Origin of the sequence: Micromonospora acroterricola, assembly GCF_003172955.1 — a bacterium.
GTDB lineage: Bacteria > Actinomycetota > Actinomycetes > Mycobacteriales > Micromonosporaceae > Micromonospora > Micromonospora acroterricola.
Map to the genome: position 1 here is coordinate 1 of NZ_QGKR01000146.1, position 40504 is coordinate 40504.

At 73.5% G+C, this 40504-nt stretch carries 35 protein-coding genes; 20 read left to right on the forward strand and 15 right to left on the reverse strand.

What is annotated here, in order from left to right:
* Positions 1-215 precede the first annotated feature (215 nt).
* Both DKT68_RS07365 and DKT68_RS07370 read left to right on the forward strand, forming a co-directional pair.
* Positions 216-797, forward strand: coding sequence for a TIGR03086 family metal-binding protein (locus tag DKT68_RS07365; protein ID WP_109816661.1), 582 nt, complete (start codon positions 216-218; stop codon positions 795-797).
* A gap of 175 nt (positions 798-972) precedes the next feature.
* Positions 973-3903: a M36 family metallopeptidase gene (locus DKT68_RS07370; RefSeq protein WP_109816662.1), complete on the forward strand. Its 2931-nt coding sequence runs from the start codon at positions 973-975 to the stop codon at positions 3901-3903.
* Positions 3904-4055: 152 nt separating this feature from the next.
* Here DKT68_RS07370 and DKT68_RS07375 read toward each other — a convergent pair whose 3' ends face one another.
* Entirely contained in the window at positions 4056-4898 is an 843-nt protein-coding gene (locus tag DKT68_RS07375) for a hypothetical protein (RefSeq protein WP_236646768.1), read from the reverse strand.
* A gap of 150 nt (positions 4899-5048) precedes the next feature.
* Between DKT68_RS07375 and DKT68_RS07380 the strand changes: the two genes are divergently transcribed.
* The 5 genes from DKT68_RS07380 to DKT68_RS07400 all read left to right on the forward strand — a co-directional run bounded on the left by DKT68_RS07380 (position 5049) and on the right by DKT68_RS07400 (position 9625).
* Positions 5049-5717 (forward strand): class I SAM-dependent methyltransferase, encoded by a 669-nt coding sequence (locus DKT68_RS07380; protein WP_109816663.1) that lies wholly within the window; start codon positions 5049-5051, stop codon positions 5715-5717.
* 9 nt (positions 5718-5726) lie between these two features.
* Positions 5727-6932 carry a cytochrome P450 gene (locus DKT68_RS07385; RefSeq protein WP_109816664.1) on the forward strand — a complete coding sequence of 402 codons (1206 nt, stop codon included), beginning with the start codon at positions 5727-5729 and terminating at the stop codon, positions 6930-6932.
* Between the two features lie 10 nt (positions 6933-6942).
* Entirely contained in the window at positions 6943-7809 is an 867-nt protein-coding gene (locus DKT68_RS07390) for a polysaccharide deacetylase family protein (protein ID WP_109816665.1), read from the forward strand.
* Positions 7810-7901: 92 nt separating this feature from the next.
* Positions 7902-8834: an ABC transporter ATP-binding protein gene (locus DKT68_RS07395; RefSeq protein ID WP_109816666.1), complete on the forward strand. Its 933-nt coding sequence runs from the start codon at positions 7902-7904 to the stop codon at positions 8832-8834.
* Positions 8831-9625 carry an ABC transporter permease subunit gene (locus DKT68_RS07400; RefSeq protein WP_109816667.1) on the forward strand — a complete coding sequence of 265 codons (795 nt, stop codon included), beginning with the start codon at positions 8831-8833 and terminating at the stop codon, positions 9623-9625. The genes DKT68_RS07395 and DKT68_RS07400 overlap by 4 nt, the downstream gene beginning before the upstream one ends.
* Before the next feature lie 29 nt (positions 9626-9654).
* Here DKT68_RS07400 and DKT68_RS07405 read toward each other — a convergent pair whose 3' ends face one another.
* The 4 genes from DKT68_RS07405 to DKT68_RS07420 are packed head-to-tail and all read right to left on the reverse strand — an operon-like array spanning position 9655 to position 13887.
* The gene (locus tag DKT68_RS07405) at positions 9655-10332 is read right to left on the reverse strand and encodes a response regulator (RefSeq protein ID WP_269089840.1); all 678 of its coding nucleotides are present in this window, start codon (positions 10330-10332) and stop codon (positions 9655-9657) included.
* A complete protein-coding gene (locus DKT68_RS32355) occupies positions 10329-11942 on the reverse strand; it encodes a sensor histidine kinase (RefSeq protein WP_269089841.1) in 1614 nt (537 codons plus the stop codon). The genes DKT68_RS07405 and DKT68_RS32355 overlap by 4 nt, the downstream gene beginning before the upstream one ends.
* A 54-nt stretch (positions 11943-11996) precedes the next feature.
* Complete coding sequence (gene bioD, locus DKT68_RS07415) at positions 11997-12701, reverse strand: dethiobiotin synthase (RefSeq protein WP_109816691.1); 705 nt, start codon at positions 12699-12701, stop codon at positions 11997-11999.
* 49 nt (positions 12702-12750) lie between these two features.
* The gene (locus DKT68_RS07420; RefSeq protein ID WP_109816692.1) at positions 12751-13887 is read right to left on the reverse strand and encodes an 8-amino-7-oxononanoate synthase; all 1137 of its coding nucleotides are present in this window, start codon (positions 13885-13887) and stop codon (positions 12751-12753) included.
* Positions 13888-14074: 187 nt separating this feature from the next.
* On the opposite strand from DKT68_RS07420, the gene bioB reads away from it, so the two are divergent.
* From bioB to DKT68_RS07435, 3 genes are read left to right on the forward strand one after another with little or no spacing between them, the layout of a single operon-like run.
* Complete coding sequence (gene bioB / locus DKT68_RS07425; protein ID WP_109816669.1) at positions 14075-15070, forward strand: biotin synthase BioB; 996 nt, start codon at positions 14075-14077, stop codon at positions 15068-15070.
* A gap of 5 nt (positions 15071-15075) precedes the next feature.
* Positions 15076-15270 (forward strand): biotin synthase auxiliary protein BsaP, encoded by a 195-nt coding sequence (gene bsaP, locus DKT68_RS07430; protein ID WP_109816693.1) that lies wholly within the window; start codon positions 15076-15078, stop codon positions 15268-15270.
* 4 nt (positions 15271-15274) lie between these two features.
* Positions 15275-15781, forward strand: coding sequence for a GNAT family N-acetyltransferase (locus DKT68_RS07435; RefSeq protein ID WP_109816670.1), 507 nt, complete (start codon positions 15275-15277; stop codon positions 15779-15781).
* Between the two features lie 37 nt (positions 15782-15818).
* On the opposite strand, the gene DKT68_RS07440 is transcribed toward DKT68_RS07435, so the two are convergent.
* On the reverse strand, positions 15819-16346 hold the full coding sequence (locus DKT68_RS07440; RefSeq protein WP_109816671.1) for a DUF488 domain-containing protein: 528 nt from the start codon (positions 16344-16346) through the stop codon (positions 15819-15821).
* A gap of 135 nt (positions 16347-16481) precedes the next feature.
* On the opposite strand from DKT68_RS07440, the gene DKT68_RS07445 reads away from it, so the two are divergent.
* Positions 16482-17453, forward strand: coding sequence for a PDDEXK family nuclease (locus tag DKT68_RS07445; protein WP_109816672.1), 972 nt, complete (start codon positions 16482-16484; stop codon positions 17451-17453).
* A 50-nt stretch (positions 17454-17503) separates the two neighbouring features.
* On the opposite strand, the gene DKT68_RS07450 is transcribed toward DKT68_RS07445, so the two are convergent.
* Positions 17504-20407 (reverse strand): glycoside hydrolase family 9 protein, encoded by a 2904-nt coding sequence (locus tag DKT68_RS07450; protein ID WP_109816694.1) that lies wholly within the window; start codon positions 20405-20407, stop codon positions 17504-17506.
* Positions 20408-20774: 367 nt separating this feature from the next.
* Between DKT68_RS07450 and DKT68_RS07455 the strand changes: the two genes are divergently transcribed.
* The 3 genes from DKT68_RS07455 (at position 20775) to DKT68_RS07465 (ending at position 23893) form a co-directional block, all read left to right on the forward strand.
* On the forward strand, positions 20775-21509 hold the full coding sequence (locus DKT68_RS07455; RefSeq protein WP_109816673.1) for an LPXTG cell wall anchor domain-containing protein: 735 nt from the start codon (positions 20775-20777) through the stop codon (positions 21507-21509).
* Positions 21510-21843: 334 nt separating this feature from the next.
* Positions 21844-23409 carry an aldehyde dehydrogenase family protein gene (locus tag DKT68_RS07460; RefSeq protein WP_109816674.1) on the forward strand — a complete coding sequence of 522 codons (1566 nt, stop codon included), beginning with the start codon at positions 21844-21846 and terminating at the stop codon, positions 23407-23409.
* An 85-nt stretch (positions 23410-23494) separates the two neighbouring features.
* On the forward strand, positions 23495-23893 hold the full coding sequence (locus DKT68_RS07465; RefSeq protein WP_109816675.1) for a VOC family protein: 399 nt from the start codon (positions 23495-23497) through the stop codon (positions 23891-23893).
* A 20-nt stretch (positions 23894-23913) separates the two neighbouring features.
* Here the strand turns inward: DKT68_RS07465 and DKT68_RS07470 are convergent, their stop codons facing one another.
* A complete protein-coding gene (locus DKT68_RS07470) occupies positions 23914-24981 on the reverse strand; it encodes a GNAT family N-acetyltransferase (RefSeq protein WP_109816676.1) in 1068 nt (355 codons plus the stop codon).
* Between the two features lie 90 nt (positions 24982-25071).
* The gene (locus DKT68_RS07475) at positions 25072-25776 is read right to left on the reverse strand and encodes an ACT domain-containing protein (protein ID WP_109816677.1); all 705 of its coding nucleotides are present in this window, start codon (positions 25774-25776) and stop codon (positions 25072-25074) included.
* Between the two features lie 145 nt (positions 25777-25921).
* On the opposite strand from DKT68_RS07475, the gene DKT68_RS07480 reads away from it, so the two are divergent.
* Together DKT68_RS07480 and DKT68_RS07485 are read left to right on the forward strand one after the other, a co-directional pair.
* A complete protein-coding gene (locus tag DKT68_RS07480; protein ID WP_109816678.1) occupies positions 25922-27001 on the forward strand; it encodes a phosphotransferase family protein in 1080 nt (359 codons plus the stop codon).
* The gene (locus DKT68_RS07485) at positions 27001-28221 is read left to right on the forward strand and encodes an acyl-CoA dehydrogenase family protein (RefSeq protein ID WP_109816679.1); all 1221 of its coding nucleotides are present in this window, start codon (positions 27001-27003) and stop codon (positions 28219-28221) included. Before DKT68_RS07480 ends, DKT68_RS07485 begins: the two co-directional genes overlap by 1 nt.
* A 119-nt stretch (positions 28222-28340) precedes the next feature.
* Here DKT68_RS07485 and DKT68_RS07490 read toward each other — a convergent pair whose 3' ends face one another.
* The 6 genes from DKT68_RS07490 to DKT68_RS07515 form a co-directional block, all read right to left on the reverse strand.
* A complete protein-coding gene (locus DKT68_RS07490; RefSeq protein WP_109816680.1) occupies positions 28341-29387 on the reverse strand; it encodes a LacI family DNA-binding transcriptional regulator in 1047 nt (348 codons plus the stop codon).
* A gap of 82 nt (positions 29388-29469) precedes the next feature.
* Positions 29470-30903, reverse strand: a complete 1434-nt coding sequence (locus tag DKT68_RS07495) for a GH1 family beta-glucosidase (protein WP_109816681.1) — start codon at positions 30901-30903, stop codon at positions 29470-29472.
* Entirely contained in the window at positions 30900-31742 is an 843-nt protein-coding gene (locus tag DKT68_RS07500; protein ID WP_109816682.1) for a carbohydrate ABC transporter permease, read from the reverse strand. Before DKT68_RS07500 ends, DKT68_RS07495 begins: the two co-directional genes overlap by 4 nt.
* Positions 31743-31752: 10 nt before the next feature.
* On the reverse strand, positions 31753-32724 hold the full coding sequence (locus DKT68_RS07505; RefSeq protein WP_109816683.1) for a carbohydrate ABC transporter permease: 972 nt from the start codon (positions 32722-32724) through the stop codon (positions 31753-31755).
* A gap of 109 nt (positions 32725-32833) precedes the next feature.
* Entirely contained in the window at positions 32834-34123 is a 1290-nt protein-coding gene (locus DKT68_RS07510; RefSeq protein ID WP_109816684.1) for an ABC transporter substrate-binding protein, read from the reverse strand.
* 360 nt (positions 34124-34483) lie between these two features.
* Complete coding sequence (locus DKT68_RS07515) at positions 34484-35038, reverse strand: plasmid pRiA4b ORF-3 family protein (protein ID WP_109816685.1); 555 nt, start codon at positions 35036-35038, stop codon at positions 34484-34486.
* 150 nt (positions 35039-35188) lie between these two features.
* Here DKT68_RS07515 and DKT68_RS07520 point away from each other — a divergent pair, with 150 nt between their 5' ends.
* From DKT68_RS07520 to DKT68_RS07535, 4 genes are all read left to right on the forward strand, one after another.
* Positions 35189-35935, forward strand: coding sequence for a pyrimidine reductase family protein (locus DKT68_RS07520; protein WP_109816686.1), 747 nt, complete (start codon positions 35189-35191; stop codon positions 35933-35935).
* A gap of 329 nt (positions 35936-36264) precedes the next feature.
* On the forward strand, positions 36265-38016 hold the full coding sequence (locus tag DKT68_RS07525; RefSeq protein ID WP_109816687.1) for an ATP-binding protein: 1752 nt from the start codon (positions 36265-36267) through the stop codon (positions 38014-38016).
* A gap of 15 nt (positions 38017-38031) precedes the next feature.
* A complete protein-coding gene (locus DKT68_RS07530; protein WP_109816688.1) occupies positions 38032-39180 on the forward strand; it encodes an exonuclease SbcCD subunit D in 1149 nt (382 codons plus the stop codon).
* A partial coding sequence (locus tag DKT68_RS07535; RefSeq protein WP_146218309.1) for an AAA family ATPase occupies positions 39180-40504 on the forward strand: 1325 nt, incomplete at its 3' end. The genes DKT68_RS07530 and DKT68_RS07535, both read left to right, overlap by 1 nt.

Here is a 40504-nt window from a genome sequence, read left to right on the forward strand (position 1 = left end):
GACCGCCGTCGCGCCCAAGGCAAAACCGACCGCGAGATCAAACGCTGCCTCAAACGCTACGTCGCCCGCGAAATCTACCGACGCCTGGAAACCCCACCCCAACCACTTGACGCGGCATAGGAGCGTCTGTGAGGCGGCCACCCGCCGGGCGGATCATCCTGTCGGGGCCGGGCAAAACGGCTCGGCCCACCGCGACGGCCGGAACAATCGGCATCATGGATCTGCTGGAGGCGTACCGCCGGAGCCTGGCCGAGTTCGTCGACCGGGTGGACCAGATCCGGCCCGGCCAGTGGTCCGACCCGACGCCGTGCCCGGACTGGGACGTGCGCGCGCTGGTCAACCACGTGGTGGGTGAGGATCGGTGGAGTGTGCCGCTGCTCGCCGGCCGCACCATCGACGAGGTCGGTGGCCGGTTCGACGGCGACCAGCTGGGGGCCGATCCGGCCACGGTGGCGCGGGAGGCGGCCGCGCAGGCGGAGATCGCCGCCACCCATCCCGGTGCCCTCGACCGCACCGTGCACCTGTCCGCGGGCGACACCCCGGCCGACGAGTACCTTCAGCAGCTCCTCGCCGAGCACCTGGTGCACGGCTGGGACGTGGCGGTGGCGATCGGGGCCGAGCCTCGGCTGGACCCGGACGCGGTGCGCACGTGCGCCCGGTGGTTCGCCGGCCGGGTCGACGACTACCGGCGCAACGACCTGGTCCGCTCCGGCGTGCGGGTGTCCGCCGACGTCGACGAGCAGGACCGTCTGCTGGCCGCCTTCGGCCGCGACCCCGACTGGGCGCCCGGCGACTGAACGCGTCGCGCCTGCGGGCGTGAGCCTTTACGCGGTGGTTTATCTCGATCTGTCGGCGCGTCACCGCGCCCGGACCTTGCCGCCACCTCCACCGGCTGATATCCACAGATGCGCATGCGTTACCGCGCAGCATCGGCCGGCGGCCGCCGGCCATCCGCTCCCACGAGGAGGTCCCGTGCCACAACCGGAGTGGTCACCCCCGATGAGCCGGCGTCGACGCCGGCTCATCGCCGTCCTGGCGTCGACCGCGACGGTCGCCGCGCTGCTCCCCACCAGCGTGAGCACCGCCGCCCCCACCGGCGGGGCGCCGTCCGCCGAACGCCGGTCCGGGCCGTTCGCCGAGGGGCACCAGCACGCCGACGTCGACAACCGCACCGGTACGGCGGCACCCGACGCCCGCCAGCGCGGGCTGGCCCGCGCCGCCGACCCCGACGTGCGGTGGAACCGGCTCGGCACCCCGCAGGCGCTCGGCCCCGGCCGCGCCCCGCTCGCCACCGGCCTGCCCACCGACCCCGAGGCCGCCGCCCGCGCCTACCTGGCCGCCAACCAGGACCTGTTCGGGATGGACGCCGCCACGGTGGCCGACCTGGAGCGGGTGCTGGTCCGGCCGATCGGCAGCGGCGCCGTCGTGACCCTGCGGCAGCGCTTCGGCGACCTGCCCGCCGGGCCGGACGGCCTGGTCACCGTCGCGGTCTCCGGCGGCACCGTGCTCTCGGTCAGCTCCTCGCTGGCCCGCGGCACCGGCGCGCCCGCGCCGGCCACCCGCACCGCCGAGCAGGCGTACGCCGCCGCGCTCGCCGACGCCAAGCTGGACGCCAACGCGGTGGCCAGCCACACCGTTCGCGCGGTCGCCGTACCCACCCCGTTGGACGGCCCCCGGGCCGCGTACGAGGTGACCCTGATCGGCGCGGACACCGACCACCCGGCCGCGTTCACCACCTACGTGGACGGGATCACCGGGCAGGTGCTGGTCCGCGAGGACCTCGTCGACTACGACTCCGACAACCCGAGCTGGGCGGTCTTCCCGGCCACCCCACCCCGCGACCTCGGCCCCGGGCAGGACCCCAGGGTGCGCTGGTGCGGCGACCCGGCGCCGGGCTGCCAGGCCGCCTTCCGCGACCCGGCCACCGGCCAACCGTGGGACGTCGACGCGGCCACCGGCACACCCACCTTCACCTCGCGCGGCAACTCGGCCAACACGGTGCTCTCCTGGGGTGCGGGCACCCCGGTCGTCCCGGCCCCCACCAGCCCGGAACGCCGCTACGAGTACCCGTTCACCGACCAGTGGCACCAGTCGAAGTGCAACCCGGAGGTGTTCACCTCCGCCCAGCGCAACGACGCGGACGCGTCCATCGCCAACCTCTTCGCCATGCACAACCGGATGCACGACTGGTCGTACCAGCTGGGCTTCACCGAGTCGGCGTGGAACCTCCAGGCGGTCAACCTCACCCCCTCCGGCCTTGGCGGTGACGCCGAGCAGGGCCGCGCCCAGCAGGGCGCGCTGACCGGCAACCGGAACAACGCCAACCAGGGCACCCCGCGCGACGGGTTGCCGCCGACCACCAACATGTACCTGTGGCAGCCGCAGGCCGGCGGACCGTACCCGCCGTGCGTGGACGGCGACTACGACATGACGGTGATCGGCCACGAGTACACCCACGCCATCACCAACCGGATGATCGCCGGCCCGGACAGCGGGATCGGCGGCCACCAGGGCGGGGCGATGGGCGAGTCGTGGGGCGACCTGCTCGCCGCCGAGTACCTCTTCCAGAACGGGTTCCGCGCGCCCGGCGAGTCGCCCTTCGTCACCGGCGGCTACGTCACCGGCAACCTGGTCAGCGGCATCCGCAACTACGACCTCAGCCGCAGCCCGCTCAACTACTCCGACATCGGCTACAACACCGGTGGGCCCGCCGTGCACGCCGACGGGGAGATCTGGGGCGCCACCAACTTCCGGGTCCGCTCCGCACTGGTGAAGCGGTACGGCCTGGGCACGCCACAGCGGCAACTGGAGTGCGCGCAGGGGAAGGTCGCCGCGGACAAGTGCCCGGGCAACCGGCGCTGGTCCCAGTTGGTCTTCGACTCGTTCCTGCTCCAGGCCGCCAGCCAGGTCAGCATGCTCGACATGCGGGACAACATGCTCACCGCCGACCTGCTCCGCTTCGGCGGCGCCAACCAGGACCTGATCTGGGCCGAGTTCGCCCGCTCCGGGATGGGCCGGGACGCCGTCACCAACGGCGCCGGCGACACCGACCCCACGCCGAGCTTCGCCTCGCCGAGCGGCGGCAACGCGACGCTCACCCTGCGCCCGCGCGGGGACAGCGCCGACGCGCCGATCCGGGTGTACGTCGGGGAGTACGAGGCGCGGGCGATGCCGGTGGCGGACACCGACCCGGCGACGCCACTGCCGGACACCGTGGAGCTGGTGGCCGGCACGTACAACCTGCTCGCCGTGGCACCCGGCTTCGGGCACCAGCGGCTCAGCGTGGTCGCGAAGGCCGGCCACGACGGGTACGTGGACCTGCGGATGAGCCGCAACCTCGCGTCCACGGCGTCCGGCGCGACGATCACCGGCGACGGGGTCAACCTGGACCGGGTCGCCGACGACACCGAGGCGACGAACTGGGCCTCGCTGGACGGCGTGGCCGGCCGGCAGCTCACCGTGGCGCTGCCCGGGGACGCCCCGCAGGTGGTCAAGCGGGTGAACGTCAGCGCGATGCTGCGCCCCGCGATCGTCGGGGACCCCGACAGCGGCAGCCAGAACGCGCTCAGTGGGCTGCGCTCGTTCGCGGTGTCCGCCTGCAACGCGACGACCACCGACTGCGCGGACCCGGCCCGCTGGCAGCGGATCTACACCAGCGCGGGCGACGCGTTCCCCGGCGGGGCGTACCGGGCGTACACCCGGGACATCAACCTCCGGACGTTCGCGGTACCCACCACCCTCGCCACCCACCTGCGACTGGAGGTGCTGGCCAGCCAGTGCACCGGCGGCCCGCACTACGCCGGTGAGCAGGACGACGACCCGGCCACGACGACGGACTGCGCGACCGCCAGCCCGGCCCGGAACCAGGTCAGGATCGCCGAGTTCCAGGCGTTCTCGAAGTGACACCGTCGGGGCCGGCGGACCTCCGCCGGCCCCGACGTTCCGGTCAGCGCCCAGCAGACGGCCACGATCACCGCCGGGCCGAGCACCCCAACAGACGTTCCGGTCAGCGCCCAGGATCACCGCCGGGCCGAGCATCCCAACGGACGTTCCGGTCAGCGCCGGGCGGGACGCTCCCAGCGCCAGTCCACCGGTGGGTCGTCGGCCTCTGCGGTCGCGGCCCGGGTCAGGTGGCGCAGCCGCAGCAGCAGTCCCACCCCCAGGAAGAGCAGCAGCCCGCCGAGCAGGAACGCGGCCTGCACCAGGCCGAAGCCGCCGGTCTGCGCGACCGGACCCCCGGCGCCGGCCGCCGGAGGGGCCGCGTCGACCGGTTGGTCCCCGATCGTCTCCCCCGCCTGGTCGTTCTCGGCCTCGGCCGGTTCGCTCGCCGGGGCGCTGGGCTCCGCCGACGCGCTCTGGGCGCCACCCGCGCCGACCACCGAGCGGGTGGCCGTCTGCCGCGCCAGCAGGCGCAGGTTGGCGTCGTACGCCTCGGCCGCGAGGGTGACCCGTCCGTCGGTGACGTCCTCGGCGAAGGCCACCCGGTAGCGGGCGGTGACCGTGCGGCCCGGGCAGAGCGTGCCGGGGTCGAGCTGCCGGTCGGTCAGCCGGGCCACGTCACCCTCGGTCCGGATCTCCAGCGGGAAGTCGCCGGTCTCCTCCACCCGGTCCATCTTCACCTGGTCGAGTCGGATGCCCTGGACGCTGAGCACCATCGACCAGCGCACCTTCACACAGCCACCCCGGCGGTCGGTCCGCGAGACCACCGCGGAGACCGTGCGCACCTGGTCGCCGGCGGTGAACCGGGCCGGCAGCCCGCTCAGCTCGGTGGCGAAGGCCGCCTGCGCCGGAGCGGCCAGGACCAGCTCCACGCCGCTCAGACAGGCCAGCACCACCCCGACCCTCAGCGCGTACCGCCACACTGCCACCACCGCCGTCCTCCGTTCGGTCGCCTCCACCCCGCAACGCTAGGAGCGGGGCGTCGGGGGAACCAGACGGGTGTGTTCGCACCGGGCGGCAACGACAGGGCGGGTTTTCACCCAGGGTGGTGAACCGGTCACCGGTCCCCCGCGACACGCCGGGCGCCAGGTCGCTGGGACAATCGCCCGGTGTCCGAACTCTCCAGCACGTTCGTCCGGCTGCACGCCCGGCTCGCCCCGGTGGCCTTCGTCCCGGAGGTGCGTCTGCACCAGGCGGACGAGCCGATCGGGCTCTGGGAGCTGACCGAGGGTGAGTTCAGCAGCGACCGGCCGCCGCCGTTCTGGGCCTTCGCCTGGGCCGGCGGCCAGGCGCTCGCCCGCCACGTGACCGACCACCCGGAGCTGGTCGCCGGCCGCCGGGTGCTCGACCTCGCCTCCGGCTCCGGCCTGGTGGCCATCGCCGCCGCCCGCGCCGGCGCGGCGTCGGTGCGGGCCGTCGAGGTCGACGACCTGGCCGTCGCGGCCGTCGCGCTCAACGCCGAGGCCAACGGGGTACGCGTCGACGCCGAGTTCGGCGACATCCTCGACGGCGACGCCGGGGACGCCGAGGTGGTGCTCGCCGGGGACGCCTTCTACAGCGAGGCGATGGCCCGCCGGATGCTGCGGTTCCTGCTGCGCGCCACCCGGGCCGGCGCCCTGGTGCTGGTCGGCGACCCCGGCCGGGCGTTCCTGCCCCGGGACCGCTTCGACGAGCTGGCACACTACGACGTGCCGGTGACCGAGGCACTGGAGAGCGTCCGGGTGAAGCGCACCACCGTGTGGCGGTTGCGGGCCGGGCTGCCGGGGGCCGCCGGCTAGCGTGTCGGCGTGCTGTTCCGGAGCTGGGCGTCCGAGGTCGAGGCACCCTGGCCGGACGTGGCCACGGTGACCGACCATGTCGGCGTACCCCATCTGGTGGTCACCCGGCACGCGCTGGTCCGTGAGGTCCTCGCCGACCCGGTCGCCTACCGGCCGGACAACGCGCTGGACGCGGTGACGCCGATGCCGGTGACGGCGCTGCGGGTGCTGGCCGGGCACCGGTTCCGGTTGCCGCCGACCCTGGCCAACAACTCCGGGGCCAGCCATCCGGAGATCCGGTCGATCGTCGCGGGCGCGCTGCACCCCGCCCGGGTCGCCGCGCAGCGCCCCTGGCTCACCGCGCTGGTCCGGGACCGGGTCACCCGGCTGGCCGCGACGCTCGACGCCGGCGCACCGGTCGACCTCCACGCGGACCTCGCCGCCGACCTGCCCCTGCTGGTGCTGGCCCGACTCGTCGAGCTGCCGGACGCACCGGTCGGCGCGGTCAAGGAGTTCGCCCGCGCGGCACTGGAGTTGTTCTGGGCGCCGCTCGACGCCGACCGGCAGCTGGCGCTCGCGACCGAGGTGGGCCGGTTCCACCGGGTGCTGCGCGACTTCGCGGCCACCGGCGGCGGGCTGGCCGCCGAGCTGCGCGCGGCCGGGCACGCGCCGGACGTGGTGGTCGGCGCGCTCTTCTTCCTGCTGGTCGCCGGGCAGGAGACGACGTCGCAGTTCCTCACCCTGCTGCTGCACCGGCTGGCCGGCGAGCCCGCGGTGCGGACCGGGCTCGGCACCGGCGAGCTTGCCGTCGCCGACGTGGTGGAGGAGGGGCTGCGGCTGGAACCGCCGATCGTCACCTGGCGGCGGGTGGCGACGGAGGACGGCACGCTGGGCGGGACCGCGGTGCCGGCGGGCACCAGCCTCGTCCTCTGGCTGGCCCGGGCCGGCCGGGACCCGGCGGTGGTCGAGTCGCCCGACGAGTTCCGCCCGGGTCAGCGCGGATCGCGCCGGCACCTGGCGTTCGGTGCCGGCGCACACCGCTGCGTCGGTGACGTGCTGGCCCGGATGGAGGCGGCCGTGGTGGTGACCGAGGCCGGGCGGCTGCTCGACGGGGTGACCGTGGTCCGCCCGCCGTGGTGCCCGGACAATCTGACGTTCCGGATGCCCGACGCCTTCGTCATCCGCCGCACCGAAGCACCCGGCCCGGTCGACCGGGGCCGCACAGCAGCTCGATAGGTTTCCGGGCGTGTCAGCCACCTCGACCCGTCGGATCCGTTTCGTCATACCGTTTCTGGCGCTCCTGGCGCTGAGCGCCTGCACAGGCAACCCCCGCGCCGCGCTGCACGCGCGACACGTTCCCGCCGGGCAGCCCACCCCGTCCCCGGCCACCGCGTGGGCGAGCCCGTCGGGGACCACGCCGACCCCACTGCCCGCCACGGGTACGCCCGCACCCGGGAGCCTGCCCTGGTACCTGTCCCGGGTGCCGACCTTTCCCGCGGCGCCGCCACCGCAACCGGTGCCGCTGCCGACCAGCGGTCCGGCCCCGTTCTGGCACCGGCTGCCGACCGAGCAGAAGGTCGCCTTCATCACCATCGACGACGGCGGGTTGGCCCGCCAGCCGCAGGTGATCGACTTCATCCGGGAGGCGCGCATCCCGGTCACGATGTTCCTGAACTCCCCGGCGGCGGCCGAGCACACCGACTACTTCCGGCAGATCGAGGTGGCGGGCGGGGTCGTGGAGAACCACACCATCACCCACACCTCCCTGTCCGGCAGGTCGTACGCCTTCCAGCGGAACGAGATCTGTGGCGCGGCGGACCGGCTGGAGAGGCTCTTCGGCAAGCGACCGACACTGTTCCGCCCACCGTTCGGCAACCGCGACGCGACCACGCTGCGGGCCGCGCACGACTGCGGCGTGAAGGCGGTCTTCCACTGGACCGAGACCGTGCACAAGGGGGTCGTGCGCTACCAGACCCCGGAGAAGGTGGTGCGGCCCGGCGACGTGCTGCTGATGCACTTCCGGCCGGCCCTCATGGATGACCTCCTCGCCGCGCTGAAGGCGATCCACCGAGCCGGACTCACCCCGGCGCTCCTGGAGGACTACGTGCGGTGACCGGTCGCGCCGCCGCCACCAGACGAAAGTCAGGGTGGAGAGGTGGCGTTTGGGCGCGGTGGGACGGCGGCCCACGCGCCTACCGTCAGCGCATGATCACATTACGTGGGTTGACGAAACGGTTCGGGGCGACCGTCGCGGTCGACGCGCTGACCGTCGACGTCGCGCCCGGCCGGGTCACCGGCTTCCTCGGCCCCAACGGGGCCGGCAAGTCCACCACCATGCGGATGATCCTCGGCCTGGACCGCCCCACGGCCGGGCAGGCGCTGATCGGCGGCCGGGCGTACCGCGAGCTGCGGCGGCCGCTGCACGAGGTGGGCGCGCTGCTCGACGCCCGTGCCATCCACCCCGCGCGGTCCGGCCGGGCGCACCTGCTGGCCATGGCCCACAGCAACGGCATCCCGGCTCGCCGGGTGGACGAGGTGCTCGGCGCCGTCGGGCTGGACGGGCGCGCCGCCGCCAAGCCGGGGCGGACGCTCTCGCTCGGCATGGGCCAGCGACTCGGCATCGCCGGCGCGCTGCTCGGCGACCCGCCGGTGCTGATGTTCGACGAGCCGGTGAACGGCCTCGACCCGGACGGGGTGCGCTGGGTACGGCAGCTGATGCGTTCCTTGGCCGACCAGGGTCGCACCGTCTTCGTCTCCAGTCACCTGATGAGCGAGATGCAGCTCACCGCCGACCAGCTCGTGGTGATCGGGCGTGGACGGCTGCTCGCCGACGCGCCCATCGGCGACGTGATCGCCGGCAGCGCGGTCGCCGTCCGGGTCCGCAGCCCGCACCCGGACGGGCTGGCCACCCTCGCCGCTCGCCTCGCCGCGACCGGTGCCACCGTCGAGCCGGTCGGCACCGACGAGCTGACCGTCACGGGCAGCACGGTGGACCGGGTCGGCGACCTGGCGTACGAGCTGGGGGTGCGGTTGCACGAGCTGAGCCCGCACGGCGCGTCGCTGGAACAGGCGTTCATGGAGCTGACCGCCGGCAGCGTCGAGTACGCGGGCGGCCCGACCGGAAGCGGGGCACGATGAGCACCGACACCATGCCGACCACCCGTCCCGCCCTCTTCCGCGGCGCGGTCGCCGCCGAGTGGACCAAACTGTTCTCGGTGCGCACCACCTGGTGGACAGCACTGGCCGGGCTGCTGCTGACGGCCGCGAGCGCCGGACAGCTCGCCATCTACGCCGCCAACGCCAACACCAACGACGACCCCGCCGACGACCGGGGCATCGTCACCGTCGGCAGCGTCCTGATCGACTCCGTCGAGCTGACCCAGTACGCGGTGCTGGCGCTGGGCCTGCTGGCGATCACCGCCGAGTTCACCAGCGGCACCATCCGGACCACCCTGCAGTGCACCCCGTCCCGCGGTCGGGTGCTGCTCGCCAAGGCCGTGGTCGCCGGCACCGTCACCTTCGCCCTCGGGCTGCTGCTCGGCGGCGTCGGCGTACTGGTCGCCCGGCCGGTGCTCGGCGACTGGGGCAGCGCGCCGACCGCCGACACGATCGGCGACATCGTGGCGGTGGCGACGTACCTGGCGCTGGTCGGCGTGCTCGCGCTGGGTCTCGCCGCGGCGCTGCGCAGCGCGGTGCTCACCCTCACCGTGCTCTTCGCCACCCTGATGATCGTGCCGTTGTCGCTCCAGGAGCCGGACATCGAGGTGCTGAACCGGATCGCCGACGTGTTCCCCGGCGTCGCCGGCGGGCACTTCCTGGCCGGCGACGCCGAGCCGTATCCGGGCTGGGTCGGGCTACTGCTGCTCGCCGGGTGGGCCGGCGCCGCGCTGGTGCTGGGCCGGGCCGCCCTGCGCCGCCGCGACGCGTGAGACGTGGGCGGGGGCTCCCGGGCCCCCGCTCACCCGTCGACCAGTCCCGCCTCGTACGCGATGATCGCCGCCTGCACCCGGTTACGGACGTCCAGGCGGGTGAAGATGCTGGTCAGGTAACTCTTCACGGTGCCCTCCACCAGGTGCAGCCGGCGGGCGATCTCCGCATTGGACAGCCCCGCCCCGACCAGGGCCAGCACCTCCCGTTCCCGCTCGGTGAGCCCGGCCGTCCGGTCCCGCGCGGCGGGTCGGCGGGACAACCGCCCGGCGCCCAGCTCGATCACCCTGCGGGCCACCCGCGGCGACAGGTACGCCCCGCCCTCGGCGACCGCGTGCACGCCGGCGATCAGCTCGCGCGGGTCGCCGGCCTTGAGCAGGAACCCGCTGGCACCGTGCCCGAGCGCCCGCGCCACGTGGTCGTCCTCACCGAAGGTCGTCAGCATGACCGTCGCCGTCGCCGGCGCCACCCGGCGGATCTCGGCGGCGGCGGCCAGGCCGTCCAGCCGCGGCATCCGGATGTCCAGCAGCGCCACCCGGGGCCGGTGCGCGCGGACCAGCTCCACCGCGGCCCGCCCGTCGCCGGCCTCGGCGACCACCTCGATGCCCGGGTCGGCGGCGAGGATGGCACGGACGCCGGCACGGATCATCGCCTCGTCGTCGGCGAGGACCACCCGGACGGGTACGTCGGTGTCGATACCGGTGTTCACTGCGTGATCCGTTCCTTGCTGACCAGTCGGCCGTCGGTGAAGCAGAGCCGCCAGGTCGGCGCCGCGAGGGGGAAGTTGCCGTCGGTGTAGAACTCGCAGCCAGCCTCTCCGGCGCCGGCCGGCGGGGTGAGCTGCCGGCGGGGCAACCCGGACAGGTCGGCGCGGGCGGTGCCGGGCCGCATCCGCTCGAACGTCGACTCGTCCAGCACCGTCCCGGCCGTGGCGAACGAGTGGTAGACCAGCGACAGGGCCAGCGCCAGCCCGGCCGGGGCGGCGAGCGCCGTCAGCAGGCTCCGTCGTACCCGCCGGCGGGCCTCGCGCAGCCGCCGCTCGGCGTCGACCGGCCGCTCCGCCCCACCACCGACGACCGGACCATCACCGGTCGCCGCACCGGGCCCGGTGAACGCGCCCGCCCAGCCCCCGGTGGGATCGCCAGCGGCCGGATCGGCGGGGACGACAGCGGCGGGATCAGCGCGCAGCGGCAGCCGGGCCCGTACCGCGAAGCCCCCGTCCGGGCGCGGACCGGCGTCCAGGACGCCGCCGGCCAACCGGACGCGCTCGGCGAGAGCGAGGAGACCGCTGCCGGACGACGGCGGGGTGGGCAGCGGCCCGGCCGGCGGCGCCCCGTTGTGCACGCCCACCTCGATCCCGTCCTCGGCCGGGGCGAGGGTGACGGTGACCGGGGCGCCCGGGGCGTACCGGGCCGCGTTGGTGAGCGCCTCCCGAACCACCCCGTGCGCGGCGGCGCCGATCATCCCGGGCAGCTCCACGGCGCCGGGCGGGGCGTCCAGCCGTACCGCCATCCCGGCCTCCCGTGCCCCGTCCACCAGGTCGGCGACGGTCTCACCGGCCGGTCGGACCCCCGCCGGGCCGCCCTCCTCCCGGAGCACGCCGATGATGCCGTGCAGCCGTTCGGTGGCGGCGGCGACGCTGGCCCGCAGCTGCCCCACCGCAGCCCGGTGCCCGGGCTCGAGGTCGTCGGCGAGCTCCAGCGCGGCGGCGCGCAACGCGATCAGGCTGAGGTCGTGGCCGAGCGAGTCGTGCATCTCCTCGGCGATCCGGGCCCGCTCCCGCAACCGGATCCGCTCGGCGGCGCCGCGCTGCTCGCGGGCCAGCGCGTCGGCGTGCCGGCGGCCCGCGCCCGCCAGCTCCTGCTGCTGCCGGCGGTACCGGCCGACCAGCCACGGGAACACCCCGGCGAAGAGCAGCACCGAGGCGAGCAGGAACCAGGTGCCCTCCCCCGTGCCGAGCAACCCCAGGTTCAGCACCGTGCCACCGACCGCGATCGCGCCGAACAGCACGGCCGCCGGAGCGGCACCGGCACTGCGCCGCCCGGACAGGTAACTGAACACCGGAATGGCGAACACGAAATTGCCGTCGACCAGCGATCCGAGCACCACCAGCAGCAGGGCGGCCAGCGGCCGACGCCGACCCACCGCCACCGCCACGGCCAGCACCGTCAGCCCGGCGGCCAGCAACACCAGGTCGTGCCCCGGGTGCGGCGGGGTCAGCCTCGCGTACCCGATCGGGGCGGCGACCACCGCCCAGAGCAGCGCATCCGGCAACACCCGCCGCGACGGCATGCCCGCCGGCCACCCGAGGATCCTCACGGCGGCCAGGCTACCGACGCCCGACCTGGGCGGACACCGACGAAAGTCAGGTGGTCAGCCGATCTCCTCGGCCCAGGCCCGCCAGTCGTCGAGCACCCCGTGCAGGGACGGGGTGAGCCAGCCCGGCGCGGAACGCCGGAACACGCCCGGGTCCATCGCCCCGGCGCCGTCGGGCAGCGCGCCGAGCAGGTTCGGCACCAGGTCCGTGAGGTTGGTCCAGTGCACCAGCTCCGGCCTCGTCGGCCAGGCGCCGATCACCACGCCGGCCGGCACCGCCCGCCGGTCCAGCGCCTCCAGGGTCAGCGCGGTGTGGTTGAGCGTGCCCAGCCCGGCGCGGGCGACCACCACCGCGGGCGCGCCGAGCGACACCGCCAGGTCCGCCATCGTCCACGGCTCGCCGGACGGGCGCAGCCCCATCGGAACCAGCAGCCCACCGGCCCCCTCGACCAGCACCAGGTCGTGCTTGTCCGTCTCGTCGCGGACAGCGTCCACGGCGGTGTACAGCTCCAGCGGCGGCAGCTCGGCGACCCGGGCGGCGGCCAACGGGGCGAGCGGGTCCGGATAGCTGGCCAGCGTACGACCGGTGAGCGGGGCGGCCAGCCGGTTGACGGCGTCCACGTCGCCGGGCTCATTGCCGGCCGTACCCGTCTGGCCCGGTTTGACCACGGCCACCCGCAGGCCGGCGGCCTGCGCGGCGGCGGCGATCGCCGCGGTGACGACCGTCTTGCCGACCTCCGTGTCGGTGCCGGTGACCAGCACCGCACCCTGCCACGCGCTCACGGGACCACCACGATCCGCGACTGCGCGCTCATGGGGCGCACTCCACGATGACGTCCAGGGCCCGCTCGAAGGCCGCCCGGGGCACCCCGGCGCTGACCGTCAGTCGAAGCCGGGATCGGCTGTCCGGGGTGGACGGCGGTCGGAAGCAGCCGACGGCGACGCCCCGGTCCCGGCAGTCGGCGGCCCAGGTGGTCGCCGCCTCCGGCCCGGGGGCGGTCACCGAGATCACCGCGCCGTCCGGGGCGGAGACGGTCAGCCCGGCGACGCGCAGCCGGTCGACCGCCAGGGCCACGCGCTCGGCCAGCTCGGCGCGCAGGTCGTCGCCGGCCCGCGCGAGCCGGAGCGCGGCGTGCACGCCGGCGGCGACCGCTGGCGGCAGCGCGGTGTCGAAGATGAACGTGCGGCCGGTCTCGACCAGGTGCCGGACGAACTCGGCCGGCCCGGCGACCACCCCGCCCGCGCCGCCGAGCGCCTTGGACAGGGTGGCGGTGACCACCACGTCCGGTTGGCCGGCGAGCCCTGCGGCGGCGACCGCGCCGGCGCCGGCCGGGCCGGTCACGCCGAGCGCGTGCGCGTCGTCGACCAGCAGCAGCGCGCCGTAGCGGCGGGCCACCGCGTGCAGCTGGGCCAGCGGGGCGAGATCGCCGTCGACCGAGAAGACCGACTCGGTGACCACCACCGCAGGGCGGCCCGGGGCCACCGCGAGCGCGGCCGCCACCGCCGTCACGTCGGCGTGCGCGGTGACCACCGTCTCCGCACCGGAGATCCGGCAGCCGTCGATCAGGGACGCGTGGTTGTGCGCGTCGGAGACGAGCAGCGTGCGGGGTTGGACGAGGGCACGCAGCGCGCCGAGGTTGGCGAGGTAGCCGGAGGAGAAGACGAGAGCCCGGTCGGTGCCCAGCCACTGCGCCAGCTCGGCCTCCAGCGCCTGGTGCGCGTCGGTGGAGCCGCGTACCAGGCGCGACCCGGTCGCCCCCAGCCCGTACGCCGACAGCGCCGCCGCCGCGGCGCCGGTGACCTCGGGGTGGGTGGCCAGGCCGAGGTAGTCGTTGCCGGCCAGATCGGTCATTCCGTCGGCGGCGGGACGCGGGTGCAGTCGCCGGGTCAGCCCGGCCTTAGCCCGCAACTCCGCACGGCGGTCGAGCGCCGCCAGCCAGTCCGCCACCGTCACCCCTCCGCCGCCGTCCGCGCCGGTCACGCCGACACCCGCCGGGCGAAATTACCACCCGCGACCACCGGCCTGACGGATCCACCCGGTACGCGGGTTGACGCACACCGAACTTCATCGACCAGCCGGTGTACGACAGGCGCGGCCGTTCCGGCTGACCGGGGGGCCTTGTAGGGTACGAGCCATGCCAGAGATCCTCGACCAGGCCCGGACGCAGGTCCTGGGTGACGGCGTCGGCCTCGACGAGGCCGGTGTCCTCGCCGTGCTGAACCTGCCCGACGAGCACCTGCCCGCCGCCCTCCAGCTCGCTCACGACGTGCGGATGCGGTGGTGCGGCCCGGAGGTCGAGGTCGAGGGGATCGTCTCGCTGAAGACGGGCGGCTGCCCGGAGGACTGCCACTTCTGCTCCCAGTCCGGCCTGTTCACCTCACCGGTCCGCTCGGTCTGGCTGGACATCCCGTCGCTGGTCGAGGCGGCGAAGCAGACCGCGAAGACCGGGGCGACCGAGTTCTGCATCGTGGCCGCGGTCCGTGGCCCGGATGACCGGCTGATGAAGCAGATGCGCGAGGGTGTCGCCGCCATCAAGGCCGAGGTCGACATCCAGGTCGCGGCGTCGCTGGGCATGCTCTCGCAGGAGCAGGTCGACGATCTGGTCGACATGGGCGTCCACCGCTACAACCACAACCTGGAGACCTGCCGGTCGTACTTCCCGAACGTGGTCACCACCCACTCGTGGGAGGAGCGCTGGGAGACCCTGCGGATGGTCCGCGACTCCGGCATGGAGGTGTGCTGCGGCGGCATCCTCGGCCTCGGCGAGACCGTCGAGCAGCGGGCGGAGTTCGCCGCGCAGCTCGCCGAGCTCAACCCGCACGAGGTTCCGCTCAACTTCCTCAACCCCCGGCCGGGCACGCCGCTGGGCGACCGCCCGGTGGTCGAGGGCAAGGACGCGCTGCGGGCGATCGCCGCGTTCCGGCTGGCCATGCCGCGCACCATCCTCCGGTACGCCGGCGGCCGGGAGATCACCCTCGGTGACCTGGGCACCCGCGACGGTCTGCTCGGCGGCATCAACGCGGTGATCGTCGGTAACTACCTGACCACGCTGGGTCGACCGGCGACCGCCGACCTGGACCTGCTGGACGAGCTGAAGATGCCGGTCAAGGCCCTCTCCGCCACGCTGTGACGGCCATGACGACGACGGAGCTGTGGTGCGACCGGTGCGGAGACCCCGTGCCGGCCGGCACCGCCCACCCGGGCTGCGCGTCGGCCCGCGCGCTGGAGCCGCCCCGCTACTGCCACCACTGCCGCCGCCGGATGAAGGTGCAGGTGCTGCCGGTCGGGTGGTCGGCGGTCTGCGTCGAGCACGGCGAGATCCGGGGCTGAGCGGATGCTGCGCGGGCGGGCGGTGACTCTGCGACCGGCGACGGTCGCGGACGTGCCGGCCCTCGCGGCGATCCGGGCCGATCCCGAGGTACGCCGGTGGTGGCGGGGCGGCGACGACCTGGCCGAGGCCGTCCGCGCCGACCTGGCCGACGACGATCTGGCCCTGTACGCCATCGAGCACGACGGCCGGCTGGTCGGCGCGATCCAGTGGTACGCCGAGCCGGACCCGGACTACCGGCACGCCAGCCTGGACATCTTCCTCGACCCGGCGGTACGCGGCGCCGGGCTCGGCGTCGACGCGATCCGTACCCTCGCACGGCACCTCATCGAGGAGTACGGCCACCACCGGTTCACCATCGACCCGGCGGCGGCGAACAGCGCCGCCATCCGCGCGTACGCCAAGGTTGGTTTCCGGCCGGTGGGGGTGCTGCGCCGTTACGAGCGCGGCGAGGACGGCCGCTGGCACGACGGTCTGCTGATGGACCTGCTCGCCGACGACCTCGTGGAGTGAGCCGGCCTGGCGCTGGAGTGAGCCCGCCTGGCGCGCCTCAGCCGTCCCAGCACAGGTGCCCGTCGGGGAGCCGGCGGGCGCCCTCGGCGGGCTGGTGCGTGCTGAGCCGAGCGTCCGGCATCAGGTGCGCCACCGGCGTCCCGCGACCGAGAGCCGCGACGTCGGCGATCAGCCGGCGGTGGCAGCGCCACCAGAGGGTCTCGCTGCACATCACCGCGGTGGTCCGTCGGGCCGCGTCGGCCAGCACCTCCGCGAGCGCCGCGTCGAAATCCGGCGTGCGGGTGTACGCGGCGTACGCCCGGAACGCCGCGACCGTCCACCAGGTGTCCGGCTCCGGCTCCCCGGCGGGGATGTGCCGGCGTCCGCCCAGCCGTGGCTCCCAGCGGTAGTCGATCCCGCACTCGGGCAGCCACCGCTCCAGCTCCTCCTGCCGGACGTCCGGGTTGGTGCGGCTGGCCGGGTACCGCCGCACGTCCACCACCAGCGCCACTCCGGCCTCGGTCAGCAGCTCCCCCAGCCGCACCCGGTCGGCGGTGCCGTGCCCGACGGTCAGCAACTCCCCCACGACGCTGACTTGCCCCGAATCCCGACGGCTTATCCCCGGACCTCGGCGAGATCTTGGACAGTTGCCGTTCGTCGTGAACGGCAACTGTCCAAGATCCGGCGGCGTGGCGCCGACCGGCCGACCAGACTGCCCAGAATGCTGCCCGCCGACGACGCCGACGCACTCGACTGGCTCGCCTTCGAGCAGGCGGGCGTGCTCACCACCGCGCAGGCCTCCCGGTTGTTGAGCGAGGGTGTGGTGCGCGGGCGGATTCGCTCCGGCCGCTGGCGGTCGATCTGCCGGGGCGTCCTGCTCACCGGCAACGGCCGGCTCACCCGGGACCAGCAGTTGTGGGTGGCGGTGCTGGCCACCGGTCCGGGCGCGGTGCTCGCCGGTGTCACCGCCGCCGCCGAGGCCGGTGTACGAGGACTGCGGCGCGAGCCGCTGCACGTGCTGGTGCCGGCGTTCCGTCGTGCGGCGCGGACCAGCCTACGTCGGTTGCCGATCGACATGCCCGGGGTCCTGGTCCACCGCACCTCGGTGCTGCCGGACGCTCATGTCCAGCTGGCCCGCCCGCCGCGCACCACGACGGCGCGGGCCCTGGTGGACGCGGCGGGGTGGGCGAGCGGGGTGGACGAGGCGCAGGCGGTGCTGGCCGCCGGCTGCCAGCAACGGCGGGTACTGCCCGACGAACTCGACGCGGTCCTGGCCGTGCTGCCACGGGCACCCCGCCGGCGTCTCATCGGGCAGACGGTCGCCGACATCGCCGGCGGCGCGCAGGCGCTGTCCGAGATCGACTTCGTACGGCTGTGTCGGCGGCACCGCCTACCTGCTCCGGACCTGCAGAAACACCGGGTCGACGCGGCGGGGCGCAACCGCTGGCTGGACGCGTACTGGCAGGAGTGGCGGGTGCAGGTGGAGATCGACGGCGCGCACCACATGGACGTCCGGCAGTGGGCGGCGGACATGCGCCGGCAGAACGACGTGTGGACCAGCGGCGACCGGATCCTGCGCTTCCCCGCCTGGGTGGTCCGCGCCCGTCCCGAGGAGGTCGCCGAGACGGTCCGCCGCGGCCTCGTCGCCGCCGGCTGGACTCCCGCACCGACCACGCGACGCAGACGAGCGTAGATCTTGGACAGTTACCGTCCACGGCGAACGGTAACTGTCCAAGATCTCAGTCAGGCGAGGGTGCAGGCGGTGCCGTTCACGGTGAAGGCGGTGGGTTTGGGGTTGCTGCCGGAGTGGGCGCCGTTGAAGCCGAAGCTCACCGACGCCCCCGGGGCCAGGGTGCCGTTGTAGGAGAGGTTCGTGGCGGTCACCGCCGTACCGCTCTGGCTGACCGTCGCCGACCAGCCCTGGCTGACGGTCTGCCCGGCCGGGAAGCCGAACCGCAGCGTCCAGCCGTTGATCGCGGCGGTTCCGGTGTTCGTGATCGTCACCGTGGCGGTGAAGCCGGTGCTCCAGTCGCTGGTGGCGTACCCCACCGCGCAGTTGCCGCCGACCGGCGGGGGCGCGGTGGTGACGGTGACCGGCGCGGACGCCGCGGAGGTGTTGCCGGCCGCGTCCACGGCCACCACGTAGAACTGGTACGCCGTGGAGGCGGTCAGCCCGGACACCGCGAGGGTGGTGGTGGTCGGCGAGCCGACGAGCGGGTCGGTGGCGCCGGCCTCCCGGTGGACGCGGTACCCGGTGACGCCGACGTTGTCGGTCGACGCCGCCCAGTTCAGGGTGAGCCCAGTGGCGGTGACCGCGGAGGCGACCGGGGTGCCGGGCGCGCTCGGCGCGGTGGTGTCGGCGCTGCCGGCCGGCGGCGTGGTCACGCTGAGCGTCGGCGAGGCGGCGGACGTGTTGCCCGCGCCGTCGCGGGCCACCACCGTGAACTGGTACGTCCGCTCCGGCAGCAGCGTCGAGACGGTCAGCGAGGTGCCGGTGACGGGGCGGATCACCACCACGTCGTTGCCGACCAGGAATTCGCGGACCTCGTAGCCGGCCAGGCCGCTGCCGCCGCTGTCGGTGGACGCCGCCCAGGTCAGGGTGACCGAGCGGGGCGCCAGGTTGGACGCCACCGGCTTACCCGGCACGGTCGGCGCGGTGGTGTCCGGCACCGCCGGCCCCGGCTCGTCGCCCCAGACGCGGGTGGCGCCGGAGTAGAGCGGCACCTTTCGGTTCGGCCCGGCGGTCGCCTGGTACGACGGGTCGTTGGTCGGGTCCCAGGTGCCGCCCTCCGGCACCCCGATCTTGAACTGGACCTCCATCCGGTGCTGCGACTGCCCGGCGGGCGCGATGGTGTGCCCGGTGCAGTCCACTTCGACGTACCAGATGTCGCCGCTGAGTTGCCGGGCGGTGGTCGGGGACGGGCAGCCCTGGGTGTAGCCGGGGGTGACCTGCACCGGCCCGGGGCCGTCCGGGCGGAAGTAGTAGCGGAACCGGCCGTCGGTCAGCGCCCGGGCGGGGAACGCGGACTTGTTGTAGATCACCGCCTTCAGCCCGGTGGCCCGGGGTTCGGCCTGCATCACGGTGGTCTCCACGGTCAGCTCGTCGAGGTCCGGCGTCTCGGCGACGGGGAAACCGGCGAGCGGGTTGCCGCCGTACTCGGAGACCAGCCGGACCAGCGCGGAGGTGAAGCCGGCGTTGTAGTCGGTGGCCACCTCGTTCATCACGTAGTCCGACCGGCTGTCGGTGTACGCGTCGTTGGCCGCGGACGGCCCGCCGACCAGCGCGCCGTAGAGGGTGTGCCGGGTCTCGACGGGCACGGTCTGGCTGTCCCACCAGGAGCCGTGCGCGGTGCGGTGGTGCGGGTTGCGCGGCGCGTTGGCGCCGAAGCCGATGACGTAGCTGGAGTTGCGCGGGTTGTCGCCGAGCGCGTAGTTGATCTGCCGGACGGCGAAGTCGTGGTAGCGCGCCTTGCGGGTCGCGTCGGTGGTCCTGTCGCTGTAGACCAGCGCCGCGAAGGAGGTGTTGGCGGCGTAGCGCAGGGCGCCCCAGGAGTCGAGCACCGCCATCCCGCCGGGCGAGTAGGGCACCCGCTGCCCGTCCACGCCGACGGTCCAGTAGTCCAGCCAGCGGTTGGCGTCATCGACGTACTTCTGTTTGCCGGTCAGGTTGGCCAGCAGCACGTACGCGCCGAACTGCTTGTTGTCCCAGGCGATCGTCCACTTATAGGAGCGGGTGGTGGACTGGTTCTCGGTGCCGAGCTTGTCGTACTCGCTCTCGGCCTTGGCCAGATAGCTGGCCTCGCCGGTGGCCCGGTGCAGCCAGATCGCGCCCCAGACCAGCTCGTCCTGCCAGCCGCTCCACGAGCGGTAGAAGCTGGTCGCGTCGGTGATGCACTCGTGGTAGGACTTCCGCACGGTGTCGGCGAAGGTGTAGAGCTGCCGGGCGTGCCCGAGCAGCCGGTCGGCGTAGGCCGCGTCGGTGGGCCGGAACACCATCGAGGACGCGGCCATCGCGGCCGCTGTCTCCCCCGCCAGGTCCGCGCCGCCGCAGCTCGCATCGATCCGGTACGCGGGCCGCGCCATCGGCAGCACCTCGGCCGGGCCCCACCACTTGTGGTCGTCGTCGCCCTTGCCGACCTGTCCGTAGAGGACGTTCGGCGCGGGGTGCGCCTTGATGAAGTAGTCGTTGACGAAGCGCAGGTTGTTCAGCAGGTGCGGCAGCTGCCCGGAGGCGGTGTAGCCGCTGCGGTACTCGACCGCGCCCCACGCGAGCATGGTCGCGCTGAACGCCATCGGGAAGCCGAACTTGACGTGGTCGCCGGCGTCGTACCAGCCGCCGGTGAGGTCCAGCCCCGCGTCGGCGCCGTCGGTGAGCGCGCTGTCGCCCCGCCAGGAGACCCGGTTCCAGTCGGGCAGCCGGCCGGACTGCTGCGCCTCGTAGAAGAGCAGCGACTTCTGCAACGCCTCCGCGTAGTTGAAGGCCGGCGCGGCCGACGCGGGCCCCGCTGGCGGCGCGGTGACCGCGACGCAGAGCCCGGTGAGCAGGGCGGCGCCGGCGGTCAGCAGCCGCCGTGGCCAGGGCCGGTCGGCGACCGGTGGCCGGTGCCGGTCGGGGCGGCCGGGCACCGGCCGGGTGGGATGGCGCATGGCGGTCTCCTGTCGGAGGCGCCGCCGGCGGTCGCACCGACGCGGGACGACGTCGGACGGCACGGCCATCGGCGACGACGTGGGATGGCGGTGTGACCAGGGCCCGTGGAAGCACCGACATGGAAGCGCTCCCATGGATAAGCGACAATGTAATGCGCGCACCGTCGGTTGGGAAGCCCGGCGCGCCCCGGAGCGCCGCAGCGCCCGTACGCGTTACGCCGACACGCGCATGATCACGCGGAAAGCCGCCCCGGAACCCACTTCTGTCCGGCACGTCATGCCAGCTCAGGCCGATTGACCGATGCCGTTGGCCGGTCCCGTTCATGGGATCATGTGCCGCCCCCTCGATCAATCCGAAGGAATCCTCATGCCACAGCGTCGGCGCCTGGCACGTGCGGCCGTCTGCACGGCCGCCGCCACGGCGAGTCTCGCCATCGCCTCCCCGGCCGCCTGGGCGCTGGGGAGCGTCCCGCTCAACCCGGCGCACGTCGGGGCGACGGCGGGGAACTTCCAGCAGGAGTGCAAGGACCCGCGTTTCGGGACCCTGCCCGCCGGCCAGGACGGCTGGCACTTCGTCCTGCCCACCAACCGGGCCGGCGACTTCCAGAGCCTGACCCTCACCTACCGGGACACCACGGGCGCCTCGGTGACCGTGCGGGTGCCCGACCCCTCGGACGCCTACACCGACTTCCTCTCCGCCAACGGCGGCGGGGACAAGCAGGTCAAGCACGCCTACCTCTTCACCCCTGGGGGGTGGACGCTGACCGGCGGCACCGCCACGGTCAGCGGCGAGGGCGACCGGTTCAACCTGAGCCACACCTGCGCGGGCACCGGCGCGACGGGGTCGCCGACGCCGTCGACGGGGTCGCCGACGCCGTCCACGTCCCACTCACCGTCGGAGTCGACCACCCCGTCGGAGTCGACCGCCCCGGCGGGATCGACCACGCCCTCCGGCGGAGCGGGCGGCGGCGACGGCGGCGGCAGCCTGCCGATCACCGGTGCGGCCGCCACCAGCATCGCGCTGGGCGGTCTCGCCCTGATCGGCGGCGGCGCCCTGCTGATGATGCGGCGTCGCCGGGACCGGATCACCTTCACCAGCTGACCCCCTCACGCACCCGCGACCGGCCGTCGGACACCGTCCGACGGCCGGTCGCGGTTGTGCGGGACCGATCGCTGCCGCCGCCGTTCCGTACTCACGGGTAACCGGTCGACGCCGCCCGGAGATACGTCACATCATCTACGCCTGTCGATTCGTTCGACAGCATGCGCCCAGCTCGGGCCGACTGCCGGTGGTCGGATCGCCGGGGCGTACGGGCGGGACGACGTCCTGCCATACAAACGTACTGTTGCTGACCCGCTACCCGGCGCGGGACAGTACCGATCACCAGCGGTGCCATCGACGCCGCCGCTCCCCGGTCAACCCTGAGGAGAACGCGATGGCACTACGACTCGCCGAGGGCACCGCATGGTCAGACGTCCTCGCCCGCGCGGTGGCCGCCACCCCCGAGGCGTTCGGCGCCGAGGTCGACGGCGTCACCACGCTGCACAACCTGATCGAGGGCGACTGGCGGGCCGTCGGCCGTCCCGCGCCCGTCCGCACCCCGGTCGACAACACCGTCGTGATCAACCTTCCCCGGCTGGACGCCGACAACGCCCGTGCCGCGGTCGCCCACGCCGCCGCCGCACACCGCGCCTGGGCCCAGACCCCGCTCGCCGACCGCAAGGCCCGGGTCATCGACGCACTCGACGCGCTCACCGCCCACCGCGACCTGCTCGCGCTGCTGCTGATCTGGGAGATCGGCAAGCCGTGGCGGCTGGCCTGCGCCGATGTGGACAGGGCGCTGGACGGCGTCCGCTGGTACGCGGGCGAGATCGACCGGATGCTCGCCGACGGCCGCGAGCCGCTGCCCGGCCCGGTCAGCAACATCGCGTCGTGGAACTACCCGATGAGCGTCCTCGTGCACGCCGAACTGGTCCAGCTGCTGGCCGGCAACGCCGTCATCGCCAAGACCCCGTCCCAGGGCGGAGCGGTCTGCCTGACCGTCGCGCACGCGCTGATGCGCCGGGCTGGGCTGCCCGCCACGCTGATCTCCGGCGGCGGCGAGGAACTGTCCGAAGTGCTGGTCCGGGCACCGGAGATCGGCGCGGTGGCGTTCGTCGGCGGGCGCTCCAACGGGGGCAAGGTGGCCGCCGCGCTGCTCGACAGCGACAAGCGGCACTTCATCGAGCAGGAAGGCCTCAACGCCTGGGGCATCTGGAACTTCTCCCAGTGGGACCTCCTCGCCGCGCACCTCAGGAAGGGCTTCGAGTACGGCAAGCAGCGCTGCACCGCGTACCCCCGGTTCGTCGTGCAGCGCGACCTGGTCGACGAGTTCCTCGACATGTACCTGCCCGTCGTCCGCTCGGTCCGCTTCGGGCACCCCCTCGCGGTGGACGAGACGTGGGCCGCCGGCGACCCGCTGCCCGAGCTGGACTTCGGGCCGCTGATCAGCGCCGCGAAGGCCGAGGAGCTGCACCGCAAGGTCGAGGAGGCGGTCCGTGGCGGCGCGGTGCCACTGCACCGGGGCAAGCTGACCGGAGCGCCGTTCCTGCCCGGACAGGACACGTCGGCGTACGTGGCGCCGTCGGTGCTGCTCGCCCCGCCCGGCCGGTCCCGGCTGATGCACGCCGAGCCGTTCGGGCCGGTCGACACGATCGTCGTGGTGGACACCACCGACGAGCTGCTGGCCGCGATGAACGCCTCCAACGGCGCGCTGGTCGCGTCGCTGGCCTGCGACGACACCGACGAGGCCGGCAAGCTCGCCGTGGACCTGCAGGCGTTCAAGGTCGGCATCAACAAGCCGCGTTCCCGGGGCGACCGCGACGAGGCGTTCGGCGGGCGGGGCGCCTCGTGGAAGGGCGCGTTCGTCGGCGGCGACCTGCTGGTGCAGGCGGTCACCGTCGGCGGCGACAGCCGGCTCTACGGCAACTTCCCCGACTACAGCAGCTACCCCGCGACCTGAGCCCGGCGCGTGGAAGGGCCCCTGTCAGCGCCCGGCGCATGGCAGGGGCCCCCTGCACCACCGGCCGGCGGCGTACGGTGAAGCGATGTCGATGATCGCGCAGCTTTCCCTGGGCGTGTCCGACCCCGACCGGGCGGCGGCGTTCTGGGCCGCAGCCCTCGGCTTCCACCGCCGCCCTCCCCGGTTCGCGGGCGACGAGTGGATCGTGCTGGACCCGCCACCCGGGGCGCCGGGCGTCGCCATCGCGTTGGACCTCAGCGAGAGCCCCGTGCCGGAGTTCCCCCGGCTCCACATGGACCTGGACGCCGGCGAGCGCAGCCTCGACGAGGAGCTGGACCGCCTGCTCGCCCTGGGCGCCCAGCTCGTCGGCTGGCGGCACTACCCCACCGACCCGCACCCGACGGAGCCGCCGTACGTGGTGCTGGCGGACCCGGAGGGCAACCGGTTCTGCGTGTCCGGCCACCGCGCACCGCCCGCGAGCTGACACCCGAGCCGTCCCGCCTCCTACGCACCGGGCGTCGAGAAGGTGCCCTCCCTCTCCGCGGTGGCCGGGACGACGGTGAGGGTGAGCAGGGCACCGTCGCGCTCGGCCGAGCTGGGCCGGTCCAGCCGTCGGAGGGTACGCAGCATCGCGGTGTTCTCCGCCTGGACGTGCAGCACCAGCGCCGCGTAGCCGGCCCGGTCGGCGTGCCGGGCCAGCCGGCGCAGCAACGCCGTGCCGAGCCCGCGCCGCTGCCAGTCGTCGCGCACCAGCAGCGCCACCTCGGCCTCGTCGCCCTCACCGATCAGGTTCGCCATCGCGACCACGGACTCCGCCGCGCCGTCGTACGCCGTGGCCGTGGCGAGCAGGGTCAGCCCTCGGCTCGGCTCCAGCAGCCGGCGCAACCGTGTCGGCCGCGGCAGCGACGCCCCGCCCAGGTAACGCCGCTGCCGGCTGCGCGGGGAGCACTCCTCGTGCAGCTCCAGCACGCCGGGCAGGTCGTCCCCGCAGGCCGGCCGGACAGCCAGCTCGGCGCCGTCGGGCAGCACCAGGGTGACCTGTTCGGCGGCCCGGCGCGCCACGGTCGCGGCCAGCTCGACCAGGGCCTGCGCCCGGGCGTACTCCGCCGGGGTGAAGGCCGGCTCGGCCCGGCGCAGCGCGAACGAGCCGCCCGCCGGGTCGGCCAGCAGCATGCTGGCGCCGATGATCCCCCGGTCGACGCCGGTCGACGCCGGCCGCCAGCTGACCGAGTCGGCGCCGAGCAGCGTCCGCAGCGCCTCGCCCGTCGCGTCCGGGTCGCGCACCAGCCGGTTGGCCAGCCCGAGGACCCGGGTGGGCTGGTCGGCCAGGCCGCGCGCCTCGCTGCGCGCCACCCAGCAGTCCCGGCCGCGACCCCGCTCGACCGCGGCGATCAGTTCGGCCTCGTCGAGCGCGTCCGGCGCGTCGACCAGGAAATCGTCCACCGCGCCGCGCTCGGTGGGCTGCACCTGCACGGTGAGGATGTTGACCCCGCGCAGTGCGAGGCTCGCCGTGAGGACCGACAGGTAACCCGGCCGGTCGTCCACGGTGGCTCGGATCCGCCACAACGTCATGGTTGGCTCCCTTCCCCGGTACGAGCCTCGCGCCCGGCTGTTGCGGCCCGGTTGCTCGACCGTGACGGCCCGGGAACTCCTTCGGCCGCCTCAGGGGCCGGCGACGACCGGCGGCGCGCCGACCAGGTCCAGCCGGTCGCCGAGAATCACCGCGCTGGCCCGGACAAGCTGGCTGAGCCGGTCCACCTCCGTGCTGTGGAACGCGGCGGCGGAGAGGGTGTCGCTGTGCTCGCGCGCCACCACCAGGACCAGGCCGGCCCGCCCGAACGGCGTGATCGCGTGGTGGGTGCCGTCGGGCGTGGTCACCGACCGGCCGCGCAGGGGGGTCACCTCCGGCAACCGCGGGGGTACGGGAGCCCGCCAGCTGGCGTGCCCGACGGTCGCCCCGCCGGTACCCCCGGCCCGCGCGGCCCAGTCCACCGGCACCACGGCGGCGACGGCCCAGTCGGCCGCCAGCAGCCCGGGTACGGCGTCGACAAGCGTGGCCAGCCCGTCGGCCGGGTTCGCCGCGACCTGGGCCAGCAGCTCGGCGTCCTGGCCGGTGGTGGTGGGCGCGCCGATCGCCCGCCACACGCCGTCGACCCGTACCCCCGGAATCGCCGCGAGCCCGGCCAGCAGCCGCTCCACCCGGGCCGCGCCCGGCCAGACCACCGTGAAGTCGTCCACCGCGCGCCCGCCGAGCCGCTCCAGGACCACCACCTGGACGATGTCCGCGCCGGACACGCCCAGCGTGCGGGCGACCTGGCCGAGAGTGCCCGGACGGTCCGGCAGGGTGACCCGAACTCGCAGCAACATGTCTGTCCCTCCGCTCGGCGGGCCGGCGGCGGCCGGCAGGCTGGTCCCAGCCTGGATGGTGACCATTTCGTCCCTGTTGCAGAGGCATGTCCCGAGGGCAAAATCTGACCTTGACAACGTGAGCGGGCTGCCATCAACTAGTCGGATGACCGATCCGGCCGTCGATGCGCTCCGGCCGGGGGCCGTTCCGGCCTCCCCCGCCGGTCTGGACCTGGACCGGCTCGCCGGCTACCTGGCGGAGCACCGCCCCGAGCTGGCCGTCGGCCCGGTGCGGGCGCAGCTGATCGCCGGCGGCAAGTCCAACCTCACCTACCTGCTGCGCCTCGGCGACCGCGAGGTCGTGCTCCGCCGGCCGCCGCTCGGGCACGTCCTGGCGACCGCGCACGACATGGCCCGCGAGTTCCGGGTCATCTCGGCGCTGGCGCCGACCGAGGTCCCGGTGCCTGGCGCGCTGCTGCTCTGCGCCGATCCGGAGGTGATCGGCGCGCCGTTCTACCTGATGGAACGGATGCCCGGCGAGGTGTTCCGCAGCCGCCGGCAGACCGACCCGCTGGGCGACGAGCGCCGCCGGGCCCTCGCCATGGCGATGATGGACACCCTCGCGGCGTTGCACACCGTCGAGCCGGCCGAGGTGGGGCTGAGCGACTTCGGCCGCCCCGAGGGATACCTGGCCCGGCAGGTCCGGCGCTGGGCCGGGCAGCTCGACCGCTCCCGCAGCCGCCCCCTGCCCGGCATCGACGAGCTACGCGACCTGCTCGCGGCCACCGCGCCGGAAGGCGCAAACGCCGGCCGGATCGTGCACGGCGACTACCGGCTGGACAATCTCCTCGCCTCGGCCGACCCGGTGGCCGTGCACGCGGTGCTGGACTGGGAGATGGCCACCCTCGGCGATCCGCTGGCCGACCTGGGCCTGCTGCTGACGTACTGGGACGTGCTGGGCGACAGCGAGACGGCCGACGGCAACCCGGTCGCCGACGGGCTCGGCCCGCGCGCCGGCTTCCCCACCGGCACCGAGCTGATCGAGCGGTACGCCGGGCGCAGCGACGTCGACGTCGGGCCGCTGCACTGGCACGTGGCGCTCGGCTGTTTCAAGCTCGCGGTCATCTGCGAGGGCATCCACTACCGCCACACGCTCGGGCAGACGCTCGGCGAGGGCTTCGACCGGATCGGCGAGATGGTGGCACCGCTGGTCGCGCACGGGCTGACCGCCGCCAGGGAGCGGTGATGGACTTCTCGTACGACACCCGGACCGAAGAGCTGCGCGACGAGCTGTCCCGGTTCCTGACCGAACACGTCTACCCCGCCGAGGCGGTGCACGCCGAGCAGGCCGCCGCCGGCGACCCGTGGTCGCGTACCCCGGTGCTGGCCGAGCTGAAGGCGGAGGCCCGCAAGCGTGGCCTGTGGAACCTCTTCCTGCCCGACCCGCGCTACGGCGCCGGCCTGACCAATCTCCAGTACGCCCCGCTCGCCGAGTTGACCGGGCGCAGCCCGCACCTGGCGCCGGAGGCGGTCAACTGCGCCGCGCCGGACACCGGCAACATGGAGCTGCTGGCCGAGTTCGGCTCGGAGGCGCAGCGGGAGCGCTGGCTCATGCCGCTGCTGGAGGGGGAGATCCGGTCCGCGTTCTGCATGACCGAGCCGGACGTCGCCTCCTCCGACGCCACCAACATCGCCACCCGGATCACCCGCGACGGCGACGAGTACGTCATCAACGGCCGCAAGTGGTGGTCGTCCGGGGCGATGGACCCGCGCTGCGAGATCTTCATCGTGATGGGCAAGACCGACCCGGACGCCGACCGGCACCGCCAGCAGAGCATGGTGCTGGTCCCCCGCGACACCCCCGGCGTGACCGTGCGCCGGGGCATGACCGTCTTCGGCTACACCGACGGCACCCACGGCGGGCACGCCGAGATCGACTTCACCGACGTCCGGGTGCCGGCGGAGAACCTCATCGGCGCCGAGGGCGCCGGCTTCGCCATCGCCCAGGCCCGGCTCGGCCCCGGCCGGATCCACCACTGCATGCGACTCATCGGCATGGCCGAGCGGGCGTTGGAGCTGCTCTGCCGCCGGGCCAACGAACGGATCGCGTTCGGCCGGCCGCTGGCCGAGCAGGGCGTCGTCCGGGAGTGGATCGCCGAGTCGCGCGTGCGCATCGAGCAGTCCCGACTGCTGGTGCTCAAGACGGCCTGGCTGATGGACACCGTCGGCAACAAGGGCGCGCACACCGAGATCCAGGCCATCAAGATCGGCACCCCGGCGATGGCGGAGTGGGTGATCGACAAGGCCATCCAGGGGTACGGCGGCGCCGGCGTCAGCCAGGACACCCCGCTGGCCGCCCTGTGGGCGCAGACCCGCACCCTGCGCCTCGCCGACGGCCCCGACGAGGTCCACCGCTCCTCCCTGGCCAAGCGCGAACTCCGCCGCTGGACCCCCACCCCCACCTGAGGCGCACCGCGCCCTCACCCCGTTGATCATGAAGTTATTGCCATCCACGTCGGCGTGTCACCGCACTAACTTCATGATCAACAGAGCGTCCGGCGCCAGCCGGGGCGGCCGGGGCGGGGTCAGGCGGAGTTGCGGTGGATCAGTTGGGTGTCGAGGAGGATGTGGGGGGCGGGGAGGTCGTCGCCGCGGATCCGGGCGACCAGCAGCCGGGCCATCTGCCGGCCCATCTCCTCCACCGGCTGGAAGACCGTGGTCAGCGGCGGGTCCGCCTGCCGGGCGATCGGCGCGTCGTCGAAGCCGATCACGGCGACGTCCTCGGGGACCCGCCGGCCGGCCTCCCGCAGGGTCCGCAGCGCGCCGAACGCCATCAGGTCGGACGCGACGAAGACGGCGTCCAGGTCGGGGCAGGCGTCCAGCAGACGGCGCATGCCGGCCGCGCCGCTGCCCTCGCTGAAGTCGCCGTACGCGATCAGGTCGGGGTTGACGCCGGCCCCGGTGGCCTTGACGGCCTCGGTGTAGCCGGCCAACCGGGCCAGGCCGGCGCCCATGTCCTGTGGCCCGGCGATCGTGGCGATCCGGCGCCGCCCACGGCCGGCCAGGTACTCCACGGCCTGCCGGGCGCCGCCGACGTTGTCCACGTCGACGAACCAGGCCGGCTGGGCGCCCGGTTGCAGCATCCGGGCGGGCCGGCCGCCGAGGACAGCGGGCAGGCCGCGCTCCTCCAGCAGCGTCGGCAGCGGGTCGGCGTCGTGCAACGACAGCAGGAGTACGCCGTCGACGTGCTGGTTGGTCAGGTGGTGCTCGACCCGTTCCCGCTCGACCGGCGACTGGGCCATGGCCAGCCAGAGCTGCATGGGGGTCTCCAGCAGCCCGGAGCTGATGCCGCGCACGATGCCGGCGAAGAACGGCTCGGTGAAGACCCGTTCGCCGGATTCGGACACGACCAGCGCGACGGAGTCGGTGCGCTGGGTGACGAGGGCGCGGGCCGCCCGGTTCGGCACGTACCCCAGTTCGGCGATGGCCTGCTGTACCGCGGCCCGGGCCTCCGGGCTGACCTGGGGCGAGCCGTTGACCACGCGGGAGACCGTGCCCCGCCCGACGCCGGCGCGCGCCGCGACCGCGTCGAGGGTCGGGCGCCCGAGCGACCGGGTGCGCTGCGTTGTCATCGTCTGCTCCTCCGACGGCGGGCGGGCCCGGTGCCACCCGCGGGAGGTGGACACCAGGACCGCCCTGATGGCTGGCCCGAGCCTATTGTGCGGCCAGACCGTTGCGTCGGATCACCGAGGCGTACCACCTGGCGCTGGACTTGGGGATGCGGACCTGGGTGTCGTAGTCGACGTGGATCATGCCGAACCGCTTGGTGTAACCCCAGGCCCATTCGAAATTATCCATCAGTGACCAGGCGAAGTATCCCCGCAGGGGCACTCCGGCGTTGATCGCCTCGTGCGCGGCGCGCAGGTGGGCCTCGAAGTAGGCGAGCCGGTCGACGTCGTCGACCTCCCCGTCGACGACCGTGTCGACGAACGCGGAGCCGTTCTCGGTGACGTAGAGCGGCAGATCCGTGTACTCGTCGTGCACCCGCCGCAGCGTCTCGACCAGGCCGGGGGCGTCGATCTCCCAGTTCATGTCGGTGACCGGCACGCCCCGGGTGACGAACCGGACGTCCTCGCTGCCGGGCCAGCAGGAGGGCGCCCGCCAGTACGGCTCGGGCTCGGCGCCCTCGACCGGGGCGGCGACCACGTGCCGGCTGTAGTAGTTGATGCCGACCAGGTCCAGCGGCGTGGCGATGGTGGCCAGGTCACCGTCGCGCACGTGGTCGAAGTCGGTCACCGCGCTCAGGTCGGCCACGAGGTCCGCCGGGTACGACCCGCGCAGCAGCGGGTCGAGGAAGAACCGGTTGGCCAGCGCGTCGATCCGCCGGGCGGCGTCCACGTCGCCGGGCGCGTCGCTGGCCGGGTCGACCGGGTAGAGGTTGACCGTCACGCCCACCTCGGCCGTGGGCCGGGCGGCCCGCAGCGCCTGCACGGCGAGGCCGTGCCCGAGCATCAGGTGGTGTCCGGCGCGCACGGCGTCCGCCCCGTCGGACCGGCCGGGGGCGTGCACCCCCGAGCCGTACCCGAGGAACGCCGAGCACCACGGCTCGTTCAGCGTGGTCCAGTAGCGCACCCGGTCGCCGAGCGCGTCGGCGACCAGGGTGGTGTAGTCGGCGAAGCGGGCGGCGGTGTCGCGGGACGGCCAGCCGCCGGCGTCCTCCAGCGGCTGCGGCAGGTCCCAGTGGTAGAGGGTGAGCCACGGCTCGATGCCGTGCCCGAGCAGCTCGTCGACCAGGCGTCGGTAGAAGTCCAGGCCACGCGTGTTGGCCGCGCCGGTGCCGCCGGGCTGCACCCGGGGCCAGGAGACCGAGAAGCGGTACGACTTCAGCCCCAGCTCGGCCATCAGCGCGACGTCGCCGCCGAGCCGGTGGTAGTGGTCGCAGGCCACGTCGCCGGTGTGCCCGGCGACCACCCGGCCGTCGGTGTGGCTGAAGGTGTCCCAGATGGACGGTGTGCGGCCGTCCTCGGCCGCCGCCCCCTCGATCTGGTACGCCGCGGTCGCGGCCCCCCACAGGAAGCCGGGCGGGAAGGTCAGCCCGGGGCGCTCGTCGAGGACGCCGACGGCGGGCGGGCTGGCGGGGTTGCTCACGACTTGACGGCACCTTCCATGATGCCGCCGATGATCTGGCGGCCGAACACGAGAAAGACGAGCACGAGGGGGATGGTGCCGATCGCCGTGGCGGCGAACACCTGGGAGTAGTCGGTGTAGTAGGCGTACGACAGGAAGGAGAGCGAGACCTGGAGGGTCGGGTTCTCCGGGGTGAGGATGGCGTACGGCCAGATGAACGAGTTCCAGGTCTCCATGAAGGTCAGCAGACCGAGCACGCCGGCGGCGGGACGTAGCGCGGGCAGCACGATGCTCCAGTAGATCCGGAACGTGCTCGCCCCGTCGACGCGGCCGGCCTCGATCAGCTCGTCGGAGATGGCCTGGCTGGCGTACTGCCGCATCATGAACACGCCGAAGGCGCTGACCAGGAACGGCACGGTGACCGCGTAGAGGGTGTCGTACCACCCCAGGTCCTGCATCATGGACCAGAGCGGGATGAGGCCCATCTGGGTCGGGATCATCATGGTGACGATGATCGCCAGCAGGAGGGCGTTGCTGCCCTTGAACCGCAGTTTGGCGAAGGCGAACCCGGCCAGCGAACCGGTGAGCACCACCGACAGGGTGACCACCGAGGAGACGATGATCGAGTTCATCATGCCGGTGAGGAAGTTCGCGGCGTCGTTGTCGAGCACCCGTCCGAAGTTGTCACCGAACGCTCCGCCGGGGGTCAGCGGCGGCGGCACGTCGTTGATGGAGTCCAGGCTGCGACTGCCGATCACCAGCATGTAGTAGAACGGGTAGATCGACAGCAGCGCCGCCAGGAGGAGCGCCACGTAGGTCAGCGGGCTGGTGCGCCACAGGCGCTGGGAAGCCGAGATCATCGATCTCTCCTCACTTCGCCGAGCGGCGGACGAGTAGGAAGTTGAACAGCGACACCAGGACGATGATCATGAAGATCGCCCAGGCGACCGCGGCTCCGTAGCCGGCGGAGTTCAGGTTCACGATGCCCATCTCGTACATGTACATGGCCAGCGTCTGGAACTCCCGCTGGCTGCCGCCGAGAATGTTGCCGTTGGCGAAGAGCAGTGGCTCGGTGAAGAGCTGCATGCCGCCGATCGTGGACAGGATGACCACGAAGATGAAGGTGGGCTTGAGCATGGGCAGGGTGATCTGCCAGAACTGCCGCCACGGGCTGGCGCCGTCGATCGCCGCTGCCTCGTAGAGATCCTTCGGGATCGCCTGCATGCCGGCGAGCAGGATCAGGGTGTTGTACCCGGTCCAGCGCCAGTTGACCATCGAGGAGATGGCGAACCACGAACTCCACCGCTGCCCGTCCCAGTCGACCGGGTCGACACCGACGAGGCTCAGCAGCCAGTTGAACAGGCCGAACTCCCGCTGGAACAGCATCCCGAAGACGATCGCGACCGCGGCCACCGACACCACGTTCGGCATGAAGATGGCCATCCGGAAGAAGGTCTTGGCGCGCAGGAAGGTCCGGTTGAGCAGGTTCGCCAGGAAGAGGGCGAGCAACAGCTGCGGGATGGTCGAGAGGGCGAAGATGCCGAACGTGTTGACCAGCGCGTTCCAGAAGTACTCGTCGGAGAACAGCCGGGTGTAGTTGTCGAAGCCGATGAACGAGTGATCGCCGATCATGTCCCAGTCGTGCAGCGACATCCAGGCGGTACGCACCATCGGGTACAGCCCGAACGCGCCGAAGATCAGGAAGAACGGGGCGATGTAGAGGTACGGCGAGTACTTGACGTCGAGATGGTTGAGGAACCTTCCCCGGCGAAGTCGGGAAGGGACGTCGGGAGAAGGCGGTGCTGCTGGCGACGGCGGTGCCGTCGTGGCCGACAGGCTCATGCGAATTTCCTTTTCCGGCGAGGCCCGGGGGCCCTCGCGCAGGGCGCTACGCGGAGGGGACCGGCCGGTGGCGTCCGGGAAGCCCCGAACGCCACCGGCAGGGAATCACTCAGAAGGCACCCTGAGTCTTGGCATCCTTCGTGAACTGCTCCCAGGCCTTCGCCTTGTCGGCCTGCCCGCTCTCGAACGCCCGCAGGGCCGGCTCGAGCGCGTTCTCCTTGACCGCCTGGTGCTTCGGGCCCAGGTGGGTCGGCTGGATCTTGGCGACGCTCTCCCCGAAGATCTTGCCGGTCGGCGCGTTGCTGAAGTACTCGTTGGTGTAGCCGATGAAGGCCTCGTTCTTCAGCGCCTCCAGGTTGGTGGGCAGCGGGCCCTTGGCCTTGAAGGCCTCCACCTGGCTCTTCGCGTTGGTCAGGTACTCGGCGAGCTTCGCCGCCTCCTTCGGGTACTTGCTCTGCGCCGGAACCGCGAGCCACGAGCCGCCCCAGTTACCGCCGCCGCCCGGCACGGACGCCACGTCCCACTTGCCCTTGTTGGCCGGACCGGAGTTCTCCGAGACGATGCCGAGCATCCAGGACGGGCAGAAGGTGGCCGCGAAGGTGCCCTGCTTGAAACCACCCGACCACTCCGGCGACCAGGTCTGGGCCTTGGCGGAGATGTCCGCCATCGACGTGGCGGTGTCCCAGGCGTTCTTCACCGCGGGGCTGGTGTCCGCGATGATGTTGTCTTCCTTGTCGTAGAACAGGTCACCGTTGCCCTGGAACATCACGCCGTTGGAGACGGCGGTGATCGAGTCGATGAACGCCTTACCGCCGCTGCCCTGCTTGTACTTCAGACCGGCGTCGTGGAAGCCCTGCCAGTCCGGCCAGAGCGCCGACACCTGGTCGCGCTCGGTGGGCAGACCGGCAGCCTGGAACAGGTCCTTGCGGTAGCAGACGGCGAGGCTGCCGACGTCGGTCGGGAGGCCGATCAGCCGACCGTCCGGCGCCTTGCCCAGCTCCCACTTCCAGGGCAGGAACTCCTTGGAGTGGTCGGAGACCAACGGGTTGAGGTCGGCCCAGTTGCGCGCGTTGGGCTTGAACTCGTTGAGGATGCCCTCTTCCAGGGCGGTGACGTCCGCCGCGCCCTTGCCGGTGGCCAGGTAGCGGACCAGCTTCGGCCGGTACTCGGCGAGCTGGGCGGTCTTGCGCAGCTCAACCTTGATCCCGGTGTCCTTCTCGTACTGCTTGACGATCTCGTCGTAGCCGAACTCGCCGAAGGTGTCGACGACCAGCTTGGCCGGCTTCTCGCCGGCCGCCGGCTTGTCGTCGTCGTTGCCGCAGGCCGCGAGACCGCCGATTGCGGTGATCGCGGCCAGGGCAGCGGCCGCCAGGCGGGTACGCCGCGTGGTGACACTCATTCGCTGACCCCTCTTTCCGGTGGTGAGGCTGGGTGTGGTGGGGGGTGCCTACCGCGCCGGGTCGGCCCCGGCGGTCACCGGCGGCCGTACCGGAGGAACGCGGGTGACCCGCGCCACCTCCGGGAGCGCTCCCATGAGATTGCCGGGGGGTAACGGGGGTGTCAATAGGACGATGGGAGCGTTCCCAGATCGTTACCGCCATCGACGACGGGGACAGGTCCGGAGAAGACACGCGAATCCCGGCAGGCCGGACGGAGACTCCGTGTCGGTCCAGGGAGCAGCGCCACCGGGCCTCGGCGCACGCGCGGCGGCCCCGGCAACGCGCGTGCGCGGTGTCCGCGGCTTCGCTGGGACGCGGGGTCAGCAGAAGCGGCGCAGCAGCGTGCCGGTGCGGCCGGCGTCGAAGCGGGACGGGTCGAACGTGGAGCCCGCCCAGTCGCGCAGAGCGGCATGCGCCGGATCGGCGAAGTCGGCCGGATCCGCCAGCGCGACCAGCAGCGCCTGGTAGCCCGACGGCCCGCCGATGCCCTCCGGCGGGCAGGCCCGCTCGCCGTCCAGACAGACCGGGTACCGCTCCTCGGGGTCCGCGGTCAAGGCGTCCTCGACCACCAGGCCGTGCTCCCACCAGTCGCCGAAGTCGTAGGTGTAGGAGAACCGGCTGCCCTTGCCCAGCACCGCGTCGAGCCGGACGTCCAGCTCGTCGTGCAGCGCCAGCTCGCCGTCCGGGTCGGGCTCGCCGTACTGCAACCCGTCGATCTCGAACGAGTGCAGGTGGCAGTCCCGCCAGCCCATCGCGTGCTGCACCACGCGGTGCAGCCGGTCGAGCGTGTAGCCGGCCGGAACGAGCACCCGACGCCAGACCGGCGGGCGGACTCCGGCGAGGGACATCTTCAGCTGGAAGATCTGACGGGGCATGCTGTCCTGTCCTCCCGCGGCTTAGGCTGCGAGCATGATCTGCCGAGCGTGCCGGGCCCGGCGACACGACGACTGCCCGGGCCGGAACTGGTGCGACTGCCAGCACCGTACCGCCCGACCGACCCCTCCGGTCACTGGTCCGGCCAGCGAATGACCGTCGGAATCCCGATCCGACGGCTCTGGCCCGAGCCGTCCACGCTGCCGCTCGACGACGTGGCGTTGACCGCGCTCTACGGCCGCGCCGACCGGCCCCGGCTGCGGGTCAACTTCGTCGCCAGCCTGGACGGCGCGGTCACCGTGGACGGCTACTCCGCCGGGCTCTCCGGCGAGCCGGACAAGCGGGTCTTCGGTCTGCTGCGGATGCTCTGCGACGCGCTGGTCGTGGCCGCCGGCACGCTGCGCCAGGAGGGTTACCGGGCCGTCCGGCTCAACGAGCGCCGCCGCGCCTGGCGCCGCGAGCACGGGCTGTCCGAGTACCCGACGCTGGTCGTCGTCTCCCACTCGCTCGACCTGGACCCGGCGCAGGCCGCGTTCGCCGACGCGCCGGTCCGCCCGGTGGTGCTCACGCACGCCGGCGTCGAGCCACCGCCGGGGCTGACCGACGTCGCCGACGTGCTGCGTTGCGGCGCCGACCGGGTCGACCTGGCCGCCGGCATCGACGTGCTCCACCGGCGGGGGCTGACCCAACTGCTCTGCGAGGGCGGCCCGCAGTTGTTCGGCGCGCTCACCGCCGCCGACCTGGTGGACGAGCTGTGCCTCACCGTCGCGCCACTGCTCGCCGGGCCGGGGCCGGGCCGGATCACCGCGGGCGAGGCGGCACCGCCCCGCCGGCTGCCGCTGCGGCACGTGCTGGCCGCCGAGGACGGCGTCCTCCTGCTCCGGCACGCCCGGGACTGACGGCCGCCACCCGGCACCGGTCCGCCCGCGCGCGATTCAAGGATCGTCCAAGGTTTCCTGCATCCCGGTGGCGGATCGTTCCTCTCGGAACGGCCGGTTCGGCTGCGTGACCAGCTGACCGGGGCCGAGGGGAACGGGGCGGCCGGCACGGGGCGGTCGCCCCGACCCCACAGCACCCTGACCGTGGGTACGCCCACGCTCACGCACGGCGTGCGACGGCGGGCGGCCATGGTGTCGTCCGCCGCGTCGCGTGGCGACCTGTCGTACTCCTCGGGCAGGATGCACGTCATGCGCTCCGACCGTGATGCCCGACCGACCCGGGTCGCCCGATGACCGACGCCGGCCTCGAGGGCCCGGGCGAGCCGGTCGGTCGGGTGCTGGGCACCGCCGACGCCACCCCGTTGCAGTTCTGGACGGCCGTGGCGCCCGGCAGTTACCTCCAGCTCGACGACGTGGTGGTGACGCGGCGTGAGCTGCCGGACCGGGAGCCGGTGACGATCGCCGGGGTGGTCACCCAGGTCCGGGCCCGCCACGAGGGCGCCCAGTTCGACTCCGACGTCTTCGCCATCGCCGACGGCACGCTGCCCGCCCAGGTGCAGGAGGCGGCCGAGGTGACCACCACCCGGGTCGACCCGGAGTTCTACGTGCCGCCGACCCCCGGGGCGGTGGTGCACCGCGCCGAGGGCGACGCCCGCGCCCGGGCGCTGCACTTCGACCGGATGGAGCGGCGCATCCCGATGGGGATGGGTCGCGACGGGGTGCCGGTCTACCTCAACGCCGACTTCCTCGACGGCAGCCGCGGCGCGCACGTCTCCATCTCCGGCATCTCCGGGGTGGCCACCAAGACCAGCTTCGCCACGTTCCTGCTCTACTCGGTCTTCCGCTCCGGCGTGCTGGGCGGCGACGCGGTCAACGCCAAGGCGCTGATCTTCAACGTCAAGGGCGAGGACCTGCTCTTCCTCGACCACCCCAACACCCGGCTCGACGAGCCCACCCGCGCGGCGTACGCGAAGCTCGGGCTGACCGCCGGCGCCTTCCCCGACGTGCGGGTGTACGCCCCGCCCCGGGTCGGCGACTCCGCTGGCACGCCGGACGTGAGCAGCCGCCTCACCGGCGTGGACGCCTTCTACTGGACGCTGAGCGAGTTCTGCGCCGACCGGCTGCTGCCGTACGTCTTCGCCGACGCCGACGACGAGCGCCAGCAGTACACGATGGTGGTCCACTCGGTCGCCGCGCACCTTGCCCGGTACGCCCAGCCCGCCGACGGCGGGGTGAGCATCGACGGCGCCCGCCTCGGCTCCTACGCCGACCTGGTCGACCACATCGTCGAGCAGCTCAACGACGACGAGACCCGCTCCGACTGGGCGGGCAGCGCCGTCGGTCTGGGCACCGTCAACGCGTTCGCCCGGCGGCTGATCGGCAGCAAGAAGGACCTGGGCCGGCTGATCCGTGGCGACCTCGCCACCCGCCGCCCGCACTCGATCAACACGAGCGAGTCGGCGCAGGTCACGGTGGTCGACCTGCACAACCTGCCGGACCGCGCCCAGCGGTTCGTGGTCGGTGTGACGCTCAAGAGCGAGTTCGAGCGCAAGGAGAAGTCCGGCACCGCCAAGCCGCTGCTCTTCGTGGTCCTCGACGAGCTCAACAAGTACGCGCCCCGGGAGGGCTCCTCCCCGATCAAGGAGGTGCTGCTGGACATCGCCGAGCGGGGCCGCTCGCTCGGCGTGATCCTGATCGGCGCCCAGCAGACGGCGAGCGAGGTGGAACGGCGGATCGTCACCAACTCGGCGATCCGGGTGGTCGGCCGGCTGGACCCGGCCGAGGCCTCCCGACCGGAGTACGGTTTCCTGCCGCCGGCGCAGCGGCAGCGGGCGCTGCTGGCCAAGCCGGGCACCATGTTCGTCAACCAGCCCGACATCCCCGTGCCGCTCTGCCTGGAGTTCCCGTTCCCGGCCTGGGCCACCCGCGTCTCCGAGGCGGGCCGCGCGCCATCGGAGACGCTGCGCTCGATCACCCAGTCCGCCGACCCGTTCGCCGTGGTGGGGTCCGGCGGCGGCACCGACGACGACATCCCGTTCTAGGGGGCCGGCACAGCCATGAAGATCCTGCACACCTCGGACTGGCACGTCGGCAAGGTGCTCAAGGGGCAGTCCCGGGCCGAGGAGCACAAGGCGGTGCTGGCCGGCGTGATCGACATCGCCCGCGCCGAGCAACCGGACCTGGTGATCGTCGCCGGCGACCTCTACGACACCGCCGCGCCCACCTCCGAGGCGACCCGGCTGGTCACCCGGGCGCTGACCGCGCTGCGCCGCACCGACGCGGACGTGGTGGCCATCGGCGGCAACCACGACAACGGCCCGGCGTTGGACGCGCTGCGGCCGTGGGCGGAGGCCGCGGGCATCACACTGCGTGGCGGGGTCCGGGAAAATCCGGACGAGCACGTGATCGACGGCGTCACCGCCAGCGGGGAGCGGTGGCAGCTGGCCGCGCTGCCGTTCCTGTCCCAGCGGTACGCGGTCCGCGCGCTGGAGATGTACGAGCTGACCGCCGCCGAGGCCAACCAGACGTACGCCGACCACCTGGGTCGTGTGCTGGGTCGACTCACCGAGGGCTTCACGGAGCCCGACCGGGTGCACCTGGTCACCGCGCACCTGACCGTGACCGGCGCGACCACCGGCGGCGGCGAGCGGGACGCGCACACCGTGCTCGGCTACGCCGTGCCGGCAACCGTCTTCCCGGCCACCGCCCACTACGTGGCGCTGGGTCACCTGCACCGTGCGCAGCGGGTCATCGGCCCCTGCCCGGTGCGCTACAGCGGCAGCCCGCTCGCGGTCGACTTCGGCGAGCAGGAGAACGTGCCCTCGGTGACGCTGGTCGAGGTGACCGCCTCCACCGCCGCCCGGGTCCGTGAGGTGCCGGTGACCGCGGCGAGCGCGCTGCGCACCGTGCGGGGCACGCTGGCCCAGCTCGCCGAGATCGAGGCGCCGGACGCCTGGCTGCGGGTGTACGTGCGGGAGCAGCCGCGTGCCGGCCTGCGCGAGGAGGTCCAGGAGCTGCTTCCCCGCGCCCTGGAGATCCGCATCGATCCGGAGCTGCTCGCCGCGCCGGGCACCGGCGCCCGCATCGCGCAACGCTCGGGGCGTTCGCCGCGGGAGCTGTTCGCCGACTACCTGGACAGCCGGGGGCACGCCGACGAGGGCGTGCGGGAACTCTTCGACGAGCTCTTCGAGGAGGTCGACCACTGATGCGTCCGATGCGGTTGGACATGGCCGGGTTCACGGTCTTCCGGGACGACACCACCGTCGACTTCACCGACGCCGACTTCTTCGCCCTGGTCGGCCCGACCGGCTCGGGTAAGTCCACGGTGCTGGACGCCATCTGTTTCGCCCTCTACGGCACGGTGCCCCGCTGGGGCGGCACCCGGGGGCTCACCAACGCGCTCGCGCCGTCGGCGACCGAGGCCCGGGTGCGGCTGGTCTTCGAGTCCGGGGGTTCCCGGTACGTGGCCACCCGGGTGGTCCGCCGGGACGGCCGGGGCAACGTCAAGACGGCCAACGCCGGGTTGCAGTTGATGCCGGCCGGCTTCGACGTGACGAAGCTGGACACCGGGTTGAGCCCGGACGACCTCGGCGAGGTGGTGGCCGGCACCCCCGCCGAGATGGAGCAGGCGGTGCTGGAGGCGGTGGGGCTGCCGTACGAGCAGTTCACCAGCTGCGTGGTGCTGCCGCAGGGGCAGTTCGCGGACTTCCTGCACGCCAAGCCGGCGACCCGGCAGCAGATCCTCGTCAACCTGCTCGGCCTCGGCGTCTACGAGACCGTGCAGAAGCGGGCGACGGCACGCGCGGCGGCGGCGGAGGCCCGGCTGGAGGCGGTCGACCAGGTGCTCGCGGGGCTGACCGGCGTGGACGACGAGGCGCTGGCCGGGGCCGATGCCCGGGTCGACCGGATGGCCGAGCTGGCCGCCGCGGTGACCGCGGCCGTGCCGGAGCTCGCGGCGGCGCGGGCCACCGCGCGGGAGGCCGCGGTGGCGTTGACCGCCCTCGACGACGAGCTGACCGTGCTGACCGGGGTGCGCGCGCCGGGCGGGGTGGCCGAGGTGGCGCTTGCCGTGACCACGGCGCGGGCGGAGGCCGAGGCGGCGGCGACGGGCGTGTCGCTGGCCGAGGAGCGGGAGGAGAAGCTGCGCGGCGAGCTGGCCGGCGCCGGCGACGAGAGCGCGCTGCGGCTGCTGCTGCGGGCGTACGAGGATCGGGACCGGCTGAGCGGCGAGGCCGAGACGGTCCGCGCGACGGTGGGCGCGGCGAACGACGAGCACGCCAGCGCCGTGGCCGCGCTGGCCGCCGCCCGCGCCGACGCCGAGCGGGCCGAGGCCGAGCTGGAGGCGGCGTTCCGGGCGCACGAGGAGGCGAAGGCCACCGACCTGGCGGTCAGCCTGCGGGTGCACCTGCACGCCGGCGCGGCCTGCCCGGTCTGCGAGCAGCCGGTTGCCGAGGTGCCGGCGGTGCCGGCCGACTCGGCGGTGGCCGCCGCCACGGCGGCCGGCAAGGCGGCGCGGGCCGCCACCAAGGC

Coding starts and splice junctions, on each gene's coding strand:
- DKT68_RS07365 (WP_109816661.1), top strand. CDS start 216: ATGGATCTGCTGGAGGCGTACCGCCGGAGCCTGGCCGAGTTCGTCGAC.
- DKT68_RS07395 (WP_109816666.1), top strand. CDS start 7,902: ATGATCACATTACGTGGGTTGACGAAACGGTTCGGGGCGACCGTCGCG.
- DKT68_RS07400 (WP_109816667.1), top strand. CDS start 8,831: ATGAGCACCGACACCATGCCGACCACCCGTCCCGCCCTCTTCCGCGGC.
- bioB (WP_109816669.1), top strand. CDS start 14,075: ATGCCAGAGATCCTCGACCAGGCCCGGACGCAGGTCCTGGGTGACGGC.
- bsaP (WP_109816693.1), top strand. CDS start 15,076: ATGACGACGACGGAGCTGTGGTGCGACCGGTGCGGAGACCCCGTGCCG.
- DKT68_RS07435 (WP_109816670.1), top strand. CDS start 15,275: ATGCTGCGCGGGCGGGCGGTGACTCTGCGACCGGCGACGGTCGCGGAC.
- DKT68_RS07445 (WP_109816672.1), top strand. CDS start 16,482: ATGCTGCCCGCCGACGACGCCGACGCACTCGACTGGCTCGCCTTCGAG.
- DKT68_RS07450 (WP_109816694.1), bottom strand. CDS start 20,407: ATGCGCCATCCCACCCGGCCGGTGCCCGGCCGCCCCGACCGGCACCGG.
- DKT68_RS07455 (WP_109816673.1), top strand. CDS start 20,775: ATGCCACAGCGTCGGCGCCTGGCACGTGCGGCCGTCTGCACGGCCGCC.
- DKT68_RS07460 (WP_109816674.1), top strand. CDS start 21,844: ATGGCACTACGACTCGCCGAGGGCACCGCATGGTCAGACGTCCTCGCC.
- DKT68_RS07465 (WP_109816675.1), top strand. CDS start 23,495: ATGTCGATGATCGCGCAGCTTTCCCTGGGCGTGTCCGACCCCGACCGG.
- DKT68_RS07470 (WP_109816676.1), bottom strand. CDS start 24,981: ATGACGTTGTGGCGGATCCGAGCCACCGTGGACGACCGGCCGGGTTAC.
- DKT68_RS07475 (WP_109816677.1), bottom strand. CDS start 25,776: ATGTTGCTGCGAGTTCGGGTCACCCTGCCGGACCGTCCGGGCACTCTC.
- DKT68_RS07480 (WP_109816678.1), top strand. CDS start 25,922: ATGACCGATCCGGCCGTCGATGCGCTCCGGCCGGGGGCCGTTCCGGCC.
- DKT68_RS07485 (WP_109816679.1), top strand. CDS start 27,001: ATGGACTTCTCGTACGACACCCGGACCGAAGAGCTGCGCGACGAGCTG.
- DKT68_RS07490 (WP_109816680.1), bottom strand. CDS start 29,387: ATGACAACGCAGCGCACCCGGTCGCTCGGGCGCCCGACCCTCGACGCG.
- DKT68_RS07500 (WP_109816682.1), bottom strand. CDS start 31,742: ATGATCTCGGCTTCCCAGCGCCTGTGGCGCACCAGCCCGCTGACCTAC.
- DKT68_RS07505 (WP_109816683.1), bottom strand. CDS start 32,724: ATGAGCCTGTCGGCCACGACGGCACCGCCGTCGCCAGCAGCACCGCCT.
- DKT68_RS07510 (WP_109816684.1), bottom strand. CDS start 34,123: ATGAGTGTCACCACGCGGCGTACCCGCCTGGCGGCCGCTGCCCTGGCC.
- DKT68_RS07515 (WP_109816685.1), bottom strand. CDS start 35,038: ATGCCCCGTCAGATCTTCCAGCTGAAGATGTCCCTCGCCGGAGTCCGC.
- DKT68_RS07520 (WP_109816686.1), top strand. CDS start 35,189: ATGACCGTCGGAATCCCGATCCGACGGCTCTGGCCCGAGCCGTCCACG.
- DKT68_RS07525 (WP_109816687.1), top strand. CDS start 36,265: ATGACCGACGCCGGCCTCGAGGGCCCGGGCGAGCCGGTCGGTCGGGTG.
- DKT68_RS07530 (WP_109816688.1), top strand. CDS start 38,032: ATGAAGATCCTGCACACCTCGGACTGGCACGTCGGCAAGGTGCTCAAG.